This is a genomic window from Mesorhizobium sp. GW821-FHT07A06 (assembly GCF_059419085.1).
The window spans coordinates 440505-496791 of record NZ_JBWKRC010000005.1; the positions used below are offsets into that span (position 1 = coordinate 440505).

Sequence of the window (56287 nt, forward strand, 5' to 3'; positions counted from 1 at the left end):
GTTCGTGCCTTTTGCTCCCGCGCCGATCTTGGCTGCTTTGGGGCCAGTAAGTTCCGTCACTGCATCGACCCAAACGCCGGCACAGTTAATCACGGCGCGGGTGCGCACCTCGCGGCGGCCGTCGGCTGTCTGAATCGTCACACGCCAACCCTCGCCTTCGCGAGCGATTCCAGTGACGGGAGAATAGTTTAGGGCCTCAAGTCCAATATCGCGAGCTTTCATGATCGTGTCGATCACGATGCGTTCGGGCCAAATATACTGATACTCCGTAAAAGTGATGGCTCCGCGGATACGATCGAGCCCTGCCAGCCCCTGCAAAGCAGGATAGGCTTTCGCTTCGGCAGCCGAGAGGATCTTCAGATTTAGCGGCACCCGCCCCCCGTCGAAAGTTTCCATCATCTTGAAGGCGAGGCGTGCCTTCCACACCGGAATGGCATTTTCCGGAGTGAGCGGCACGACAAAGGTCAAAGGCCGCACCCGTTCGGGCGAGGATTGTACGAACTCCGCCCGGCCCCGCATGGCGCGGCGTGTCAATTCCATGCAGGACAATCCGAATTTCGGGTTCAGCAGAAAGGCCGCGATAGAGTTGCCGGCAGGCGAGAAATAGCTGAGTCCGCAATGTTGTAGTCGTGACGTGCGGCTTGTCGTAGCCGAGCCATAGTCTCCCCGTTCCGCGAGCAGCGTGCGATAGCCCGCAGCTGTCAGGTGCTGCGCGGCCGAAGCGGCAATGATCCCGCCTCCGATGACCACGGCGTCGAAAATCTCACTCATCCCCGGCTTCCTTCGATGATCCCGTCACGGCGCATTCTGCAACCTACAGCGCGGCTTGACCTGATGTCAGCCCGGACAACGCGACGCTGCCGCCCTCATCATAGAGGGTCGCGGCTACGTCGCGACCGCGTTCGGATAATTCGTGCTGAATTGTCGTGGTGATAAGATCGGTTGTGCCGATGGCACGACATACTCCGATCTTACCCGCCCCCGCTCCGCACCCCGAGAAGTCGCGGAACTCTCAGCTTCCCCGGTGCGGAGCGGCGGATTAATTACTCAATCAGGCGCGGCTCACCCGTTTCGGCGGCCGAAGGATCGAGTCCGTAAGTCTTAAGAATCTCAGCAATTTTGCCGTCTTCGTGCAACCCCTTGATAATAGCGTCGAACGCTTTCAGCATCTCAGGGTTCTTCTTGCTGATCGGGAATGTGCCCTGACCGGCCTCCACGGATGCGGCGATACGCTTGTCAGGTTCGATCACCTTGATCTGGATACCTTTAAGACGGCCTTGAGCCTGAGCCACGACGCCGATTGAGTTACCATCAACGGCAGCATCAACGCGACCGGCCATCAGATCCTGCTGCATCGCGATGGAGTCTGGATAAAGCTTCAGCTTCTCGCCGAGAATCGCGCGTAGTTCATTGACCCATAGATTCCCTTGGACCGAACCGACGGTGTTGCTCTCGATCTCGCTGAATTTGGTATAGCCGGCTTTCGAATAGATCGCCATCTGATCGACATAGAGCGGTGCCGACAGAAATACGACCCGGGCACGTTCAGCAGTACGATACCAATCGCCGGTCGAGATATCGGCCTTACGCGAGATGACCGACTGGATGCCCGTGCCGGCGTCAGAAGCGATGGCCTTCAGCTTAAGGCAGGACAGTTTCGCCACCTCCTCGGCAATCGCCCCGTCGATGCCCTTCATGGTGCCGTCCGTATCCATGTAGGAATAAGGCGCGTAACTCACGGCGGCAACGGTAAGGAAGCCTTTCTCGACCGTCGGAAAGGTATACTTCGGCGTGCATTCCTCGGCGAATGCCGCACCCGTCACCAAAGTCGCTGCAATGGTCAGAAGTACTGTCAATTTCATGGATCGCCCTTTCTGTTGCATTATTACCGTTCGAAGACTTATCGGCGAGTGTGGGCACCAGCCCTATGCTCGATCCAACTCACAAGAAACGACGCCGGGATGCAGACTGCCGCAAAAAACAGGCCCGCAATGGCAAGAGCAGGAAAGTAGTAGAAATACATTGCGCCAACGTCGTACGCCCTGCTGACGATTTCGGGCAGTGCGATGACGAAACAGAGCGATGTACCCTGGAAGACCAGGATCGAAAAACCGAGCAGCGCGGGACCAGCGATACGCAGACCCTGCGGAAGCAGAATAAAGCGCAACTCATCCACGCGCGACATGCCCAGTGCGTTCGCCGCTTCGATCTGACCCGCAGGCACGGCATCCAGCCCAGCGCGGATGATTTCCGATGTATAAGCCCCAGTGTTCCAGGAAAGCGCCACAGCGGCGGACAGAAAAGACGAAAGCGATAGTCCCGTCGTAGGCATGCCGTAATACACGAACTGCAAGAGGACCAGCGCGGGCGCACCGCGCCCGATCTCGACCAACGCCAAGCACAGCCAACGGATGCTCGTAGCCTTGGACTGTACACCAAGTGCGAGCACCAGACCCAGCGGGATGCCGACACACAATGTGACGGCAGTGACCTGCATCGAAATCTCGAAGCCTTGCCAGAAGTTGGGCAGCCACGAGAAGACGTCATCCCAGGTGACGCCCATCAGAAGTGATTGAAGCACCTCGTTCATCTGGCGACCTTTGCCCGGAGCTTGCCTTCAGCCGTGCGTGACAGCCATGCGATGGGCAGGCTTATTGCCACATAACAAAGGCCCACCATTGCAAAGGGTGCCAATCCTTCGAAGGTCAACTGCTGAATCTGCTTGCCGCGATAAGCGAGTTCCATCACGCCTATGGTCGAGGCGATAGCCGAATCCTTCATCAATCCGATGACGTAGGTGGCCGAAGACGGTATGGCCACGCGGATCATCTGCGGAATCATGACGTCGATCCAGATATGGATTTTCGAGAGGTTCAACGCATGCGCCGCCTCCCATTGGCCCGCATCGATCGATAACATGCCACCCCGATAGATTTCCGCCATATTCATCATAGCAATCAGGGCGAAGGCACCGACGCTGGCTACGAAAGGCGACATGTTCAGGAGACTTGTGCCCAATCCGAAATAGATCAGGAACACCCAAACAATCGGCGGCAGCGCCCGTGTGAAGGCGATTACGGCGATAACCGCGACCCTGACAGGCAGAAAACGTGCTTCGCGCAAGAGCATGATCGGAAAGCCCAGAACCGCTCCCACCGCGAACGCGGCGAACGTCACCGCCAGCGTCAGGGGTATACCCAAGGCGATATGGATGAGATCCTCAGGGGTCATCTGTCGTTCACCGCGCGCAAAAAGCGCCTGGCCCGCTCGGTTTGTGGCGCGCGGATGACTTCGCGACTGGAGCCGTATTCCAGGATTTCGCCATCTGCCATAATCATGGTGTGATCCGACACATTCTCGGCGAAGCCCATCTCATGGGTAACGACGATCATCGTCATCCCACTTTCTGCCAGTTCGCGCATCACGCTCAACACTTCCAGGCCTAGTTCTGGGTCCAGTGCCGAGGTCGGCTCATCGAAAAGCATGACCTTGGGCTCCAGCGCCAAGGCGCGGGCAATGGCAATGCGCTGCTGTTGGCCGCCCGAACAGCGTATCGGGTAATGCTTCGCGTGGCTTGCCAAGCCTACCCGCTCGAGCAGGGCCATCGAAATCTCGTTGGCTTCTTTGCGGCCCCGGTGCAGCGTACGCTCCTGAGCCAGGCTCACATTTTGCAGCACTGTCATGTGTGGAAACAGATTGAAGGATTGGAACACCATGCCCAATTGCTTACGCAGCGCGACCAGGGTTTGCTTTTCCAACTCTTGCCCGCATTGCAGCGAGATGTCGCCTACCGTGATGGTCCCCTCGTTTGCCGGCTCCAACCAGTTGATGCAGCGCAACAGCGTTGATTTTCCTGACCCGGAAGGACCTATGACCGCCAGGACATCGCCCTGTCGAACAGCGAGATTGATATCCTTCAGGACCTCGAATGCACCGAAGCGCTTCGAAACGTGATCAAGCTTCACAATCGGATTGTTGTTTTCCGTCACTACGCTTTCTGCGGGCGGAACGACTGGCGACACGATGTTTTTCATATGAGCGTTACGGAACGATAAGCAAACGTTCTGGACATTGCTGACATCGAGAAGTCTCTGAGAGGTAGAATGACACTATCCGAGCATCCGTTGATCTCGACCTCAAAACGCTCAACATGGCCACTCATCGTCACCCCCCAATGTATTTGATCTGCTTCTTCTTGCGGATGCGCTCTCAGAAATTCTTGCACAGCCGAAGCGAGTCGAAAATCGCCGCATGGATATTGCGGCTTGCAACCGCGTCTCCAACACGGAAAAGCATGAAGTCGCCTTTCGGGTTAAGTTGAAGATCTTGCTGGTCTCCGCTCAGCAATGCGTCCTGATCGGTGACGCCGTCGTTGCGCGAGTGCTCGCGACACTCCTCATAGACCTCGTCTACCGGCAACGTGCCATGTTCCACTATGACGTGATCGACCAACCGCGTTATGTCCGGTCCGCCGTACTCATTCGAGAATGTGACCTTGAGCTTGTTGCCCTCGCGTTCAATGCGCTTGATCCGAGAGTCTGGCGTAATCGTCACACCCTTACGATAGAAGTGCTCTAAGAAAATCGAGAAGTTCTGTGACGCCATGTCGAATGCGGCCGCCCTGTCCGGTGTCACATATTCGACCTTTACAGCAGGTTGCCCCGCCAGGTGATCCGCGCATGACGGTGCTTGCGGCTGCCCATTGTCGTCATAGACAAGGACATCTCCAATCAGAGGCGGCCCCGTCAGTGCATCCCACACGCTTTGGGCCATTTCGCCGCCAGGAACGAGATCGGTGTCCGGGATACCGCCCGTGGCGACGATGACGATATCGGGTTTCAGTTCCTGTATTTCGGCTAGGCCCGCCATGGTGTTCCAGCGAATGTCAACGCCGAGAGCCTCCAGTCGCTCGCCGTACCAGTCGATAATGCCGATAAGATCGCGCCGCCAACCCGCCAGAGAGGCGATCCGCACCTGACCACCGAGCTTGGCTCCGGCTTCAAAAAGCGTCACTTGATGGCCACGCGCGGCGCTGACGCGTGCAGCCTCTAACCCAGCCGGCCCGCCGCCGACGACGACAATCTTCTTCAAAACACCCATCGTCGGCTCAATCACGTGCGGCATCGTCGCCTCACGTCCTGTAGCCACGTTGTGCAGACACAAGGCATCCAGCCCCTGCGACACACGGTCAAGACAATAACTCGCACCGACGCAAGGGCGAATCTCGTGTTCCTTCTTCTCCTGAATTTTGCGCACGATATGGGGATCGGCAATATGCGCGCGGGTCATGCCGATGAGATCGAGAATGTCTTCGGTGATCGCATGCCTCGCGGTCGCCACGTCTGCGACCCGGCAAGCATGAATAAGCGGCGTTTTAACGTATTTGCGGAACTCCGCCACCTTGGCTAACCAAGGAGCTAAAGGCGACCACATTCCGGGAATCTGTTTTGCTAAAGCATAATGGCTCTCGATGTGCCCGAAATTGACAGTCATGTAGTCTACCAGACCCGTCTCCGAAATGATCTGTGCGGCCTCAATCCCTTCCGAAAGACCGTAGCCCTGATCCCATTCTTCGCTAGCGCCCACCCTGATCCCGACTATGTAATCGTCGCCAACAGCTTCACGAACTTCCTGTAGCATCTCAATCGTGAAGCGGACTCGATTTCGCAACGAACCACCGTAGCTATCATCCCGCAGGTTCATAGCCGGCGACATAAACTGCCCCGGCAAGTGTCCGTGAGAAAGTATCTCTACCCCGTCAAGTCCACCTTTCTTGCACCGGCTCCCGGCTGCGGCGTAGGAAGCGAGTATCCTCTTGATATCGTATTTATCCATAGCGCGCGGTATTGCCCGATGGGCAGGCTCCTTGACACGCGAGGGGGCAACCACAGGAAGCCAATTGCCCGCATTCCACGTCGTTCTGCCGCCAAGATGGGATATTTGGCAGATGATACCGCACTGATATTGATGGATACGCTCCGCGAATTCCTGAAAATAAGGAATGACATCGTCGTTGCTGACGTCTATCTGCCCGAAGACTGACGGCGTATCTGATGAAATGAAAGAAGAGCCGCCGAACATCGTCATTCCGATGCCGCCCTTCGCCTTCTCCTCGTGATACAGTTGATAGCGTAGCTTGGGCTTGCCATCCTCGACGTAATTCGGGGCGTGCGGCGTGCTGACGACCCGGTTTTTGAGTCGCAGGTTTTTCAATTGGAAAGGCTGGAGGAGCGGATCTGTAGCTTGCACTTTCTCACCATAGAACAATGTATGTGGAAGGGCTGGCGAAACTCTGAGGCCTTAGCGGGCTTGGATATATATGGTGTGCGTCTCGGTGAATTCGTAAAGTCCGTGCTTACCGTCTGCGCCTCCGATGCCAGACTTGCGGCGGCCCGAATGGAAGCCTTGCATGGCCTCAAAATTCTCCCGGTTAATGTAAGTCTCGCCGAACCTAAGGTCACGACATGCTTGAAGGGCGGAATTGATGTTGTTCGTGTAGATGGATGACGTAAGCCCATAATCGGAGTCGTTAGCGAGATCGATCGCCTCGCCCAAGCCGCCAACCGCCTGTACCGGCAAGACAGGTCCAAATGTCTCGCGCCGCATGATGTCCATTTCACCGCGTGCGCCGACGATTAGTGTTGGTTCGTAATGGAAGCCAGAAGGCCGGTCTGCGATTTTTCCGCCCGTGACAATAGTCGCGCCGTCGCTGCGTGCCTGATCGACCGCGCGCCCGACTTTGTCCAATCCGGCTTGGTTGATGAGCGGCCCCATGTGGAGGTCCTGTTCCACCGAAGGATCGCCATAACGGGTCGCCTTAAACAGAACCTGGAGTTTTTCGATCAGAGCGTCGTGCACCTCATGCTCGACATAGACGCGCTCGGCACAATTACAGACTTGTCCAGTATTGATAACGCGAGAATCGTAGATCGCCTTCGCTGCGAGATCAAGATCAGCATCGGACAGGACGATGGCTGGCGCCTTGCCCCCGAGTTCAAGATTGACCCGGGTGAGATTTTTCCCGGCCGTCTGCATTATATGCGCGCCGGTCGCGGCGCTGCCGGTGAATGTGATCAGATCAATATCCGGGTGGGCAATCAGTGCCTCCCCTGTTGTCTTTCCCCGGCCGCCCACAAGATTGAATACGCCTGCTGGAAGGTCGGTTTCCGCGACAAGTTCCGCAAACATGAAGGCGTTGACCGGCGTTTCTTCGCTGGGCTTGATGACGATTGTGTTACCGGTAACGAGCGCAGGAGCGAGTTTGCGGGCAATCAGGAAGAACGGGAAGTTCCATGGCAGGATGCCAGCAACCACCCCCGTTGGCTTGCGCAGGAGAAGCATCATCTCGTTCTGACGATCACTCGTCAGTACTTCGCCTTCAAGCCGCCGCGCCCATTCAGCCATGTAGTCGATGTAGTCGGCAGTAAAATCGACCTCTACCTGGGCGAGCCCACGAACCTTCCCTTGCTCCCTGACGATTATATCGGCGAGTTCCAGGCGGCGCCCGCGGATTTTGGCCGATATCTGACGAAGATATCCGGCCCGCTGGATGGCAGGTAGGGCCTCCCACCCCCGCTGGGCCTTGCGCGCAGCTCCGACCGCAGCGTCTACAACGTCGGCGCCACTGTCCGGGGTGCGCCCCACCAAGGCACCGTTGGCTGGATTTGTCACGTCGATAAGGCGTGTATTCCCTTCGACGAATGCACCGTCGACGAAATTACGGTAATTGATCAAGCTGGCCTTAGAAATTGCGGCGGTCGCAAGCGTGGCGCTGGACGGCGACATCCATTCCTCCCGTAGATTAAGCTATGTGCGAACTAGCACCTGCTCGTCTTGGGTAAGAGACTGAATGGCTTTCGCATCAATGTCATCAGCGACGCAAAACTTGCGTCTGCAAAGTGGCTCACCAGTGAGCCACTGCGCATATATCGGGGATGCTAATATGCTGAGAGGCCGATACAGACCAACTGTGGCATCACAGTAGCTTCGAAACGCCCCGTAAAGGCACTGGCAAAGCAGAAATCGACACCAAAATAACCGCCAGGCACTTCATAGATTACATGCCGGCCAAGAAGCCCTAGTACCCAAAGTCTTCCGGGCGGCTGTACGAAATGCCGTGACGCGCGGGATGTGGCTCACGCCTTCCGCTTCACCCCATATTGTCTAAGCTTGCGTTTCATGGTGGAACGACTGACGCTTAATGCCCTAGCGGCCGCGGCAACATTACCCTTGCTCCGTGTGAGCGCACGGCGGATGGCTCCGCGTTCGGCGCTTTCGAGGTCATCGTCTCGATCGCCGAAAAGATCTACGGCAGAGACGCCGTTGCGCAGGTGCTCGTCCGTCAACTCAAGTATCACGCGAGCCGAACGCGTTGCCCCAACAACCACGTCGTCAGCATCAACCGCAAGCAGACCGGCCCCCGAGCGTTGCCGATCAACGACAGATAATATCCGGGCAGTATTAAATACGTGATGAAAATGATTTATTTCAATCTGCCGAGCTGCCTCTGATACCGCAGCAAGAGCAAAATTCGAAAAAGTATCAGTTGCGGCCATTCCGTATAGTGTGATGTCCAACGCTCCGGCAAGAAGTCCCGAGTGATCGAAGATCGGAGCCACTGCACAACTAATATCGATGTCGCGCTTGTAGAAATGTTGCTCCCTATGCACAGTGAGGGGGCTTTTCTCGATAAGGCACGTGCCGATACCATTTGTTCCTCCAGCCTTCTCGCTCCAGTCCACACCAGGACACAACCCCCAATGCCATAGATTGTCCATGTCGCCTTGCTGACCATACCAACGGACTGGTACGCCATCCGCTCCAGAAAATAGGATGCAGACGCCACCTCCTTCGGTTGAGCTGTGGAGGCGTTCAAGAATAGCTTCGGCCGAAAACAGAAGCGCCTCGACGGGTTCTGTAGCGCTTTTCAACTCCGCTTCCGTCAGAACGTGCCTGGGTTGCTCGCATGTCGGGTCAAGTCCGTGGCTGTGAATACATCTACTCCACGAGGCCGCGAGCATAGAACGAGCTGCCTCTCCGGATTCGACAGCCGTCCTTATCCTTTGGCTATGACGCTCAAGCGCGGTCATGGTGTCTCTCGTCAACTACTTCTGGCCGACTATTGCGTGACAATCTAGGCGAGATACGTGCTGTAATCTAGATGCCGTAGCAGGCCTGCGCTCCTCACATAGCCAGGAAGGTGGCATTCCCTCAGAGTGATGATGTTGAAACGGGGGCCGATTGTTTGTAAGCGCGTAGGTCACCCCACGTAGCGGCTGGTTCGCTGATCTGGGAGTCTCCAGGGTGATTTGTCCTGGGAGGCTCCTGTGAGCGCACATATGTCTGATAGCAAGAACTTCGAGGTTCTCACGGTCGAGCCGGTTCGGCTTGCGCACAGTCCGGCCCGGCGTGTTCGGACCTGGTCGCGGGATGCGAAGACCAGGATCGTGGCGGAGACGTTTGCGCCGGGGGCGAACGTGTCGGCGATTGCCCGTTCTCACGGCCTCGATCCCTCGCAGGTCTATGCGTGGCGTCGCAAGGCGCTGGCGTCGGGCATGGTTGCGCCGCTGGCGGCAGCGCCGGACAAGCCGGTGAAGTTCACGCGTTTTGAGGCGGTGCGCAGCGACATGGTGGAAATCGTCGTTGGCGACGTCGTGGTGCGCGCCGGCGCCGATGTTGATGCCGATCACCTGACCAAGGTCATCCGTGCGGTTCGGGCGGCATGATCCCGGCGGGCGTGCAGGTTTACGTGGCGGCGACGCCGGTCGACTTCCGCAAGGGAGCGAACGGCTTGATGGCGCTGGTACGAGATGGCGGATCCGATCCGTTCAACGGCGCGCTTTACGTGTTCCGCTCGAAACGGGCGGACAGGGTAAAGGCGGTCTGGTGGGACGGGTCCGGGGTATGCCTGTTTGCCAAGACGCTCGAAGAGACGAAGTTTTGCTGGCCGAAGATCGCGCCGACCCGGGTGCGTCTGAACCACGCGCAGCTCCTGGCACTGGTCGACGGGCTGGACTGGAAGAAGGTCCGACCGGTGGCGGTCAAGCGGCCGCGATCGGTCGGCTGAAGGGCCTGTGGCAAGTTGAATCAGGACGTTGAAAGCGTTGGGAAAACGGCCGCGAACATGCTGTGATTGCGGCCATGGCGATGGCTGCTGCAGAGCTTCCGGACGATGTTGATGCGCTCAAGGCGATGGTCGTGGCCATGGTCGAAGAGCGGGCCCGGATCGAAGCGCGCAACGCCCATCTGCAAGCCCGCAATGTCCACCTCGAGACGGTAAACAAGACCGCCGACGAGCGCATTCTCGAATTGACGGCGATTGTGAAGATGCTGGAGCGGGCACGCTTCGGCACGCGCTCGGAACGGCTGCGCGGCGAGCAGCCGAGCGATGAGCAGATCGCCTTCGTGTTCGACGAGATCGAGACCGGCGTGGCGGCGCTCGAGGCCGAACTGGAGCGCGCCAGGCCGGACAGGCCGAAACGAGCGCCACGTCCGCGCAAGGGCTTTGCCGCGCATCTGGAGCGGGTCGAGATCGTCATCGAGCCTGAGGTCCCCGCCGGCTGCGAGGAGTTGGAAAGGGTTCTGATCGGCGAGGACGTGTCGGAACGGCTGGACGTGACCCCGGCGCGGTTCCGGGTAATCGTCACCCGGCGCCCGAAATACGCCTACAGGGGCCGCGACGGCGTGATCCAGGCGGCCGCGCTCGCCCACATCATCGACAGCGGCATTCCCAGCGAGGCACTGCTGGCGCAGATTGCGGTCGCCAAATACGCCGACGGCTTGCCGCTCTACCGGCAGGAAGCGATCTATGCGCGCGACGGCGTTGAGCTTCACCGCTCGCTAATGGCGCAATGGATGGGCAAGGTCGGCTTCGAGTTGCAGCCGCTGGCCGACTATGTGCTGGAAAAGATCAAGCAGGGCGAACGGGTCTTTGCCGACGAGACCACCCTGCCAACGCTCGCGCCTGGAACCGGCAAGGCCCGGAAAGCCTGGCTGTGGGCCTATGCCAGGGATGACCGGCCCTTTGGCGGTGCCGGTCCGCCGATGGTCGCCTACCGCTTCGAGGACAGCCGTGGCGGCGAATGCGCGGCGCGCCATCTGGCAGGCTTTGCCGGCATCCTGCAGGTGGATGGCTATGCTGCCTACAACCAGTTGGTCAAATCCGCCGGCGCCAATGACGGCGTGCAACTGGCCGCCTGTTTTGCCCACGTGCGGCGCAAGTTCTACGAGCTGCATGTGAACGGCAGTTCGCGACTGGCGACGCAAACGGTGAAGGCCATGGCGGCGCTGTGGAAGGTCGAAACCGAAATCCGCGGCCTCGATCCCGCGGTACGGGCGAATATCCGTCAGGAGAAATCCACCGCTATCGTCGCCGGCCTCTTCGAATTGTGGGGCAAGGAGCTGCCACGCCTGTCCGGCAAATCCAAACTCGCCGAAGCAATCCGCTACGCCATCTCCCGGCGCGCCGCTCTCGAGCGCTTCCTGACTGACGGGCGCATCGAGATCGACTCCAACATCGTCGAGCGGGCAATCAGGCCGCAGACAATTACGAGAAAGAACAGCCTCTTCGCCGGTTCCCATGGCGGCGGCCGGACTTGGGCGACCATCGCGACGCTCCTTCAAACGGCAAAAATGAACGACGTCGATCCACACGCCTGGCTCGCCCAGACCCTCGAGCGCATTGCCCAGGGCTGGCCGATCTCCCGGATCGACGATCTCATGCCCTGGAACTTCAAAGCCTGAACGGCCGCGGCTACCCGCTTACGATTGTTTCAACTCAGACTAGCGAGGGGTGCCGTCGCGGAAGTGGTTGGAATTGAAGTTGGCGTAGTCTCCGGGGTGATCAACCTCGAATCATCCGGCGTTGAAGCGCCGGACAGGAGACTACGCCATGACCATGATTACCATGAATGCCAAAGCCGATCATCATGAGGCTGGGACGACGAACGATCTTTTCGACAACTGGTTCGACCCGATCGAAGCTGGCCTGCGCGAGCGGGTGCGCGGCTTCATCGAGACGATGCTGGAGACGGAACTGGATACGGTGCTTGCCCGTCCCCGCTATGGGCGACATCCGGTCGAGCGCGATGATGAGGTCGCCGGTGTTACTGGCCATCGCCACGGCCATCGCACGCGGACGGTTACCGGGACAGCCACGCCTTTCTCCCAAGAGCGATACCGCGCAGGGCGCGTTCGGCGGCATTGTTCGAGAGGTAAAGCCTGCCGTCGTCGAGGAACCGGGTAAAGGCCTCCCAGCGCCCCTCCTTCTCGAACATGTAGTTGATCGCCTTGGCGACAGGATTGTGCCTGGATATCTGCGCATGCTGAGTTGTGAACCAGTCGTGCAATTCCTCGACAAGCGGACGGACGTGCTGCCGCCTGGCGGCAAGCCGCCCCTCGACGGACATTCGTTTATGCCACGTTCGATATCGAACACGGCATCGATGCGGGCCACGGCCTCAAGCGCGACAGGCGAGATCTCGTGGGTGGGCTTGCCCTTGCGCACGTCAATCCCGCAAGGCGGCCCAGGCCGGATGCGTACCGTGGGGTGACCTACGCGCTTACGATACTTGAATATGGAGTGCATAACGAAACACGCCCCGCTATCGGACGGGTGGAGCGCTCGACCGTGTTGTGCTGTCGATATCGATGCAGCCGTCACTCAGGAAGCGGGTAAGCCCTTCCCAGCGTGAGAGCGCGTAGCCGCTCCATATCCGAAATTTCTATCTGGCCTCATTCCAAGAGGACATTGTCCGGATTCTTTACATCGGCAACGATGATTTCAACGCCCGCCCCAATCATCGCCTCATGGAGCTTTGCATCAGGCAGTTGGTCCGTCACGACGATATCGATATCGGTTAGCGGACAGATGCGCTCAAGGCGCACCTCGCCAAACTTGTAGTGGTCGACCAGCAACACGACGGTCTGGGCCTGTTCGATCATTCTGCGGACAGTCCAGGTAACGCGGGAATCGTATTCGTTGGGTCCATCCACCGTCAGGCCGCTCGTGCCGAAGAACACCTTGTTTACCTGAAAGCGCGCCATGAAGGCATCGGCTTCTGGTCCGTAGACGAAAGACTCCTGGCTCTCGTAGTCTCCGGGCAACATGATGACACGGCTGTGTTTGGACGCTCCGACAGTCGTCGTGATACGCAGGTCGTTGGTGATGACAGTCACGTTAGACGATCCGGCAGCGAGGCGGCGCGCGAACTGAAGCGTCGTCACTCCGGGGCCCAGCGCGAGGGTCTCGCCCGGCTCGACCAGTTTTGCGGCCCGGCGTGCGATGGCAATTCGCTCTTCCCGATGAACGGCATTACGCTCCATGAACGGGCGATCGATCCCGGAAGGGACAATCATTGCCCCGCCATAGGTTCGATTGATGAGTACCTGGCGCGTGAGTTTGTTCAGATCCCGCCGTATTGTCTCCGTGCTTACGTTGAACGCATCGGCCAAGCTCACGAGCTTCATGCCCGGATTGGCTTCAAGTTCCGCCACGATATGCTTGAGACGTGTCTCCCGGTTGAAACGACCACCGCTTTCATTCTCGACGGCTGCATCGTCGCCCGCAGCGTCCTCCTGGATCATATCTACCCTTTCACGGCCCCGAAGGTGAGCCCTCGCACCAAATGCTTCTGCCCCATGAATGTAAAGAGGATGACGGGGATACTCTGGACCACACACGCCGCCGCCACTTCGCCCCACAGAGTACTTGTCTGCACGACGAGCGTCGGAATCATCACCGTCATCGTCCTCCACTGCCCAGCGGAAAGAATCAGCGAGAATAACAATTCATTCCACGAAAACAGGAGAACAAAGATCGCTACCGTAACGACACCTGGCCACGCCATACGGAGGCTTATGCGGAAGAATACGCCGAAATGACCGCAACCATCGAGCCGGGCAGCCTCCTCCACCTCCTTGGGGATATCCTCGAAGAACGACTTCATCATCCAGACGACAAGAACAAGATTGAAGCTTGCATGCGCTAAAATGACGGCTACCCCGAGGTCCAGCATGCCGAGACGGTAGAAGATCAGGTACATCGGCAAAGCGAAAGCTACCGGCGGCCCAAGTCGCGTCGAGAGAATAAAGAACATCAGATGATTCGAGCCCGGCACCTTATGTCTTGCAATCGCGTAAGCGGCAAGGACGCCAATCGTCACGGCAACCAGAGTGCTCGAAAGCCCGACCACGATGGAATTGAAGAGATAACGCCCGAAGCCCTTATCGACAAACACCGAGCGGTAGCTGTCGAGTACCGGGTCGAACAGCAGACTCGGAGGCGAGACGAATATCTCATTCTTGGGCTTAAAGCTGGTCAACAGAATCCAAAGATAGGGTAATAGCGCGACGACGAGCAGGAAAAACAGGGGCAAGACCCAGGACGCCGATCGAAAACGGCGCCGCCACCCGGTTCTTTTACGAGTGCTGCTCATGCTGCCTCCTTTCTTGTGGAGACGATCTTGTTGAAAGCGGCTGCAGCAATCAGCGACATAACGCCAAGTACCATGCAGATGGCCGATCCGTAGCCAAGCTTCCATGAGCCGAAAATGGCCTTGTGAGCAAAGAAGGTAATCGTGGCGGTCGAGTCAGTGCCAGGGCCACCGCCGGTCAGGACATAAATCGCATCGAACATCTTCGAGGCATCGATCGCTCGAAATAGTACTGCTACGACGATCAGCGGCCTCAGCATGGGAAGCTGGACATGCCATAGGATCTGCCACGGCTTTGCTCCATCGATCCGCGCGGCCTCGATCGGCTCTGAGGGAAGGCTGGAAAGGCCTGCGATCATGATAAGCATCATGAAGGGGGTCCATTCCCAGATATCTATGAGCATGATCGCAAGCCAAGCCGTCATCGGATCGGAGAAGACCGGGACATCCCTGAAGAGGCCGACGGATTGAAGCAGATAGGTACCCGCACCAAAGCTCGGTGCAAGAATGAATCTCCAGAGCATGGCGACGACCACTGGCGCGATCATCGTCGGAATCATGACGAGCGTTATCGCCAGCCGCCGCCCAAAGAAGAAGCGATCAAAGCAAAGGGCTGCACCCAAACCTAGAACTAGTTCAACCGGAACGACGATGAACACGAAAATGGCGGTTCTGCGCAACGCCCCCCAGAATTGAGGGTCGTTGCCGAGAAGCGTTGCATAATTCGCCAGACCAATGATGCGGGGCTGCTTTGCGAATCCGGCTAGATTCCAGTTCGTAAAACTATCGCCCAGTGCGACGATAGAGGGAAGAACGGACGTCAGTGTCAGAAACAGCAGGACGGGCGCCAGGCAAAAGACGATGAAGACATCCTTCGAATGCCACCTGATCCGCAGGGAAGGCCACCGCCCCTTTGCCATAGCTCAATGCTCCGAATAGGCTTCGCTGCAACCGGTGACTTTAGTTCGGCCGTCCCACGTTTCCAGCTCAAGCCCTGCGTTTGAGAACCGTTTGTTTACGAAAGCGAGAACGAAGCTTCCTCCGGCAATAGGCGAGAAGGCCGCACTGGTGATGCTTCCAACGCGCTGGTCCCCGGCAAAAAGACCTTCACGGCCTTTGGGAAGATAGGTGCTTCCCTTAACAAGGAACCGTTTCAGGGACCGGTCGGCTGGCTTGCCAGTCGCGCCTACGCCCAAGCCAATCTCACAAAGCGTCGTGCAGCCATCGATCTCCTTACCGAAGGCAGGAACGCCGTTTTCGATGCGCAGCTTGTCGATGGCCTTCGAACCGGCAAGGCGCAATCCGTTCGGCGCCCCGTTCTCACACAGTGCTTCGAAGACATAGGCTGCGTAGTCAGACGAGACATGTATCTCGATGCCCGGTTCACCGAACGGAGTGGTAGCCACGAGGCGCACCGGCGCACCGGCAAGATAGCCGTCCGCAACAAACGACGTACCAAGACCGGGAACAGCATTCTCGATGAGCGGCTCCAGTATCTCCGGCACGGCAGGACCGCTCATCACGAGCACGGCAGTCCCGGCGGTCACATCCAGCCAACGAACCTCAGGAACCTCCGACAGCCCGTGATGAATGAAGGTCTGGAGATAGGTGCTGCGCGAAGCCGAGGTCGTCAGCAGAAAGCTATCATCCTCCAATGGCGTGATCGTTACGTCGCAATCGATGCCGCCTGTGGGGCTCAGCGCAAAATTAGTAGATATCCGCCCCTTCTTTAACGGCGGGCAAGCTGGAAAGAGGTCTCGAAGCGCTGTTTCAGCCCCCTGCCCCATGACGGCAAATTTTGCCCGCGAACTATCGTCGACGAGAATGGCGGACCGCTTCGCAGCAATATACTCGCCGTTGACGAGGTCATCGGCGTCATTGCCTTCTTCGCGATGGAAGTATTCCGCGATTTCCCAACCGGCCACCGGCGTAAAGCGTGCCCCGGCTGAGGCGAGAGCAGCATAGACGGGACTCCGGCGCAAAGTCCTTGCCATCTGCGCCTCATCTGATGGGCGTGCCAGCGCGTAATGGCGACGCTGGCCATCGATCGCGAGCTGCTTAACCATCTGGTCCGATCCATGATGTCGGCTGAAGCGACGAATGTCCGCCGCGCTCAAATCGTAAGGTGGCTGACCGTTGGTAATCCAATCTGCCATCGCCTTACCCGCACCACCGCCCGACGCGATACCGAAACCATTGAAGCCGCAGGCGAGGAAGAAATCACGAAGCTCGGGCGCTTCGCCCATAATCGGCATACCGTCCTCGGTGAAGGACTCCAGCCCGTGGATGAACCGTTTGATTCCGACCTTGGAAAGCGCAGGAACGCGCATAACGGCGGCATCAACCGTTAAGGTAAAATGATCCAGTTCCGGCTCGAAGAGATGGAATGCATGGTCCTCGGGAATTGGTGAAACCTGGTAAGCCTGTGGCTCCTGGTCGTAGTTGCCGAAGGCATACCCCCCCACCTCTTCCTTGAAATAGATGTAATTGTCGGGGTCGCGCAGATCCGGTGCGCCACGGGGCAGGCCGGGTATGACGTCCGTGATCGCGTACTGATTGTAATTGGCTTGCAACGGTACGTTGACGCCCGCAAGCCGCCCCACTTCGCGCGCCCAGACCCCGCCACATAATACGACCTTGTCGCAGGCGATCGTCCCGCCGGTCGTCTCGACCGCCGTCACGCGATCGCCATTACGCACGAATCCGGTGACCTTGGTGTTTTCGAAAATCCTCGCCCCTTCCATTCGCGCGCCCTTGGCCAGAGCCATCGTGACATCGCTCGGATTGATCATACCGTCGGTGGGAATGTAAATCGCTCCAAGGACCCCCTCCAGAGAAACCACCGGAATCATCGCCTTGACCTCGTCAGGCGAGATCATGCGGATATCCAGCCCGATCGACCGCCCGATCATGACCGAACGCTCAAGTTCGTCCTTGCGCTCGGGCGTGCAGGCCAGGCGAACCGAGCCGCACTGAACCCACCCCGTTGCCTGGCCGGTCTCCGCCTCCAGCCGGCCATAGAGCTGAGTGGAATAGCCAATCATCTGCGTGACACCGATACTGCTACGCAGCTGGCCGACCGAGCCGGCCGCGTGCCAACTCGTACCAGATGTGAGCTGGGCTTTTTCCAACACCACAACATCTTGCCAACCGCGGCGCACGAGGTGATAGGCGGTCGAGCAGCCAACAATCCCTCCGCCGATCACGACGATCTGGCTTCGTTTCGGCAGTTCTCTCGACATGGCGGCTCCGCGGACGTTTTCCCGGGCGATTCTCGCCCGGTGAATTTTCATTGAGTGGGGAGATAACAATAATATTGTGGGAATAACAATACCCTATATAGTTTTCTCCAACGACCTAGCGACAGGAGATTGAGAGTGGAGGTGCGCGGGCTTTTGCTGGATCGCGATGGGACGATCATCGATCTTCATGCTCCCTTTATCCGGATCGCGCAGAGGGCGGCGACCCTCTTTTCGCAAGGCGATCCGTTTCTGGAAGGCGCGCTGTTGAAGGCGGCAGGCTTCCAGCCCGAAGCGCGCCGAATGGGGGTCGAATGCGCTTTCGCCGCCGGAACGAATGAGGATGTCATCGCTGTCTGGCGACCATTGCTGCCAGGGATCTGCAAAGCAGATATTCAGGAACATCTGGCCGCAATCGACGCGCACGAAATGGCCGACGCCCAGCCGATCAGCAATGCCCTAGAAACCATAAAAGCCTTCTGGAAGGCGGGGTTTGCGCTTGGTATGGCAACAAATGCAACAACCTTGTCTGCACACGCCAGTGTCGACAGACTAGGGCTTGGCGATGCCATCGGCTTCGTCGCCGGCTGCGATAGCGGCTATGGAGCGAAGCCGGAACCCGGTATGGCGCTGGCTTTCTGCACGGCCTCTGGACTCCGGCGAGAGCAGGTAGCGATTGTCGGCGACACACCGCACGACATGCAAACTGGAAGAAATGCGGGCCTGGGACTTTGCATAGGTGTGTTGAGTGGCGCCGGGACAGAAGCCGATCTTATCGAAGCAGGCGCCCACGTCGTTCTCGGGAGCCTGTGCGAGGTGACGAGGCTCCTATAATTACAAGAGTGGAAAAAACAATTCACATCCTACTCTTTATGTGTAATTCTCCACGTAATGGGTGGGAATAATGACAAGGATGAGGGATTGATCCAGCACTCGTGGGATGTCGACAAGATAGTTCGTCATATCGCCGCACTGGATTTGTGGCGTGGATCGGTTCGGATCGAGCCCATGGTTGGCGGCCTCACCAACCACAACTTTATGGTACGGGATGCCGAGACGGCGTATGTGGCGCGCGTAAGCTTCGATATGCCGGCTCACGATCTCTATCAGCCCTTTGTGGCGACAGTGATGAACGCAGCCGCGAATTCCGGGATTTCCCCGCGGCTGCACTACCAGGACGACGCGCTTACCATTATGGATTTCCTGCCCGGCGGCACGTTGCGTCCGGACTCCTTCGCCGATCGCTCCGTTCTGGAAGCGGCGATCGATCTGCTGAAGCGGCTGCACTGCCTCGGCAGCAGCCTGCCGGGTCCGTTGCGCTTCTGCTATCCTCCCCAGAAGGTCAAACGCTACTACGCCTTCCTTGAGCAGGCGGGCAGCCGGGAAGCGGCGGACGCGATCCCTGAATTCGAGGCCCTGTGCGCGGCGATCGAGGCGCACATCCCGCCGTTCGTTCCGACTTTCGTCCACATGGATCTGCTGCCGCAGAATTTCGTCTTCGACGAACATGGGAGCCTGAGGCTGATCGACTGGGATTACGGCGGCATCGGCCATCCGATGGCCGATCTGGCGAGCATGACGATCAACGGCGACATCGCCCGTTCTGACTGGCAGCGGGTGGTATCGCACTATCTCGGCAAGCCGGCCGGCTTTCAGGAGATGAAGCTCTTCTCCCTGTTCTGCGTCGTGGTTTCCCTGATGGAATATCTCTGGGCGGCCGTACAGAAGCTCGTTTCGCATCTGCCGGGCGACACGGTGGCGGCGTCGATGGCGGCGACCTATGGCGACTACGCGCCGAGCTTCGAGGGCTACTGCGAACTCAATCTCGACCGTTTCAGGCGAGGCCTCGGCGAATATCGAAAAACCTACGGACCTCTCGAAACGGGAACCTGAAAGCAAACCGGCCTATCCGTGCCGGCCGGTTTGCATCGTTCAAAAGGCGCGGGAAAGGGAACAGGGGAATGAGAGCCACATCACACAGCACTCCCGCCATCCTTGTGGCGGCACTCGCGGGATCGTTCTATGCACTGGCCGCCGGTTCCGCATCGGCCTGGAGCCTCGAAGAGGCTTCCGCGCCCTACAAGGGCCAGACCATCACCATCGCCTGCGAGGCCTATGCGCCCTGCAACGCCTTCAAGAAATTCATTCCGGAATTCGAGCAACGGACCGGGATCAAGGTGACCATCGAGGCGGGCGATCTCGGTCAGATACAACAGCAGACCCTGACCGACGCGCTGACTGGCACGCAGATCTACGACCTGGTGCAGATGACCAATCTGGTGATCGGCGCCTGGGGCGAGCACGGCTTCGCGGAACCGATGCAGCCCTTCCTCGATAATGCGGCCCTGCACGACCCCGGCTACAAGCTCGAGGACATGTCGCAAGGCGTCATCGCCAGCACCGGCACCTACAAGGGCGTCCTCTACGGCATTCCCTACATGCTGAACTCGCCGTTCGGTATCTATCGCAAGGATCTCGCGGCCGACCCCGCCGAGCAGGCGGCTTTCAAGGCCAAATACGGCTACGACACGCCTTTCAACGGCGACAAGTGGATCGAGGTCGACGACTGGCAGAAATGGCGGGACGTCGCCGAATTCTACAACCGCAAGCCGGGCGAGAAGGTCGCCGGTCAGACCCTCGACCATGAATTGTGGGGCACCGCCGCGGCCTTCAAGCGGCACATTACCCTCTTCTACGACTATGAGCGCGTCCTGCTCGGCATGGGCGGCGTCATGGTCGACGACAACCGCGTGCCGCAGTTCGACAAGCCCGTCGCCAAGCAGGCGCTGGAATACCTTCTCGACTGGCGGCAGTTCTCGCCGCCTTCCTATAAGGAATACACCTGGGACGAGGAATATGCCGATTTCTGCACCGGCAAGCTATTCTCGACTCCCGGCTGGGCGGATTCGACGGCCATGGAAGAGAAGCCTGAGGAATGCCCAGTGGTTTCCGGGAAAATCGGCTATTTCCTCCACCCAGGCCCGCACACGGTCGCAGACGGCGCTTCATGGGTCATTCCATCAAAATCTCAGCATAAAGAGGCTGCCTTTCTGCTGGCGCAGTTCCTCGGAACCTACGACGTGCAGTCGCGCTGCCATCCACTGGGATGCCTGAGCTTCAGAAAGGACGTTCTTGCAAACCCGGAACTTGACGACGACGGCGCGACCGTCCTGTTCCGCAAGCTGCTAGCTGACCCGAGCCTCGTTTATCCGCGGCCGGCCCTGCCCGAATGGGTGGAGTTGCAGCCTCTGGTCCTCGACGAGCTGAGTGCGGCGGGGGCAGGTCAGCAGAACGCCGACACGGCGCTCGGGAAACTCCAGGCAGCATTCACAGAAATCCTGCAACCGTGAGCGGTGAGCCCGGAAACGCGGGGCCGGCCTTCATGGACACCCGGCCAGCCCAGCACCGCTTCATCAGCCTGTCCAACAGCAATTTTCGCGGTAGCTTCTGGGCGTTTCTCTACTGCCTGATGATCATCGTCCTCTGTCCATTGGCGCTCAACCTAGGGATATCCCGCTATGCCGTCGCGGCCGGCGTCCTTGTCGTTCTGCCTGCTGTCACGTCGCTCATGATCATCCTAATAAGAAAAATTTTTCGTGTGCAGTGATGACGCCATATCTGCTTATTCTCATTGCCATGTTTCCCCTTCAACTCGCCCTTGGTTGGTGGAACGACAAACATGGCCTGTTCGACAGCGGCGAAGTCGGATTCTGGGGAACGATGATCTTCGTCCTGGCCGGGATGACGTATCTTGGAGCTATGCAATGACGAATGTGAGCCTGCGCAGCCTGAGCAAAAGCTTTGGCCATTTTTCGGTGGTGAAAGCTTTTGACCTGGAGATAGCCGCCGGGGAGTTTGTCGTCTTCGTCGGTCCTTCCGGTTGCGGGAAGACCACTACCTTGCGCATGATCGCCGGGCTCGAACTGCCTACTGATGGAGAAATATTTATCGGCACCCGGGATGTGACCGATCTCGACCCGAGAGATCGACGGATCGCGATGGTTTTCCAGTCCTATGCTCTCTATCCACACATGACCATTCGCGAGAATCTGGGCTTCGCCCTGAAACTCGCAGGGGTTCAGAAGGAGGAGATCGCCCGCAAGGTCGAGGCAGTTGCCGCCACGCTCGGCCTGCAACAGTACCTGCAGTCCAAACCGCGCACGCTTTCAGGTGGCCAGCGTCAGCGCGTTGCACTCGGTCGCGCGATCATTCGTGAGCCCGACGTGTTTTTGTTCGACGAACCCCTGTCCAATCTCGACGCCAAGTTACGTGGCGTCATGCGTAACGAAATCATCCGCCTGCATAAATCACTCAAATCAACCATGATCTACGTCACGCACGATCAGGTCGAGGCGATGACCATGGGGGACAGGATAGTAGTCATGCACGGGGGTGTGGCCCAGCAGATCGGGACGCCGCTCGAGGTCTATGACGAGCCCGCCAATCTCTTCGTCGCCACCTTCATCGGTTCACCGAGCATGAACATCCTGGAAGGCGAGATCGCAAACGGTAAGTTCCTGTGCCAGGGTATTTCGATCGACAGTGCGGTTCATGTTATCGGAAAGACATATCTGGGAATAAGGCCGGAACACCTCAGAATCGTTTTGCGAGATACGCCCGGGGCCATCCGGGGAACTTTGGGCGTGGTAGAGCACCTGGGAGCGGAAACAATCGTCGAATTGCTGACCGATGGTCCAGTGATTACTGCAAGAATTCCGCGCACAGACGGACTGAGTGCTGGAGCAGAACTTTACGTCGCTGCAAAACACATTCATCTCTTCGACAAGGATGGGAGTAGAATCTAGGCTTAAAAACAGTGCCGCCCTGGTCGAGTGGTTTTGGACAAGCGCCGTCACCTCTCTGACGAAACCAAACCAGTAGTCCCTTCAATATCCGTTTGCCTTGGTTAGGGCGACATTATGTGAACCTGGAAGATATCGGTCCGCTCCCGACGCACTGGCAATCGACCCCGTTGCAGTTATTGATCACCTCCTATTCTTACCTTTCCCCGGTCACTGAGGTTTAAAATACAGCCAGAGCTTTCCGGCACCTCGTTTCCGGCATGCCCCCCCTACCCGGTAGCAGAAGTAGCGGCCTCGAAGAATTTCCAAAAAAGACTTGATCAAACCCTTAAAAGCGCGGTTCATTCTGCTCGGCGCATCGGCCAGCACCCTTGAAATGCGTCAGATTCGGTCAAATTGTTTCAAACCTGTCGAGGCCCAGTTGGAAGAGCGCGCAACCAATACACGAGTCGACATGCTGCCGGCCCAGCGTCACGCCTTGATCCTGGAGCGCCTGCGCATCGAGGGCATCGCCTCGATCCAGGACCTGTCCGCGGCGCTCGGCGCCTCACTGTCCACGGTGCGCCGCGATCTCGACTACCTGACGGAGCGAGGCTATGTCGAGCGCACACATGGCGGTGCGATCATTCAAAGTGCTCCGACCACCCGCTTCGAGCCCGAAGCCTCCATTGCGGCGGAAACGGCGCGCGCCCAGAAGGCGGCGATTGCAGCCGTTGCAGCCCAGCGCCTGACCTTTGGGCAGAGCGTTCTGTTCGATGCCAGTTCCACCGTCCGCGAAGCGGTGCGCGCCATCTGCACGCTCAACTTGTCTCTCACCGCGGTCACCAACGACATCGCTGGCGCCCTGCTGCTGTCGAATGCGGCATCGATCCACACGATCGTCGTCGGCGGCGCGATACGCCCCGGCTCGACGACGCTCGTCGGCTCACCGGGGCAGGATTTTCTTGGTAGCATCTACGCCGATGTCGCCTTCATCGGCGTGCACACCGTCTCGGGCGGCACCTTCACCGAGACTTCCCTGGAGGTCGCGGCGATGAAAAAGCGCATGATCGGCGCGGCGCGGAAGGTCATCGTCCTCGCCGACTCGCGCAAGTTCGGCGGACAGAGCTTCTGTCAGATCTGCACGGTCGACGATGTCGACGAGATCATCACCGACGAGGAATTGCCGATGGCGATACGCCGCGAATACGACGCGATCGACGTGCAATTGACCATCGCGCCGGCCATTGCGGGCTCTACCGGTTGACACAGGGGATACGCGTTCTCGCCGACGACCTGTCGGGCGCGCTGGATACGGCGGTTTGCTTCACCGGCCCCGCGGGCTCGCTCCTGGTCACACGCGCACAACCGGTGGCGGCCGCCTTCGCCTGCTCGACCGGTGCGCGCGATTTGTCCGACACGGCCGCAGCCGAAATCTTCATGAACTGCCTGCCATGGCTGCTCGCGGCCAGGCGGCCATTCCATAAGATCGACAGCCGCCTGAGGGGCCACGCCGCGCGTGAAATCGCCGCGATCCACAGGATCGCACCTGAACGCGCGATCGTCATCGCGCCTGCCTTGCCGGCCCAGGGGCGGATCGTCCGATCGGGATGCGTCATGTCACGCGCTGGCCCCGGCGAAGCCTGGATGCGCGAACCGACACTCCTGGCCAGCGAGCTCGCCGCCCTGGGGCTCGATGTGAAAGCGCGTTCGCCGGACGCTGCTTCCACGCCTCAAGGCATCAGCCTTTGGGACGCCGAGACGGATCACGACCTTGAACGGATCGCAACGATCGCGGCCTCCCGACCGGACGTCATCCTGTGCGGCTCATCCGGCGTGGCATCCGCCCTGGCGCGTGTCCTTCATATTCCCCCGCCGCGCACACACACCTCCTTCCAACGACCCAAACTGCTCATCGCCGGCACCGCTCATCCCCAAACGATACGACAGATCGCCCATCTCGATGCAACGGCAGCGGGGATGCATGTCGAGGTGGCGACAGACGGGGCCGGGTTCGAAAATGTGGCCGCCGCGATAGCTCGTGGAGACAGCCGGCTCATCACGCCTCTTTTGCCCGTCTACAGCACCGGTTCGGACATATCGGAGCGAATAGAAGCGTGGCTTGCTCGCGCCGCACGCTGCCTGCCGCGTCCGGGCAGCCTTTTCGTCACCGGTGGAGAAACTCTCGACATTTTAACCGGCGCCCTTTCGGCCGACGGCCTTCTCGTCGCTGGCCAGTTTGCCGACGGTGCGCCCGCCAGCCGCTTCCGCGCCGGTCGCTGGAATGGGTTGGACGTGATTTCCAAATCAGGCGGTTTCGGGCCGGTCGATCTGATTTCCAAATTTCTACTTGATGCTTTTTGATCGTTTATGATTTCTTATTGACGTTTATTGAATTCTTTTGCTACGCTCTAAATGAGCACTGAAGCACCTTCCGTGAGGCATCGAATGCGATCGGATGAGAAGACCTCGTTAGCTATCACGGTCGGCGATCCGGCTGGCGTCGGCCCGGAAATCGTCATGAAGGCCGTCGCACGCTGCAGCCGTCGGCTTGGTGACGGTACGCTGCGCCTGACGATCATCGGCTGCGCGGAAGCACTGGACACCGCCGCGGACGGCCTCGGCTTATCTCGCCTGGCACGCGTCGCGCGCCCGGGCGCCGTCACCGGCGGTGCGGGGGTTGTTGCCATCGAGCCGGGCCGCCAGGCACCAATTATCGGCATTGTCAGCGCCGAGGCGGGTCGGCACGCCTATCTTGCCATCGAACGAGCGGTGGACCTGGCTGTCGCCGGCACGATCGATGGCATCGTCACAGCACCTTTGAACAAGGAAGCGCTTAATCTCGCGGGTTACGCATTTTCCGGTCACACTGACATGTTGGCGCATCTGACCGGCACGTCCGGCTCGGTCATGATGCTCGCCCATGGCGATTTTCGCGTCACGCACCTGACGACGCACGTGGCCTTGGCGGACGTGCCGAAGCTGCTGACACCGGAGCGCTTGGCTCGAACCCTCGACCTGACGCTGGGCGCGTTGCGGAACCTCGGGATCGAGGCTCCGCGAATTGGTGTCGCCGCCCTGAACCCTCATGCGGGCGAAGGCGGTATATTCGGGCGCGAGGACATCGATATAACGGCCCCCATCGTCAAAGCCTATCGCGACAAAGGCGTTTCCGTGGACGGACCGCTGCCGGGCGATACCGTGTTCGTCAAGTTGAGGGGCGGGCAATACGACGCGGTAGTCGCCATGTATCACGATCAAGGCCACATCCCGGTGAAACTTCTAGGCTTTCATACCAACCCGAAGACCGGCGCCTGGGAAGCGTTGAATGGCGTCAACGTCACGCTAGGCCTGCCCATTATCCGCACGTCCGTCGATCACGGAACCGCGTTCGACATCGCCGGCAAAGGGGTCGCGAACGCCGACAGCCTTGTGGAAGCCATCGATTACGCCGTTGCGCTCACGCGTTCGCGCAAGACGTCGGCCACGACAATCTAAGAGGAAAGTGATGATGCACGACACTATCCCATCAGGCGAGATGCTGATTGACGGTCGATTCCGGGGGGCGGACAAGCATCGGGAGGTCATCAACCCGGCGACGGGCGAGGCTTTTGCCGAGGTCGCCATGGCCGATGCAGCCATGACCGAAGAGGCGATCGCCGCAGCCCGCCGCGCGCAGCCGGCATGGGGTGCACTCGCGCCGCTCGAACGAGCCCGCTACATGCGCAAGGTCGCCGCCGAAATTCGCGGTAACGCAGAATCCTACGCCCGGCTGATCGTCCGAGAGCAGGGCAAGCCCATCAACGAAGCGCGCGGCGAAGTCGCGGGCTCCGCCGAGTTTTTTGATTTTTTTGCTGAATTCGCCCGGCGTATCCAGGGCGAGATCCTGCCATCCGATTACGCCGGCGAACAGATATGGATTCAGCGCGTTCCCATCGGTGTCGTCGGCGCGATCATACCATGGAACTATCCGTTCGCGCTCGTTGCCCGCAAGGTGGCGCCGGCGCTGATTGCCGGCGATACGATCGTCCTGAAGAGCCATGAGGACACGCCCTTGTCCGCCCTGGCCATGGCGCGCATCTTCCACAAGGTGGGCATTCCGGCGGGTGTGGTGAACATCATAACCGGCACCGGCCCGATCGTCGGCGAAGCGCTCTGCGCGAGCCCCGAACTCGACCTGATCACGATGACCGGCAGCGTACCGACCGGCAAGCGCATCATGAGCAACGCCGCGGCTAATCTGACGCCTCTCTCCCTAGAGCTCGGCGGTAAGGCTCCTTTCATCGTCATGGCCGACAGCGACATCGACATCGCCGTGCGCTCCGCCGTCACCTCACGCTACATGAATTGCGGCCAGGTCTGCATCTGCAACGAGCGGACCTACGTCGAGCGTCCGGTTTACGACCGCTTTGTCGAGAAATTCGTCGCCGCCAGCCAGGCCTTGAGGATCGGCGATCCGATGGACAACGGGACGGATCTTGGCCCGAAGGTCAGCCGTGCCGAACTGGAAAAAGTCGAACGGCGCGTTGCCGAAGCCGTCGAGCAGGGCGCCAAAATTGTCATTGGCGGCAACCGCCCCGAAAAGCCGCCCCATGCCGGCGGCTTCTATTACAATCCGACAGTCATCACCGACGTGCGTCCAGAGATGTCCATTTTGAAGAACGAGGTCTTTGGGCCCGTCGTGCCGATCATGCCTTTCGACAGTTTCGAAGAGGTCGTTCATCACGCCAACGACAGCCGCTATGGGCTGTCGGCATATCTCTTCACCAACGACATCACAAAGATAATGCGTGCGGTGAACGAGGTTGCCTTCGGCGAACTATACGTCAATCGCGTTGGCCCGGAGAGCCTCCAGGGCTTCCATGTCGGATATCACGACAGCGGCTTCGGCGGCGACGACGGCAGCCATGGCCTCGAAGCCTATCTGCGCAAGAAGACGGTCTATCTGAATTACTCGGGGGCACCGACCAGCGGCCTGATGCCATACGGGAACTAGCGTTCTATTTTTCAACTCAACAGCAAGCGGGAGGCAATGAAAATGAAATTTCTGCGTTCTATCGGAGTTTCCGTTGCGGCGGCGGCACTACTGGCCATGCCGGCGCTCGCACAGGATACCAAGACCATTCCGCCGGAGGCGGCCGCCCTCATGGAGCCGCTGCCCATCTCCCCGACGGGGCAGGTCGTGCCGGGCTATCCCGATGGCGCGCCGGCCTCTTCGCCCGACGTGCTCAAAATATCGGACGAGGATATCGCAGCACTCAAATCGAAGAACTTCACCGCCGGCATCGTGATGCACACGATGGATGCAGGCTGGCCGACCCTGCAAGTCGCCGGCATCAAGACGACGCTGGAAAAGTACGGCATCAAGGTCGTCGCCGTGACCGACGCCAAATTCCAGCCGGGTACGCAGATCAGCGATCTGGAGCAGATGGTTGCCCGCAAGCCCGATGTGATCTTCTCCATCCCGATCGACCCGCAAAGCGAAGCCGCCGCTTATAAGAAAGCGGCTGAAGCTGGCATCAAGCTGGTATTCATGGACAACGTTCCTGTCGGCATGGCGCCCGGCAAGGACTACCTCACGGTCGTCGCATCCGATAACGAGAAGAACGCCTATTACGCCGCGCAGGAACTCGTCAAAGCGGTTGGCGGTGAAGGTGAAGTCGGCATCATCACATTGGTCTACGACTATTACTACTCTGTTGCCGCCCGCAAGGTCGGCGCGGAAAAAGCGTTCAAGGAACATCCCGGCATCAAACTCGTCGATGTCGGTACATTCACCTCGCCCGAGAAGGCATATGGTGTCGCAACGGCGATGCTGACCGCCCACCCCAACCTGAAAGGCATCTTCGTGGCTTGGGATACGCCAGCCCAGCAAGTGGTCGCCGCCGCCAAAACGCTCGGCCGCAGTATCATCGTCACGACGAATGACCTCGCGCAGGACAGCGCCCTCAACGTCGCACGCGGCGATTTCCTGGCTGTCGGCGCGCAACGCCCCTACGACCAGGGCGTGGCGGAAGCGAAGGCGGCAGCCCTTGGCCTGCTCGGTAAGTCCGTGCCACCCTATGTCGAGGTTCCGACCTTGAGGGTCAAGAAGCTCAACCTGATCAGCGCGCTCGAACTGGTGACGAAGGAGCCGGCGCCGAAATCGGTAATCGATCTCTGCAACGGCGAGTGTTTCTGAAACAATGGACGACGGCGGCCGGCTCTCCGACCGCCGCCACTGCCGGTCAAAAAGAGCATGGTAATTTCCACCTCCCATAAATCGACTGGCGTAAACCGGGAGCCGGCCCTGGTCGAAATGCACGATATCGTCAAGCATTTCGGAAGCGTCGAGGTCTTGCGTGGAGTCAATTTCGACATACGCCCAGGCGAGGTGCACGCGCTTCTTGGCGGCAATGGCGCCGGCAAATCGACCTTAATGAAAATTCTGATGGGCGTGCATCACGCCGATGCCGGCCGAATCCTCATAGAGGGTAAGGAAATAACGCCGACCGACGTGAGCGCCTCGCTCAGTCGCGGCGTGGCCATGATTTTTCAGGAACTCAGTCTGCTGCCGAACCTGAGCGTGGCCGAGAATATTTTCTTTGGCCGTGAACCGCTGCGCAGCGGCTTCCGGATCGACCGTCGCGCTATCAGAAAAAAGAGCCGCGAGTTGCTTGCGGATAGTGGGTTCACCATCCCCGTCGGCGCGACAGTGGAAAGCCTTCCCTTCGCACAAAGACAGGTAGTCGAGATCATACGAGCCACATCGTTCGGCGCGCGCGTACTGATCATGGACGAACCCACCTCCGCGCTAACCTCACGCGAGGTGGAAAAGCTCCTCGAACTCATCGGGCATCTGGTGAAGCGGGGGAACGGCATCGTCTATATCAGCCACCGCATGGGAGAGATCATGCGGGTAGCTGACCGCATCACCATCTTGCGCGATGGCCAGAGCAGTGCCCCGATTGCAATCGCCGATACACGTGTTGAAGATATCTCGAAACAAATGAGCAGTACGGCGCGAGCCGGTCGCCCAATCGGCAAACCGTCTCGGCCGAGGGTTGAGGCAGTGCCCACGGACGTTCCAGTTCTCAGACTTCATAATTTCAGCACGGCACGAACCCTTAACAATATCGATCTGACGGTAATGCCCGGCGAGATCGTCGGCATAGCAGGACTGGTCGGGTCCGGCCGCTCGACGCTTTGCAAAGCGATCACGGGGCTTGTCCCCGACGCGCAGGGGACGATCGAGATCGAGGGCCGCACCGTTCGGCCGGGCAAGCCTCATGACGTGTTAGGCAAGGGTGTCGGTTTCGTCCCGGAGGACCGCAGGCTGGAAGGCCTGGTGATCGATCATTCGCTTGAAACCAACATAGCACTGCCCAATCTCCGGCGGGTTGCCAGCGGCGGTGTATTAGGAATCGTTTGGCATGACCGAATTCGTAAATTATTTGAATATGGAACGAGCGGCCTCGCGCTCGTCGCCCGCGAACCCTCGCAGCCAGCCAGCGAACTGAGCGGCGGCAACCAGCAGAAGGTGGTGGTAGCAAAGTGGCTGGCCAGCCGGCCGCGCCTGCTTATTCTCGACGAACCGACTGCGGGCGTGGATATCGGCGCCAAGGCCGACATGGCGGCCGCGTTGAGGCGGGCCGTGGACGAAGATCGGCTCGGCGTGTTGCTGGTCAATTCCGAACTCGACGAAATGGCGACGCTCTGCGACCGCATCATGATCATGGAGCACGGCCGGCTGACAGGCAGCGCACCGGCGGGAATTGAGCCTGCGCAACTTCAAGCCCTTCTGCTCAAAGGGAACAGCGAGATCATTACGGGACGGAAAGCGCAATGAGTGGCACGACCCAATCCGATACATCAGCGCGGTTTCCGGCTGTGACGCGATTTTTCAGGGACAATATAACTTACATCATATTCGGACTGGTTACGCTCTACTTCGTGGCTACGGCACCGGGCTTCGCAACGGTCGGCACAGCCGAAGCGATCCTCAGAATCACTGCGATCGTGTCGATCATGGCGGTAGGGATGACATTCGTCATCATCACCGCCGAAATCGACCTTTCCGTCGGCTCGATGGCCAGCCTTGCCGGCATGGTCGCGGCACTCTTGCTTGAGTCCGGGTTCGGCTGGGTCTCATCGATTCTGTTGACGCTGCTTTTCGGGGCGATTGTTGGCGCTTTTTCCGGTCTGCTGGTCACGCTGCTGCGTATTCCCTCCTTTCTCGTAACGTTAGGCATGCTCTCGGTTCTATCGGGAATCGCATTGACGATTACCGGCACGCGCTCTGTTCCCATCGTATCGGACGACTTCACCCAGGCGTTGTGGGGCGGGTCCGCCTTCGGCCTGCCAGCGCCCATCGTCTGGACAGCGATCGTGGCGATCGTCGGCTTTTACGTGCTCCACCTCACGCCGCTCGGTCAGCGGGTCTTCGCCACCGGCGGCAATGTGGTGGCCGCGCGGTTTTCCGGCGTGCAGACCGATCGTATCAAGCTTCTGGCATTTACGCTTTCCGGCTTTACCGCAGCGCTTGCAGGCCTGATGCTGTCCGCGCGCAGTACGGCCGGCAACCCCAGTCTCGGGGCAGGACTCGAACTGGACGTCATTGCTGCCGTCATCATCGGCGGCACGAGCCTTTTCGGTGGACGCGGCAGCATCATAGGTTCGGTTGTCGGCGCGATATTCATCGGCATCGTAGGATTCGGCCTGCTCGTAATGGGTTTTTCGACCTCCATTCAGGAGATCATCAAAGGAGCGATCATCATCGGCGCCGTCGCGCTGGCCCGGCGTTAGGTCGGGGGCATCAAGGAGGACGTACCGTGCCGAAATGGAGGATGGCGTATCACGCCAACTGCTGGGGCCCGCTGGGAGGCGATCCTGTCGGGATCACGTCGATCAGCCGCCTATCATACCGAACCTTCGGCGACATGGCGAAAGCCGCATCGGAGATAGCCGAAGCCGGCTATGAAGGCATCGAATTCTTCGACGGCAACGTGTTGGACGGGCAAGAAGACGGCTACCGCACCCTGCACAAGCTTCTTTCGGAGACGGGGCTTGCCCTGGTAGCGGTCTATTGCGGCGCCAATTTCATTTTTCACGACGTCTTGCAAGAAGAGCTGTCCCGTATCGAAAAAGCGGCAGATGCCGCGCAGGCTCTCGGCAGTGATCATTTAGTGGTCGGTGGCGGCGCCCGGCGCTTCGATGGCTCGCGTATGGAGGACTACGACAATCTCTCCCACGCGCTCGACAAGGTGCAGTTGATCGCGCAGAAGCGCGGGCTAGCCGCGCATTACCACCCTCACCTCACCACAATGGTCGAGAACCCGGCCGAAGTACGCAAAATCTTCTCAACGACCGGCATCAATTTCTGCCCGGATACCGGCCATCTGGCGGCAGCTGGCGGCGACGCAGCCGCGATGGTCCGCGAACACGCTGCGCGCATCTCCTACGTGCATCTGAAGGGTTGGCAACGCGAGCCGTTCACCTTCGTGCCGGTGGGGCGCGGGGACTGTGATAACGCGGCCGTTATCCGAACACTGAAAGATATCGGCTACGAAGGCTGGGTCTGCAACGAACTCGACAGTTGGCCAGATCCAGCCGCCGGAGCTCGCGAAAGTCTGGCGTTCGTCAATTCCGAGATGGCTAAGCCGTAACCGGCGGCGGGAAGCCGCGATCACCGCTTCCCAACATGGAAGCGCCGAAAGGGAGAAACATAGCATGGCGGAACCGACGTTCTTCACGCCGCACCAGCGTGCGACCGTGGAAGCGGCGATGGCGCGGATCATCCCGTCCGACGACACTCCGGGCGCGCTTGAAGCGGGCTGCATCGACTTCATCGACCGCTACCTGTCGGGGATCGATTTCATCTTCGCCAAGCCGGACGGCTCGGGCTTTGAAGTCCTGGAAGGGAAAGCCGCCGAGTCCTGGCGCCAGCGGATCGAAATCCTGCGCGCCAAGTACAACCAGGGCATTGCCGATCTGGACACACGCGCACAATCTGCCTTCTCGGCCAATTTCGTCGCTCTTACTCCCGAACAACAGGACAGCATCCTCAGAGCCGTCGATGCACGCGGTCAGGCTGCCCCCGGCGTGGATGAGGCAGCCGACTCCTCTGGACCAGCCTTGCAGCAGACATCGACGGAAATCGACCTGGATTTCTTTCCTCTATTGGTCGTTCACACCCGGCAAGGCTTTTACGCTGACCCCATCTACGGCGGCAACAGGCAGCAGATGGGCTGGAAGACGATAGGGTTTCACGGCCCCCTATCCATGAAGGACGTTCATGAAGGCCGCTATACGACGCTACCGTTCTTTGCCGAAGGAGAAGCCGAGAAGGTCAGGGAGTTTCACGATGGCCTTTAACAACAAGCCCGCCCGAGCCGAGGCCGTCATCATCGGCGCGGGCGCATCCGGATCGACCGCTGCCAAGGTTCTTTGCGAAGCCGGGGTCAAGGTAGTGGCGCTCGAAAAAGGCCCATGGCGTAAACGTGAAAGCTTCGGCGGCGACGAACTCGCCAATATCAATCGATATAATCTATGGCCCGATCCCTTGCTCAACCCGCGTACATGGCGGGAAACTGCATCCTCTAGGGCCAGGATAGACCAGTTCTGCCCGGTGCCGCAGATGGTCGGCGGGGGTACGGTCCATTGGCAGGGATGGCTACCCCGGTTCACGCAAAACGATTTCCGCCTGAGAACAATCGCCGGCGACCTTGCCGGCGCGAGCCTCGCGGATTGGCCGATCACCTATGACGAACTTGAGCCCTACTACCTGAAGGTCGAATGGGCTTTCGGCGTGTCTGGGCAAGCGGGTGCCAATCACTTCGAATCGCATCGCTCCGGCGGCTATCCCTGCCCGCCCATGCCGGTTTCCCGCTATGTGGAGAAATTTCATAAAGGCTGCTCGGCGCTCGGCTGGAATTCGTTCCCACTCCCGCAGGCAGCGCTCTCACGCCCTTACAACGGACGCAGGGCAACAGTCATCAGTGCCTTCGCCCAACAGCACGGGGACCCGACGGGAACGCGGTCGTCGGCCCTCAACATTTTCGTGCCTGATGCCGCCGCGACGGGGAATTATGACCTTCGACCCCAATGCGTGGTACGAGAACTGACGCTCGACCGGCAGGGGCGGATCAAGGCCGCCATCTACGAAGACGGCGAAGGCAACCTGTTCGAGCAGGAAGCAGACCTTTTTATCCTCGCCTGCGGCGCCGTCGAGACGGCACGTCTTCTGCTGTTGTCGAAGTCGGGCCGTTTCCCCAACGGCGTAGCCAACGGCAACGACCTGGTTGGCCGCAATGTTACCTTTCATGAATATTCCGCAGCCGTCGGCACATATGAAGATCCGATCTATGCCTGGGCCGGTGGCGGCTACGTCAGTGCGTCGACCTTCCAACATTACGAGCACGACCCCTCGCGCGGTTTTGTTTCGGGCGGGCACCTCGCCGTCGCGGGCGTCGGCATTCCTCTGCCGATCAACTGGCACCTGCCGGGGGCGCCGACATGGGGCGCGGAAGCCAAGAAAATCGACCGCGAATATTTCAACCATTCGCTCGCCGTCGCAATGGTTCTTCACGATATGCCGCAGCACGAGAATCGGATCGATCTTGATGACGAGGTCGTCGACGCCTGGGGGCTGCCGGTTGCACGCATCACCCTCAAGCCACACCGCAATGACCTTGACCAGGGTCGTTATCTCATCGATCGAGCTGCCGACATCCTCGAAGCGAGTGGAGCCTTGGATATCCGCAAGGTCTACGCCGATCGTATAACGGGCAACTGTTCCCATCAGCACGGCACGGCGCGCATGGGTGATGACCCTGAGAGTTCCGTGCTCGACAAATGGTGTCGCGCCCACGAGGTCGAAAATCTCTATGTCGTGGACGGCTCGCTGTTTCCCACCGCGACCGGAGCCAACCCAACGCTCACGATCATGGCAAACGCCTGGCGTGTGGCTGACAAAATCGTGGCAGAACGAGGTAACACCACGTGAACAACCAGCTACCTCTACTTCAATTCGATGGGGGGGCAGACGCCGTCGAAGCAGAACTTACAGAATTATGGAATTATATAACCTCCGGCGGGCGCGGTTTTCCTGCCAGAGGTATGGCTAGCCTTCTTCTCTGAACCATTTTAATATTCTATTTCAATAACATAGGCGCTCGTATGTATACCTTGGGCGGCGTACCAACGATTTCCATTGCCGTTGCAGTAGAAGTCATAAACGAACTGCCTCGTTGGCTCGCCACATCAGGGCATAGTTCTGTCCGCAAAATTGATACCGCGCCACGCCGTACACTGTAGGTGGGCGGTAATATCGGCCGCAGTAGCCGTTGACTGCGAAGCGCACTTTTCTCCCATCGCTGGCCGCTCTACGGGCGCCAACAGCTGAAAGTGTGCACATGTGCTTTCGCCCCGCCGAGAAAAGCCGTGGCCGTCACCGAACAGGTTTCCCCAAATGTTCAACTCCCCGAGTTGCCGGGGAGTGGGCCATCCGCCGGGTCCGCTTCTATGGGGGCTCGACTAGCGTTTTCTCGCCACCACCAAGAAATTTTGGGCAAAGCGCTCCGGGATACCGGCTCTCCTGCTTATCGTCTCAACGGGCCCGACCAACATTTCGCAAAGCCTTGGTAGCAGCCATCCGGGCCGCGGCAAGTACCCGTAACCAATGACCTGTTCGACGACGAAGCCATTGGAAACGAGCATCTGGCGATATGCCTGGACGCTCAGCGTATTGCGCACGACGCGTCCCTGACATCGGTTTAGAAAGCGATAGACCAGCCCCATTGGCGAGGATGCGTTCATGTGGATGTTGGAAACCAGCAACCCGCCCTCGTTCAAATGCTCATGAATAGCCAAAAGTGCGTCTTTCCTAAGAGTGCCTTCAGCGTTCAAGAAGAATCGAAAAGCCGTAACCACGTCGAATCTTCTGGGGAGCGGGGAGACCGTCAGATCGGCTTTCACCAGCGTCACTGTCTCCGGAACCTGCGCGCAAGCAAGCATGGATTGGGAGACATCGACCCCAACCACCACGCCAAACAGTGGGCCTGCGACATTTGTAACGCGGCCTGTGCCGCACGCGAAGTCAAGACAGCTGCGGTCCGGCCCGGCAAAAGACTTGAGAATGCTTTCGACGAGAGGTCGTTCGATACGCGACCACAACGCAGCATAGTAGCCGGAACAGAACGTTCTCAGGTAACTGTCGCCGTAGCCAGCGTTCTGATGGCTTGATCGGTAATCGCTATAAGCGCCCCGCTCGGATGGCCGCTCGCCCAACACGTAAACATCGGAACCATCCATCGCGACAATCTCCTTTCTCGGCCCGCGAATAAAGGTCACTCTTCACAATCGATCTTCATGCTTTCACACGACGCAGACCTTACAAATGCGTAAGGAATGAAGGGGTCGTCAGGGGGGCGCTCCTCAAGGATGTGAGGCCGGCAGCCACAGAGAATGGATCAAGCCGGCAACTTGAACGTCACAGAAGCCTTGGGTTGGTGTGCGGCAGCCTGGTACCACGAGCGCGCCGGCTACGCGCAGATAGGCGGCGAGCTATATCCCGCGGAAAGTGGAATTGCCGCACAGTTCATGGCTGCCGATGATGTCCTAAGACTCTTGGATTACACAAGTTATTTTGAACTCACCAATCAGCCGCTCCAGGACAATCGGTCTGCCAGACGCAAGCTGCGCTATAAGCCGAAAGGGCGACGCGCTTTCTGCGCAGCTCCTCAATCTGACCGTTTTCATTGATCAAGCCGCTTTGCGCGAGCACGTCGAGCGCCGGCTATTTTCAAAGGAACATCCAGACGTCAGCGACGTTTGCGCGGATGGCTCTCGTTACCGGGTTCGCATCTGCGGTGGTGGTTCTGTTTGTCGTCCTGCTGCTCACGCACGCAGCCCGAGACCTGCAAAGCTCGCCAATCTATCACAGGATGTGTCGCCGACTGCGCCGAGCCTTTAGCGCTTCTTCGGCTTCGGAGTGATTTTCTCCACCCGAACCTGGTCGCCAACCTCCTTGGCCATATCGAACGCCTTCTGCTTGTCCTTGGTGGTCAGCACGGTCCGCCAGTACGGCTTCTCGAATACGCTGACGATGTAGGTCGTGACCGGATTGCCGGCCATCTCTGCCCCTGGCGGTTGAAAGCCCGCGCCTCGTGGGAGAACGCGGGCCGATCAGGGCTTTTCAGCCGATCTTCAGCAGGGGAGCCCGCCCTGCCGCAGATGGAAACTGTTAGCGATCTCTAATGTTCAGTCAAGCTTGCGCATCACCGGGCTCTCACTAAAACGTGACCACCTGCTTATATGAGCATCATCTAAATGAATGCGCTGTCGCCAATTCGGCGTCAGGAGAGAGAGGAGACAATCCATGAACTTCAAAACTGTCTGCTTAGGCGCCTTGGCTGCTACCGTGATTGCCGGCTCGGCGTTGGCCGGTATCCTCGACGAGCCAAAGATGATGGCCCCCTTCTTCACTGATAAGACCATGAAGACCATGAAGGCGGATGCCGACATGAAGAAGGTCTGGGCAAAGATGTCGAAGAAGCATCAGACTGCCATGATGAAGGAATGCCAGGACGCGGCGATGAGCAAACCGCATGCTGAGTTCTGCGCCAAGTTGAACGCGCTGGCCGGCAAGGCCTGAGCATCTAGGGCACTGATGGGTGTGGCGAGCCGCGAGGATCGCCATTCCCATCTATTCGGGCATGCCAGGGTCGTAATGCATCTCGTAGATTTTCTTCGTGGGGTTCTCCGTTATTCCCTCAAGTGCCGTCAGTTTTGCCGGCGGTGTCAACCCGGTGGCAGCCATTACCAACTCTGCCAACAGCCAGAAGCCGCATGGGATGAAAACCAGCACTACTATCGAACTGCGTTCGGATTTCTCTTTCATTTGGCCGTGAAGAACGTCAGCAGAACTTTACCTTTGTCGCCCAGCAAACAGACAAAACGGTCTGGTGTGCCGGTTTTCCCGTTTCGAGCGATATAGGCTTCGCCCAGCACAACCATCTTGACGGGAACGTCCTCAACGTTGGTGTCGGCCTTGCTCATCGCGACACTCTCCATGTCGATCACGAGGTCGCTGATGTCTTTGGACTTTTCCTGAAGCGCCAACAGTCCGGTGGATTTGCACGCTGTGATTGACGGGTCGTCGGTCGTTTGAGCAAGGCAGCCTCCCGTCAGCGCTCCCAGGATAACCGACGACGCAATCATTTTTCTAATCAACATCGGTCCTCCAACGAACAAGCCGTAGGCGCCGGCCTAGAGGCAAAGACGCGCCGAGAGGAAAGCCCTGATCTCGATATTCGTTCCTCCGCGCTGCATAAATGCTGTCTTATGTAGCGCGCACCGACTTTGCGCACGAGGCCGGCAGCCACAGAGAATGGATCAAGCCGGCAACTTGAACGTCACAGAAGCCTTGGGTGGGTGTGCGGCAACCTTGTACCACGAGCGCGCCGGCTATGCGCAGATAGGCGGCGAGCTATATCCCGCGGCTCAATGCAAAGCAAAGGGCTGGTACGACGGCCAGGCCAATTGCCATGGCTACGACAACGACAACACCAAGTCTCTCGGTTCGTCTGACGAGGTCCGCCATCTTATCATCTTCCGACGAAAGGAGGTCCAAGGCCGAGGAGGTATCAGGAGCGGGGGAATTGTTGTCATTCGCGGCCTGACTTCCGCCGTGATGGACAATCGTTCTCTCGACAAAACTCACCGGTTGCCCCGCTTCCAAAAATCTCACGACAGTCACCACTAGGCCACATCCACAACAGGGATTTGCGCGCTCCACCGAGGGGCAACGCAGGTGCGATCCTAACGTGCTTGCCAGGCTCCGGTTGCGGCGCAGGACTTCAGTCGGGTGACTTCCTGGACCTTAGCCTCACAGCGGAACGCATGTGTGCGGGGGCCGTTACTCAGCCGTTGTAAATGGAAAATTGGAGAGGAAAGTCATGGCGGACGGCCCAACTGTTGTAAACTCTGGAGGCGGCGGCACCGTCGTCGCCATTGTTCTCGGAATCATCGCAATTGTTGTCTTGTTGTTCTTCACAGGCGTTATCAATATCCACGGCGGCAATGGGCAGGACATCAACGTAAAGGTTGAAGCGCCCAAGGTTGAGGCTCCGGCGAAGCCAGCAGCACCTGCACCGGCGGCACCAGCTCCGGCACCGCCTGCCAACGGCGGTTAACGCACGGGCTTGTTGTTGAAACCGATTACGCTCGGCGAAATTCTTCGGGAGCTCGGTCCCCTCGATCGAGCTGACAATTAAGAGCCCGTCACTGCCTCCGTGGTGGTGGGCTTTTCGTTCCAGATGCACCGTTGGTGCGTGCGACCGCGCTGGCTGACAATCCCGGCGATCCGAACTGCGAGTGCATCGAGCCCGCCGCTGTAAATACTCGTCAAGACCTGTTCCGCAGCTTCAGCTCTTTGCGCAGTGCAACCGATCAGGTCTCCGCCGCCCAATGTTGCTGGCTTGTTGCGGACGCAGTCCCACACGCCCCATGATCCGTCAGCCTCGATATGGCAATAAAATCTATGCTGGTGATTTTCCATATAGCCCAACCGTTTAACCTGGGTTTTGGGTCCGCGCTATCCATGACAGTGGTTAATGGACCAGCGGCTGTGGCTTCCAAGAAGCCGGAACTGACCAGGCCTGAGAAACTGTAGAGCGTTGTGGCTCAGGTGGCGTGTCCGCCGCCGATCGACACTGAGCCCACGTAATCGCCGTGGGCTGGAATCGAGGCCCGCTGGCTCCGGCTGACGCGCCTTTCTCGTTTTGTCGCCATCTTCCGAACTCGAGATCGTTGCTCCTTCTGCAGGCTGACGGCTTATGACGTGACGCCTCGTGCCAGAATACCTGGCCAAGTCGCGCTGATCCACTTTCTGTCCGCAGTAGGGGCACGGGTAGATACGACTGTTTATGGCATCGAGCCACTCACCTTGCGCGACGAAGGCACCAGGATGATGATGACGGCCGCAGGGCTTCCTCGTTCGTATCGATTGAACGGGAGCCCGCGCCGACCTCCAGGGCCCGCCAACTATATGTTGCCTCCATGATCGACCCTTCCAAGCGCCAGGACGGCCATCCCGACGAGGCCATCGAACCGGCTTTTCAGGCCATCGAGGCACGCAGGGTTCCCTTGCCCGGCGGCTACCGACAAGGTGTGATCTCCGCGATCACCGTATTGCTCGGATTTTCGCTCCTCTTCCTGCGGTACTGGAATTTCGAAGCCGATGGCGGATGGACGATTGCCTCGATCCTGGCGACGGTCCTTCTCGCGCTGGCCATCGTTCTGCAACTCGTCGCATTGTGGCGTTCGCTGCTGCCACGCGACGACGACGAGCCGGTCTATCGGGTCACGCTGCGCTGGTTCCTTGCCTCGATCATCGCTCTTCTTGCGGGCGTGCTGCTGGCCGGGCTGACCGCCTCGCACGTCTTCAATCTTTGATCGAGGCGGTTCCGGCTGCGCGCCATCCGCTCCTGCGCCCCGAGCTCGTCCCTGGCCGCCTGCATGGGAAAGGCCCGCCGACCGGGAGTCAGGCGGGCCTTGGAGTAGTCGCAAAGGGACTGGCTTCGGACTGCTCGGTGATCCGTAGGATCACCTTCAATATGGTCCTCGGGATGAGTTGGCGCATCGGCCGAATAGATGAAAGAAGCAGCCCTATCCAAATTTCGTGGCGATCCTGCGCTGAGAATAGAGGCTAAGAATAGAGAGGGGCGGACGGCACCCGGACACGCATCCGCGCGGACCTCGTTTGGCCAGTGGATTGGCAAATTTCGGAGGGTCCGAAGGCTCAAAGCCTCCAATCCACCCAATTTAAGTCAGGCTGCGGCGCTTGAAGGCACAGCAATCTCTGTTACTTGCGGTGCCGGGGGTAGCATCCGCGGCAGTGCGGATTTTGGGTCGGGTAGAGTTGGAATGGCGTCACTGAAGATGATTTGCCCGCATTGCCATGGCGGCGGCAAGGTTTTCGATTGCTCCCGATGGAGCGCATCGAAAGGGCATTGCTGCCCGCAAGGGACGCATCAGACCAGTTGCCCAGGAAAGACCCTTATCTGCACCGAGTGTGGCGGCGTGGGGATGCTTGCGGAAGCCGAGCTCAGGGCCGTCGCCTAGTCGTTGCTTCGGCCGCCACGATGCGGACTGCTTTCGCGTCGCGATCGTGCCGCCATCCCTTGAAGAGATCCCGCAGGCTTTCGCGGCCCAGAGCGACTTCGCCCTTCGTGCAACGATAGGACGTGCCGCTTCTGGCGCCGCGTCACCGATTGCATTAGCATCACCTCATGGATTTCGAGGCACGGCTGAAGCGCTGCGCGGAATGCCGGGTGCCAGGCAGATCCTGACGGGCAATCGATGCCGCGGGGAGAAGGCCAATGCAGAAACTGCAATCGCAGGGCGTTCACCACATCACGCTGGTCGGCGCAGGGCGCCAGACCTCGATCGATTTCTGGGAAGGCGTGCTCGGCATGCCGTTCATCTTCGAGCAGCCCAACCTCGACAAGGCCAGCGAAAGCCATCTCTATTTCGATCCCGGCGACGGCCGGCTCATCACCGTCTTCACCGATGAGAGCCGCACGCCGGTCAAGCGCCGCACGCCGACCGATCCGGGCTGCGTGCATCATATCGCGTTCGCGGTGTCGCGCGTCACCTTCCTGCAGGCGGTCGCCAGGCTCGACGAGCGCGGCATCAAGCACAGCGGCGTCAAGGATCGAGGCTTCATGGATTCGATCTACTTCGAGGATCCGCTCGGCCTGCTGATCGAACTCGCTTCCTACCGCTTCGAGCCGCCGGCGGGTTTCACCCATGCCGAGGTGCTGATGCAGGCACACAGGCTGCGCGTCGCGCGTGGCGACTACAACATCGCCGAAGTGCATCTTGCCGACGCGATCCAGGCGCTTGTCGAAAGCTCCCGCGCGACCTTGTCGGACGACCGGACGCCGAAGAATCCATACTGACGGCCAACAAAACAGAGGGAGGACAACAATGGCAAAGACAAAGACAGTGACCAAGAGCGTGAAGAAACCGGCTGCCAAGGTAAAGCCGAAAGCCGCCGCCAAGCCTGCCGCACAAGCAGTCGCGAAGCCGGCGGTGAAGGCAGCGGCAAAGGCCGCGCTGAAAGCGGCGGCAAAACCGGCAGCCAAGAAGCCGGTGCCGAAGACCGCGAAGGCCAAGGCGGCGAAAAAGCCGGCGCTGAAGCTCAGCATGCTGAAGCCGAGCGTCAACAACATGACGGTGCGGGTATTTGCGCGCGCGGCAGGGTTCGATGCCGCCGAGACGGACGCCTGGGGTCACACGCGCTCGCCCGAATACATGGCCCGCAATCCGGCGCACTTGACGCCGATGATCGAGGACAAGGGGCTGCCCAGAGGCGTGCTTTGGGAAAGCTGCGCCATCATGCAGTATCTGGCAAACAAGTATGGGCTGGAGAAATTCTATCCCAAGGCGCCGGCCAGGCGGGCGATGATCGACAGCGCCATGTTCTACCTGATCGGCACACTCTACCCCTATGTGGCGCGCGCCACATATCCGGCGCTGGGGTTCCCGCAATATGCCGGCGAGGTCGGCCACAGCGATGCCCATCCCGACAGGAAGTCCGAGGCGCAGAAGGCCGCAATGGCGGCGATCGCCGAGCCGTTGGAGGTTTTCCATAGCTTCTTCAGGGACGGCAAGCCGTTCATCGGCGGCCAGAACCCGTCGATCGCCGACATCCGGCTGGCGGCGACGCTAGAGTTCCTGGCTGTCGTCGACTACGCGCTGCCGCAATGGGCCACCGAATATATGGCGGCAATCGAGAAGAAGCTCGGCAAGGCCTACGCCGAGCCGGCCGGCGACGTGCGTGGCTACATCGCCTATGTGAGATCGCAGGCGAAGGCCTGACGTTAACGATTCGTTAACCAAAGCCCTATCTACTGTCAGGAATTCGCCGCGCGACCACGGATGTACTGGCGCAATATCGGTGAAAGGAAAGGTCGGCTCCGTGCCGGCCTTTTTGCTTTTCCGAGCCCATGCCTGGACATCGCGCGACGGTAATCAGACAAGCCGGGAGCATCAACTTTTCGCGTCGGATATTGTCATCGTCGACGTCGGCTCTAACATCCCTTTTGGCGAATCCGGCTGGAATGCCGGCCTGGAGTGAGATGTGGGTTTGCGATGAAATGCATGGCGGCAATGCTGATGATCGCCGGTGGGATGCTCGCCGGGACGCTTCTCCCATCGCGGGCCGCGACGCTCAACACAATGGATGATGTCGGGGCCGCGATCCAAGCGTGCTGGACGCCGCCGGCGGACGCGGGGAATTCCATCGTCACCCTGAGCTTCAGCTTCAAGCGCGACGGCTCGCTGATCGGTCCGCCACGGCCGACCGCCGCGAAGGTCGCCGGCGATGACAAGGCGCGGAAGGCGTTTATCGAAGCGGCTATTGCCGCCGTCAAGAATTGCACGCCTCTGACTTTTTCACCGGCTTTGGCGCAGGGCATTGGCGGCAACGTCTTCACGTTGCAACTGACTTCCCCGAAGCAATAGCAGTTCCCGCCTACCTCAGCGGGAAGTGAGAGTTAGCGGGAAATGGCGCACCTGGATTCGTAACCCTCGTCAGTGCCGAGGAAATGCTTCAAAAAGCAGATCGACTATCAGGGCTTCACCCCGCCACTCAGGTTCTTCCAAACCAACGGCTCAGTGGCTCAGGCGCCGTACCTTGGCATGCCGGGCCAAATCTGGTGTTTCGAAGACGTAGTCGCTCCAGGCCGATTCCGGAATTTGTCCAGCCAGATAGCATTCCAGCAACAGATTTTGCTCGGGATTGAGCGGTCGCGGCGCGCGCTCGTGATCCAGCCCGAGCGAATGGAAAAGGTTCCTTGTCAGTTCCGATACCGTGAAGTGGATCGACATCCGCGTTCTCCTTTGGCCATCAACGCCGCAGTCAGGCAAAGGTTTCAGCGCCATGCACCGGTAACGCCGGATTGATCGTTCCGGAAGGCCATGGCCTGTCAGCGTCGACAGCCGCCGGTCTGGTCGCATTGTCTTCCGGTTCGTCTCAATCTTGAAATAAAAACGTAATACCGAATTTACAGGAGCCCTTCTACTACAATAGATAAAAGTCTATTTGGAACGGAAAGTCATTCATATTAGGTGTAGCTCATTTAGTTGAAGATTACTCAAGTAGAAATAGTGCCTTCCCACGTCGTCAGCAACAGGGACAGTGTCGTCGCGATGATCCGTTTCTGGCTTCTCATGATGGTCGCGCTGGTGACGGTGGCCGCCTTTGCACTCGGCACGACGTCTTCCCATGCGGATAGTTGCAGCGCGATCAGAAGCCAGTTGCTTTCCGGGGGCCGCGGCGGGGACGTGAGCCCCGAACTGGCGCAACTGCGCCGCCAGCTTGCGGCGATCCAGGGCCTGGAGAGGCAGCGCAGGTGCACGGCGCAAAGTGCCACGGGCGGCTTCTTCAACGCTTGCGCCGACCTTGCCAGAAACCGGACAGAGGTGCAGCGCCAGATGGCTGCCGCGTCCAATTCCGGCCGGGACATATCGGGCCTGCAGGCTCGGTTCGCGCTCGGCTGCACGTCCGGGGCGAAGGAGCAGCGCTCGGCACCGAAGACCCAATCCGCAACGGGTGGAGCAACCTATGCCGGCAATGCGATGCTGTTTTGCGTGCGGCTGTCGGACGGATATTTCTTCCCGGCGCCAAAGTCACAATTCGCCGGAAGCGGCGATCTCAAGGGAATGGCCGATCAGTGCCGTTATATCTGCGATGACCCGGCCGTCGATCTCTACACGTTGAGCGATGCCAGTCTGGAAACCGAAAAGATGGTCGCGCTCGATACGCGCAAGCCCTACACCGAACTGCCATCGGCTTTCCGCTATCGGGACGATGCAAATTTCAAGGCCTGTGACGTCAAACGTTATTATCAGCGGGTTGCCGAACTCAGGGCAAGGACGGTGACGCCGACAGACATGTCCAATGCCATCATTCCCCTGCCTCAGCCGAAGCCGGACCTAGGCAGCGTCGCGGCAATCCCGCAGTCCGGCGCCGGAGCCCCGGGTGTTGTCCAATTGCAGTCGATCGAGGCCGGCAAGCGGACCGTGCGCGTGGTCGGCCCGGCCTTTTTCCCGGCGGAATAAACCACGTCCTTCATCCCGTTCCGCGGATACAGATTGCAGCGGGTTGTCGGTGCGGCAGCAAAGCTGGAACGGAGGGGGCGCTCACGGCGTTGTGATCGACATCAGCCAGGAGAAACGCCATGGCCACGTTCCGGGAAATGCGGGTGCAGGAAATCGTCGAGGACGAATCCCTGTCCACCGAACAGAAGATCGCCGAGTTGCGTGAGATCGAATCCGAGGCCCGTGGGCTGCAACGGGCAGCTTCGGAGAGTTCGATGGGTGATGATGACGGTTGGCAGGACGATTTGCGCCAGGTTCGGTTCGCGCTCGACAAGCTCGGCGCAAAGGAGCCGAAGAAGGGCGCGGCATCGCTGTAGGGGCTGTCCGCGACTTCGGTTTGTACTTCCAGGGATCAGTCGCAGACCATGCGGACTCGCTGACCCGGTGCGCTTACGTTCCTGCACGCCAGTTGTTTTTCCGGCTCCGACGACGCGGGCGACGGCGGTGAAAGCCTCGTCTGGTGTCGTCTCCGTACGGCAGGTTTCGAAATCCTGCGTTCGGAAAATTGACCGGGGGGCTGCGGCGGCACCGGAAAGGCGTCATTGTCGACCTGCGGCGCGTAATCGACATTGGGGGGCGGCCGTTCCCAGAAGCGCCTGGCGTCGAGCGGCCGCGGGATGATGACCGTGCCGTCATAGCTGCGCGAACAGCCACTGCCGAAAAGCAGTGTCACGCCCAGCAAGAAAGGCCCTATCCGTGCGTACATTAGCAACACCCCTGTATGAGCTTATAACGCGGCCTTGGTCCGCACGACAACCGGGCGGAATAACGCAGGCGGAGCGTGCCGGTCGTGCCGTTAAGGTTAGCGGATCGTTAATGCTTCTCGGGCACATTCCGCCGACGAACCGCGGAGGGAGGGTTCGACCTTGATTTTCGGGGTGGGGACAGCATGGCGGAAGCGGACGAAGCAATCGGTGCGCGCGGCAAGCGTGGGTCCGGCAAGGCGGTGCATCGCGATGACGCGCCAGCGTGCGCGGACATGGATTCGGCCGACGCGCTTCGCCAACTGGTCGAGGCAGGCTCGGACTGGATCTGGGAAACCGACGCCGAGCTGCGATTCTCCTGGCTTTCACCCACCTATCAGGCGGCCACCGGCATCGATCCGGCTGATGTGCTCGGCCGGTTCCGCTTCGATTTCCTGAACCAGGTCCTGAAAGGCAAGCGCAGCGCGGCGGCGCATCTGGAGGATCTGGAGGCACACCGGCCTTTCCGCGACTTCGTCTATGAACTGAAGGGCGGCCGCGCCGGCTGTCGCTGGGTGCTGACTTCAGGCTTCCCACGGTTCGACAGCGAAGGAAAATTTGCCGGCTATCGCGGCATAGGCCGCAATGTGACCGCACTGGCCAGCGCTTTCGAAGACATCGCGTTCGAAGACATGGAGCCGAGGCAGGAACCGCCGGTCGGCGGCGACACCGCCGGGCACCTTGCCGATCTCGAGCGGACGATGGACGCCATGCGCATGGGGATCGTGCTTCTCGATGCGAAGCTCGACACGCTGATCATCAACAAGGCCTATCGTGACATCTCCAAAATGTCGGAAGGCGATGTGGCCGTCGGCGCACCCTTCAGCCTGTTGATGGAGATCAATCGGCGCAATGGTATTTATGGCGACATCGCCCAGCCGGATTGGGAGCGCTATCTCGCCAGCCGGCTGGATGAGATCCGTGCCGGCAGCGTTTCGGCACGCCAGTTCCGCCATGCCGACGGCAAGACGATGCTGTTTTCCATCACCGCCTTGTCGGGTGGCAAGCGACTGCTGACCTATTACGACGTCACCGAGCTGAAGCTGCGCGACGCCGAGCTCGCCGATGCTCTGGAAAAGGCGCGGCTCGCGGAGGCGGTGATCAACGCCGTCGAGGATCCGATTTTCGTCAAGGACGATCATCTCCGGTTCGTCTTCGTCAACGAGGCGTTCGCGAACCTGTTCGGCCAGACGCCGCAAGCCATGCTTGGCAGACCGGGTGGCGATTTCCTCGGGCCGACCCAGGCCGCGCTCTTCGAACGCAGCGAACGGGAAGTCCTGTCGACGGGACAAATCTACGAAGTCGAAGAGAATTTCGACGATGAAGGCGCCGCTCGTTCGCGCATTGTCAGGAAAAACCGCGTCCGCATGGCAAGCGGCCGTGACTATGTCGCCGGCTTCCTCTTCGACATTTCCGACATGAAGCGGCGCGAGATCGAGGCGCAAGATGCGCGCAAGCATCTCGCCAGCGTGCTGGAATCGCTGCCGGCGGGCGTGATCATCTACGATCGCGACGACAAGTTCGTCTTCGCCAACCACAAGCTGCAGGATACGCTGCCGGCGCTGAAACCTTTCTGGCAGCCCGGCCGGAATTTTCGCGAGGCGTTGGAATTCGGCCACTCAGTCGGCTATTTCCGCTCGAGCGGCGATAGCGGGATCGACAGGCTTTACGAACCCGATCCCCAACGCTGGCTCGACAGCATATTGGCGCGCTATCGGCTGCCAAATTCTTCCTACGAGCGCCTCAATGCCGATGGACGCTGGTATCAGGTCTACGACATGCGCACCGATGACGGCACGTTCATCGGCGTGCGCGTCGACATCACCGATATCAAGAGCCGCGAAGCGGCCTTGCGCGACTCAATGCGCCAGATCGACCTGTTCCGGCACGTCATGGATGAGTTGCCGGTGGCCGCCTTCATCAAGGCGCAGGACCTGAGCATCGAATTCGTCAACAAGGCCTGGTGCGCGATCACGGGCCTCGCCAAGGAAGATGTCATCGGCCGGACCGACCGCCAGCTGTTTGGCGCCGCGGAAGCGGAAGGCTACAGCCATGACGACACCGATGTCGTGGCGACCGGCGCCGTGCGCGAGGTCGAGGAACCCGTCACCCATCGCGACGGCACGGTGCGGCAATTGATGACGCGCAAGAGCCGCCTGGTGGCGACGGACGGATCGGTGCATCTGGTCGGCTCCAGCACCGACATCACCGACGTCAAGGCGCGCGAGCGGGCTCTGGAAGAGAGCATGCGCGAAAACGAGGTGTTCCGCAGCCTGATCGACAATGTGCCGGTGTCGATCTACGCCAAGCGCTCCGACCTCAGGCAGTTCTATGTCAACAAGGGCTGGTGCGACCTCACCGGCTTCAGCAAGCAAGAGGCGATCGGCAAGACCGATGTCGAGATCTTCGGCCCTGATGGCGAGGCCTTCGTGGCCGGCGATCTGGCCGTGCTGCGCACCGGCGAAACCCAGGAGATCGAGGAGAGCGTGACGCTCCCCGACGGCAGCGTGCGCCACCAGTTCGCGCGCAAGGGCGCGATGATCGCGTCGGACGGTTCGCTCTACTTGATCGGATCGACCACCGACATCACGGAGCTGAAGATGCGCGAGGCGGAGCTCAGCGAGGCGCGCCAGCGCGCCGTGCTCGCCGACCGCGCCAAGTCGGAATTCCTCGCCAATATGAGCCATGAAATCCGCACACCGATGAACGGTGTGCTGGGCATGGCGGAACTGCTGGCCAAGTCCAATCTCGATCCGAAGCAGAAGACGTTCACCGACATCATCGTCAAGTCGGGCAACGCGCTCTTGACCATCATCAACGACATCCTGGATTTCTCCAAGATCGATGCCGGCCAGATGGTGCTCGATCCGGCGCCCTTCAACCTCGCCGAGGCGATAGAGGATGTGGCGACGCTGGTGTCGACGCGTGCCAAGGAAAAGGACCTCGAGCTCATCGTGCGCGTCGAGCCAGGGCTCGAAAACCTGTTTATCGGCGACGTTGGCCGCATCAGGCAGATCGTCACCAACCTGCTCGGCAACGCGGTGAAATTCACCGATGAAGGCCATGTGCTGGTCGACGTGACCGGCGAGAGGGTCCCGACCGGAACCAGGCTGACGATCTCGGTCACCGACACCGGGATCGGCATCCCCGAGGAAAAACTGAAGCTGGTCTTCGAAAAATTCAGCCAGGTCGACACCTCCTCGACGAGGCGGCACGAGGGCACCGGGCTTGGCCTTGCCATCACCTCACGGCTGGTCGAACTGATGGGCGGCGAGATCGGCGTCGAGAGCGCCGAGGGCAAGGGCTCGACCTTCTGGTTCACCGTGACGCTGCCCAGGGCCGGACAGCAGAACGGGCAGCGCATAATGCCGGTGGACGTGACGGGCGCACGGGTGCTGATCGTTGACGACAATGCCGTCAACCGGGCCATCCTGACCGAGCAGATGGTCTCGTGGACATTCGATTCCTGCGCGGCCGAAAGCGGCGCCGAGGGCCTCAAGGTGCTGATCGCGGCCGCCGCCTACGGCGTGCCCGTGGACTGCGTCGTGCTCGACTACCAGATGCCTGGGATGAGCGGCGCCGAAATGGCGCGCATCGTGCGCAACACCGAAGGTCTCGCCGACACGCCGATCATCATGCTGACCTCGGTCGACCAGTCGCTCGCCAACACCAGCTACCGCGATCTCGGCATCGACGCCCAGCTGATCAAGCCGGCGCGTTCCTCGGTGCTCCTGGAGACACTGGTCGCGACCATACAGCGCCATCGCCACGCCACGGATGGCCACGCCGCCCAGCCGCTCGCGGGCGAGGGGCCTGACGCTTCTCCGCCGCTGGCATTGTCCGAACAACGTGCGCAATTGCAGCCGCCACCGATTCGCCCCAGGCCGCCTGCCACAGGTGGTGGCGGACACAGGCTGGACATCCTCGTGGCCGAGGACAACGAGGTGAACCAGATGGTCTTCACCCAGATCCTTGGCGAAACCGGCTATGGTTTCGAGATCGTCGGCAATGGCCGCAAGGCGCTCGACGCCTTCGGCAAGCTCAATCCGTGCATGATCCTGATGGACGTCTCGATGCCGGAGATGAGCGGGCTCGAGGCGACCGCCGCGATCCGCCGGCTGGAGCACGAAACCGGCACGCATGTCCCGATCGTCGGTGTCACCGCGCATGCGCTCAAGGGCGATCGCGAGCGGTGCCTGGAGGCCGGAATGGACGACTATCTGCCCAAGCCGATCAGCCCCAGGGCCCTGCTGGAGAAGGTCGAGCGCTGGATCGGCGCCGGCCGCCAGGTCCAGCGCAGTGCGGGATAGCATCGCGTTGCCTGGTGCCAGGGATGTGAGAGGCAAGCCAAGGGAATCAATCGTGGATTTGCTGCCATGCCCGCGTGCAATGACTATGGTGCGATCGCACCATATCAAAGTCGGCACCCAGCCGAGACAATAGCAAAATCGAATTCCGCCCTTGCAGTTACGGGCGGGAGCAGCGACCGCCGGCAAAGAAGCAGCGTCAACCTACCCCAACGGACCTGTTTTTGGCGATGGCCCGGCCACGACACGCTCTGGCCTTGAGCAACGCACTCCCGCCCGGATTTTCTTCCCTTGATAAAGCCCCGTCGAATCCGGCGGCGGCTCCGGCTCGCGGGCGGCCCAAGCCCCTGATTCCGAGAGCAAACTCGGATCGGGCCGCGACCGCCCGATGCCACCGCCCTTGCCAGTGCTTGTGACGCGTTACCGGGCTGACACGAAACTGTCATGCGACTGTTATAATCGAAGGCTATTGGCCTCAGCGGGCGCCGGTTAGGAATGGCGCCGAGAGACCATCTTCCGAACAGGAGCAGGCCACATGAGACATTTCATCCGCTCGGCGGCCGTTGCGATTGCAATGGCTACGGCGTCTACCTTCACCCTTTCCGCGGCAATGGCAGCTGACCTTTCCGGCGCCGGCTCGACATTCATCTACCCGGTGTTCGCCAAGTGGGCCGACACCTACAAGAAGGACACCGGCATCGGCCTCAACTACCAGTCGATCGGTTCAGGCGGCGGCATCAAGCAGGTCATCGCCAAGACCGTGACCTTCGGCGCCACCGACAAGCCGATGTCCGACGCCGACCTGGAAAAGAACGGCCTCGTGCAGTTCCCGATGGTGATGGGCGGCATCGTGCCGATCGTCAACCTCACCGGCGTCAAGCCGGGCGAACTCGTCCTCGACGGCAAGACGCTGGCCCAGATCTATCTCGGCGCCATCACCACCTGGGACGACGCCGCGATCAAGGCTCTGAACCCCACCCTCACCTTGCCGTCGACCGCCATCGCCGTCGTGCATCGTTCGGACGGTTCGGGCACCACCTTCAACTTCACCGACTATCTGGTGAAGCTCTCGCCCGACTGGAAGGACAAGGTTGGTTCGGACACCGCCGTCGAATGGCCGACGGGTGTCGGCGCCAAGGGCAGCGAAGGCGTTGCCAACACCGTCAAGCAGACGGATGGCGGCATCGGTTACGTCGAATACGCCTACGCCAAGCAGAACAACCTGTCCTACTCCAAGCTGGTGAACGCTGCCGGCAAGGTTGTCGAGCCGTCGCTCGAATCCTTCGGCGCCGCCGCTTCGAATGCCGACTTCAAGACTGCCAAGAACTTCAACGTCATCATCACCAACGAGCCCGGCGACACCACCTGGCCGATCGCCGCCTCCACCTGGGTTCTGATTCACAAGGCCCCGGACGATGCCGCCGCCACCGGCGAAGCCCTGAAGTTCTTTGCCTGGGCCTACAAGGACGGCAAGGAAACCGCCAAGGCGCTCGACTATGTCTCGATCCCCGACAGCGTCGTCGACCTGATCAAGGCTTCGTGGAAGGCCGACATCCAGGCCGGCGGCAAGCCCGTCTACGCCGGCGAGTAACATCTTCCAAAGGAGCGCCGCGACCGTGGCGCTCCTTTCCCTTCAATCCGAAAGAGCCGAGCTTGACATGAGCGCTGTCCAGGAAGCCTTGCCAGCCGTCAGAGGTTCCCGCGATGCCACCGTTCGACGGTTCGCGCTGACCGACTCAATCTTCCACGCGACAACCCGTGCCGCCGCGATATTGGTGCTGGTGCTGCTTGGGGGCGTCGCGATCTCGCTGTTTGCCGGTTCCTGGCAAGCCCTGTCGACTTTCGGCTTTTCCTTCCTGACCAGCGAAAGCTGGAACCCGGTGACGGAGAAGTTCGGTGCGTTGGCCCCGATCTACGGCACCATCATCACCTCGGCAATCGCCATCCTGATCGCCGTGCCGCTTGGCATCGGCATCGCCATCTTCCTCACCGAGCTCTGCCCGCGCCCGCTGCGGCGCCCGATCGGCATGGCGGTGGAATTGCTGGCCGGCATCCCTTCGATCATCTACGGTATCTGGGGCCTGTTCGTGCTGGCACCGTTCCTGCAGACGACGGTGCAGCCTTTCATTATCAGCGTGTTCCACGGTATTCCGGGCCTGAACGGCCTGTTCGCCGGCCCTCCTTATGGCATCGGCCTGCTGACCTCGGCGATGATCCTGGCCATCATGATCCTGCCTTTCATCACCTCGATCACCAAGGACGTGTTCGATACGGTGCCATCGGTGCTGAAGGAATCGGCCTATGGGATCGGCTGCACGACCTGGGAGGTCACGCGCCGGGTCGTCATTCCCTACACGCGCATAGGCATCATGGGCGGCGTCATGCTCGCTCTCGGCCGCGCGCTTGGTGAAACAATGGCGGTGACCTTCGTCATCGGCAACGCCCACCGCATCAGCACGTCGCTGTTCGCGCCGGCAACGACCATCTCGGCGACCATCGCCAACGAATTCACCGAAGCCGTCGGCGATCTCTACACCTCCTCGCTGGTCGCGCTCGGCCTGATCCTGTTCGTTATCACCTTCCTGATCCTTGCCATCGCACGCTACATGCTGATGCGCATCGATGCCCGCACGGGAGCCTGACCGATGTCGACAGCCGCGTCGCTTCACCAAAGCCGCAAGCGCAAGAATGGCGTGATGATGACGCTGTGCGTCATCGCCGCCGGCATCGGCCTTGCCTGGCTGGCGCTGATCCTCGGCGCACTGCTCTACAAGGGCCTGTCGGGGGTCTCGCTGTCGGTGTTCACCGAAATGACCCCGCCGCCCGGTGACGCCGGCGGCCTGCTCAACGCTATCTACGGCAGCATCGTGATGACCATCATCGGCATCATCGTCGGCACGCCGATCGGCGTGCTGGCCGGCACCTACATGGCTGAATACGGCCGCTTCTCGAAGCTCACCACCGTGGTGCGCTTCATCAACGACATTCTTCTGTCGGCGCCATCGATCATCATCGGTCTGTTCGTCTACGAGCTGATGGTGCGGCCGATGGGGCATTTCTCGGCGATCGCCGGTGCCGTCGCGCTGGCCATCCTGGTCATCCCGGTCGTCGTGCGCACCACCGAGGACATGCTCAATCTGGTGCCGAACGCGTTGCGCGAAGCCGGCACCGCGATCGGCGCGCCGCGCTGGGTGGTCATCCGTTCGGTCGCCTATCGCGCGGCACTTTCGGGCATCGTCACCGGCATATTGCTGGCCATTGCCCGCATCTCCGGCGAGACCGCACCCCTTCTTTTCACGGCGCTGAACAACCAGTTCTGGTCCAGCAATCTCAACGCGCCGATGGCCAGCCTGCCAGTCACCATCTTCCAGTTCGCTCTCAGCCCCTACGAGGAATGGCAGCAACTGGCCTGGACCGGCGCACTCATAATCACATTGACGGTTCTCGCGCTCAGCATCTTTGCGCGCAGCCTGACAGGACGCAGAGAGGACAAATGAGCCAGATGTTGTCTCCAGACATGACGATCGCCGCCGAGGCGGCGGCCAAGGCCAAGATCGAGGTCAAGAACCTCAACTTCTACTACGGCCAGTCGAAGGCGCTGAAGGATATCACGCTGTCGCTGCCCGAGCGCAGCGTCACCGCCTTCATCGGCCCTTCCGGCTGCGGAAAGTCGACGCTGCTGCGCGTCTTCAACCGCATCTACGAGCTCTACCCCAAGCAGACCGCCGAGGGCCAGGTGCTGCTCGACGGCCAGAACGTTCTCGACCGCTCGCAGGACCTCAACCTTTTGCGCACCAAGATCGGCATGGTGTTCCAGAAGCCGACGCCGTTCCCGATGTCGATTTATGAGAACATCGCCTTCGGCGTCAGGCTCTATGAGAAGATCAGCAAGGCCGAGATGGACGGCCGTGTCGAGCAGGCGCTGAAGCGCGCAGCCCTGTGGACGGAGGTCAAGGACAAGCTCAATGCCAGCGGCCTCAGCCTGTCGGGCGGCCAGCAGCAGCGGCTGTGCATCGCCCGCACGGTGGCGGTGAAGCCGGAGGTCATCCTGCTCGACGAGCCGGCCTCCGCGCTCGATCCGCTGTCGACCGCCAAGATCGAGGAACTGATCGACGAGCTGCAAGCCGACTACACGATCGTCATCGTCACCCACAACATGCAGCAGGCGGCGCGCGTCTCGAAGCAGACCGCCTTCATGTATCTGGGCGAACTGGTCGAATTCGACCGTACCGAGAAGATCTTCACGTCGCCCCGCGAAAAACGCACGCAAGACTACATCACCGGCCGCTTCGGCTGATCGCACGCATTACGAGGACCAGGATCATGGCCGAACACACAGTCGCAGCCTTCGACGAGGATCTCGGACAGATCAGCAGGCTGATCAGCGACATGGGCGATCTCGCCGGCTCGATGGTCGGCGGTGCCACCAAGGCGCTGTTGAATTCCGACAATGCGCTGGCACAGCGCGTGGTCTCCGACGACGCCATCATGGATGCACGCCAGCGCGAACTCGACGATCGCGCCATCACGCTGATCGCCAAGCGCCAGCCGATGGCCGACGATCTGCGCCATGTCGTCGGGTCGATCCGCATGGCCGGCGACCTCGAACGCATTGGCGACCTTGCCAAGAACATCGCCAAGCGCGTCGGCACCGTCGGTCTCGCCGCAACGCCGCGCGACCTGTCGCATTCCATCGACGCCATGGCGCAACTGGTGCTGATCCAGGTGCAGGGCGTGATCGAGGAGTATGCGGCGCGCGATGCCGCCGCGCTTGCGAAGCTGCGCGCCGACGACGAACGCATCGACGTCAAATACACGTCGGTGTTCCGCGAACTCCTGACCTACATGATGGAAGATCCGCGCAACATCACCGCTTGCACGCATCTGTTGTTCTGCGCCAAGAATCTCGAACGCATCGGCGACCATGTGACCAACATCGCCGAGAACGCGTACTATGTCCTGACCGGCACGCAACTGCCCGCCAACCGCCCCAAACAGGACGAGACGGCGATGTCGGCGCCGGCGGCTTGACGCAAGAGGTGACCAATCGATGATCGCGCCACGCATTATGGTGGTGGAGGATGAGGAGCCGCTGGGAGTGCTGCTCCGTTACAATCTTGAATCCGAAGGCTACCAGGTCGAGGTGGTGCCGCGCGGCGACGAGGCTGAAATCCGCCTGCAGGAGAACGTGCCCGACCTTCTGGTGCTCGACTGGATGGTGCCGGCGGTGTCCGGCATCGAACTCTGTCGGCGCCTGCGCATGCGGCCCGAGACCGAACGGCTGCCGATCATCATGCTGACGGCGCGCGGCGAGGAGAGCGACCGCGTGCGCGGCCTTTCGACCGGTGCTGACGACTATCTGGTCAAGCCGTTCTCGACGCCGGAATTCATGGCCCGCGTCAAGGCGCTGCTGCGCCGCGCCAAGCCGGAAGTGCTGTCCAGCGTGCTCAAGGTCGGCGACATCGTGCTCGACCGTGAATCGCACCGGGTCTACCGCAAGAAGAGCGAGATCCGGCTTGGGCCGACCGAATTCCGCCTTCTGGAATTCATGATGCGCCATCCCGGCCGCGTGTTCTCGCGCAGCCAACTGCTCGACAATGTCTGGGGTGAGACGATCTATATCGACGAGCGCACCGTGGATGTGCATGTCGGCCGCCTGCGCAAGGCGGTCAACAATGGCCGCATGCCCGACGTCATCCGCACCATCCGTGGGGCAGGCTACGCGATCCGTGAGGATTAGGTCCTTGGCGCGGAAGCGTTGACGGGTTGCATCCGCTCCCGGATAGAACGCATTTGGTGTTGGCTCAGAGCTTATGGCTTCGTCATCCCAGGGTCTCCGCGACGGAGCTTCGCTCCTGCTCCGGCCAGGGATGACGACCTCGAGGGGGCTCGGCCAATCTCCAGCGCTGATCTGTGGGATCGGCACAGGCGTTCGCTCAAGCCACATTCTTCCCAGCACTCCCTCTCGCCTGCACGCCCGGCGCGAAGATTTCCTGATCGACGAAGGTCAGTGCGCGCATGGCACAGCCCTCGCGGATCAGGGGCAGCTCGTTCGGTTCGGTGTCGAACGAAATCGATTTCGAGTGCTGGCCGCCAGCGGTCTGGGCGATCGCCTCGCGCAATGCCGGCTCGATCAGGTCGAAGGCGGCGGCGCTGACGCCGACCATGGCCACGGGGGCGGGATCGATCAGCGCGAACAGGCTGCCGAGGCCGTAACCCAGTGCTTCCCCGGCCTTGCGATAGGCTTCGCGCTCGGGCCCGGCCCGTTCACGTGCCGTGGCGGCGAGCGCCCGCATCTGCGCATCGCTGACATCGGCGACCGGCTCGGTGTCCTCGCCAAGCTGCCTGGCATTGCGCCAGATGGCGTAGTTGCCGGCATAAGCCTCGACGCACCCGCGCCGCCCGCATCGGCAGAGCGCGCCGCCTGGCCGATGGATCATGTGGCCGAACTCGCCGCCCGACGAATGGGTGCCGGTGAACAACTCGCCCTTCAGCACCAGGCCCATGCCGATGCCGTGCGACAAAAGGATGGCGATGAAGTCGTCGCGGTAGCGTTCGGGGTCGCGCCAGCGCAGCGCCACGGCCATCATGTTGCAGTCGTTCTCCATGGTGGCCGGGATGCCGAACTCGGCTTCCAGT

56 protein-coding genes and 3 pseudogenes (2 of these 59 only partly in view) are annotated in these 56287 nt (G+C 60.1%); 38 read left to right on the forward strand and 21 right to left on the reverse strand.

Annotation, left to right across the window (positions count from 1 at the left end):
* From AC07SZ_RS19300 to AC07SZ_RS19335, 8 genes are all read right to left on the reverse strand, one after another.
* On the reverse strand, window positions 1-771 hold the 5' portion of the coding sequence (locus AC07SZ_RS19300) for an FAD-dependent oxidoreductase (protein ID WP_494915449.1). 732 nt of this gene lie to the left of the window's left edge; the window shows 771 of its 1503 coding nt (coding positions 1-771); its start codon is at window positions 769-771; its stop codon lies beyond the left edge, outside the window.
* A 272-nt stretch (window positions 772-1043) separates the two neighbouring features.
* Window positions 1044-1862 (reverse strand): substrate-binding periplasmic protein, encoded by an 819-nt coding sequence (locus tag AC07SZ_RS19305; protein ID WP_494915450.1) that lies wholly within the window; start codon window positions 1860-1862, stop codon window positions 1044-1046.
* A 38-nt stretch (window positions 1863-1900) separates the two neighbouring features.
* Window positions 1901-2590 carry an amino acid ABC transporter permease gene (locus AC07SZ_RS19310; RefSeq protein WP_494915451.1) on the reverse strand — a complete coding sequence of 230 codons (690 nt, stop codon included), beginning with the start codon at window positions 2588-2590 and terminating at the stop codon, window positions 1901-1903.
* Complete coding sequence (locus AC07SZ_RS19315; protein ID WP_494915452.1) at window positions 2587-3231, reverse strand: amino acid ABC transporter permease; 645 nt, start codon at window positions 3229-3231, stop codon at window positions 2587-2589. Before AC07SZ_RS19315 ends, AC07SZ_RS19310 begins: the two co-directional genes overlap by 4 nt.
* Window positions 3228-4034, reverse strand: a complete 807-nt coding sequence (locus AC07SZ_RS19320) for an amino acid ABC transporter ATP-binding protein (protein ID WP_494915454.1) — start codon at window positions 4032-4034, stop codon at window positions 3228-3230. The genes AC07SZ_RS19315 and AC07SZ_RS19320 overlap by 4 nt, the downstream gene beginning before the upstream one ends.
* Before the next feature lie 175 nt (window positions 4035-4209).
* A complete protein-coding gene (locus AC07SZ_RS19325; RefSeq protein WP_494915456.1) occupies window positions 4210-6249 on the reverse strand; it encodes an oxidoreductase in 2040 nt (679 codons plus the stop codon).
* Between the two features lie 51 nt (window positions 6250-6300).
* Window positions 6301-7785, reverse strand: coding sequence for an aldehyde dehydrogenase (aldA, locus tag AC07SZ_RS19330; RefSeq protein ID WP_494915457.1), 1485 nt, complete (start codon window positions 7783-7785; stop codon window positions 6301-6303).
* Window positions 7786-8135: 350 nt separating this feature from the next.
* Window positions 8136-8930, reverse strand: a complete 795-nt coding sequence (locus AC07SZ_RS19335) for a GAF domain-containing protein (RefSeq protein WP_494915459.1) — start codon at window positions 8928-8930, stop codon at window positions 8136-8138.
* Between the two features lie 408 nt (window positions 8931-9338).
* Between AC07SZ_RS19335 and AC07SZ_RS19340 the strand changes: the two genes are divergently transcribed.
* The 4 genes and pseudogenes from AC07SZ_RS19340 to AC07SZ_RS19355 form a co-directional block, all read left to right on the forward strand.
* Window positions 9339-9725: a transposase gene (locus tag AC07SZ_RS19340; RefSeq protein ID WP_170313249.1), complete on the forward strand. Its 387-nt coding sequence runs from the start codon at window positions 9339-9341 to the stop codon at window positions 9723-9725.
* Window positions 9722-10066, forward strand: coding sequence for an IS66 family insertion sequence element accessory protein TnpB (gene tnpB, locus AC07SZ_RS19345; protein ID WP_128628907.1), 345 nt, complete (start codon window positions 9722-9724; stop codon window positions 10064-10066). The genes AC07SZ_RS19340 and tnpB overlap by 4 nt, the downstream gene beginning before the upstream one ends.
* A 74-nt stretch (window positions 10067-10140) precedes the next feature.
* Window positions 10141-11742, forward strand: a complete 1602-nt coding sequence (tnpC, locus tag AC07SZ_RS19350) for an IS66 family transposase (protein WP_494915461.1) — start codon at window positions 10141-10143, stop codon at window positions 11740-11742.
* A 148-nt stretch (window positions 11743-11890) separates the two neighbouring features.
* A pseudogene (locus AC07SZ_RS19355) lies at window positions 11891-12160 on the forward strand (IS256 family transposase); the annotation flags it as partial.
* Here AC07SZ_RS19355 and AC07SZ_RS19360 read toward each other — a convergent pair.
* From AC07SZ_RS19360 to AC07SZ_RS19385, 6 genes and pseudogenes are all read right to left on the reverse strand, one after another.
* Window positions 12150-12508: pseudogene (locus AC07SZ_RS19360) on the reverse strand (IS66 family transposase); the annotation flags it as partial. The pseudogenes AC07SZ_RS19355 and AC07SZ_RS19360 sit on opposite strands and share 11 nt — an antisense overlap.
* Before the next feature lie 92 nt (window positions 12509-12600).
* Window positions 12601-12701: pseudogene (locus AC07SZ_RS19365) on the reverse strand (IS66 family transposase); the annotation flags it as partial.
* A gap of 31 nt (window positions 12702-12732) precedes the next feature.
* Entirely contained in the window at window positions 12733-13584 is an 852-nt protein-coding gene (locus tag AC07SZ_RS19370) for a DeoR/GlpR family DNA-binding transcription regulator (RefSeq protein ID WP_494915462.1), read from the reverse strand.
* Window positions 13585-13586: 2 nt separating this feature from the next.
* Window positions 13587-14435: a carbohydrate ABC transporter permease gene (locus tag AC07SZ_RS19375; protein ID WP_494915463.1), complete on the reverse strand. Its 849-nt coding sequence runs from the start codon at window positions 14433-14435 to the stop codon at window positions 13587-13589.
* Window positions 14432-15352 (reverse strand): carbohydrate ABC transporter permease, encoded by a 921-nt coding sequence (locus AC07SZ_RS19380; protein WP_494915465.1) that lies wholly within the window; start codon window positions 15350-15352, stop codon window positions 14432-14434. The genes AC07SZ_RS19375 and AC07SZ_RS19380 overlap by 4 nt, the downstream gene beginning before the upstream one ends.
* 3 nt (window positions 15353-15355) lie before the next feature.
* Window positions 15356-17674: an FAD-dependent oxidoreductase gene (locus tag AC07SZ_RS19385; protein WP_494915466.1), complete on the reverse strand. Its 2319-nt coding sequence runs from the start codon at window positions 17672-17674 to the stop codon at window positions 15356-15358.
* Window positions 17675-17809: 135 nt separating this feature from the next.
* Between AC07SZ_RS19385 and AC07SZ_RS19390 the strand changes: the two genes are divergently transcribed.
* The 16 genes from AC07SZ_RS19390 (at window position 17810) to AC07SZ_RS19465 (ending at window position 34435) form a co-directional block, all read left to right on the forward strand.
* A complete protein-coding gene (locus tag AC07SZ_RS19390; protein ID WP_494915467.1) occupies window positions 17810-18505 on the forward strand; it encodes an HAD family hydrolase in 696 nt (231 codons plus the stop codon).
* Window positions 18506-18592: 87 nt separating this feature from the next.
* On the forward strand, window positions 18593-19564 hold the full coding sequence (locus AC07SZ_RS19395) for a phosphotransferase (RefSeq protein WP_494915469.1): 972 nt from the start codon (window positions 18593-18595) through the stop codon (window positions 19562-19564).
* 68 nt (window positions 19565-19632) lie between these two features.
* On the forward strand, window positions 19633-21021 hold the full coding sequence (locus tag AC07SZ_RS19400) for an ABC transporter substrate-binding protein (RefSeq protein ID WP_494915471.1): 1389 nt from the start codon (window positions 19633-19635) through the stop codon (window positions 21019-21021).
* A 32-nt stretch (window positions 21022-21053) separates the two neighbouring features.
* Complete coding sequence (locus tag AC07SZ_RS19405) at window positions 21054-21278, forward strand: hypothetical protein (RefSeq protein WP_494915473.1); 225 nt, start codon at window positions 21054-21056, stop codon at window positions 21276-21278.
* Window positions 21278-21439: a hypothetical protein gene (locus AC07SZ_RS19410; RefSeq protein WP_494915475.1), complete on the forward strand. Its 162-nt coding sequence runs from the start codon at window positions 21278-21280 to the stop codon at window positions 21437-21439. Before AC07SZ_RS19405 ends, AC07SZ_RS19410 begins: the two co-directional genes overlap by 1 nt.
* The gene (locus AC07SZ_RS19415; protein ID WP_494915476.1) at window positions 21436-22476 is read left to right on the forward strand and encodes an ABC transporter ATP-binding protein; all 1041 of its coding nucleotides are present in this window, start codon (window positions 21436-21438) and stop codon (window positions 22474-22476) included. Before AC07SZ_RS19410 ends, AC07SZ_RS19415 begins: the two co-directional genes overlap by 4 nt.
* 313 nt (window positions 22477-22789) lie before the next feature.
* Complete coding sequence (locus AC07SZ_RS19420; protein ID WP_494915477.1) at window positions 22790-23719, forward strand: DeoR/GlpR family DNA-binding transcription regulator; 930 nt, start codon at window positions 22790-22792, stop codon at window positions 23717-23719.
* On the forward strand, window positions 23716-24816 hold the full coding sequence (locus tag AC07SZ_RS19425; RefSeq protein WP_494915479.1) for a four-carbon acid sugar kinase family protein: 1101 nt from the start codon (window positions 23716-23718) through the stop codon (window positions 24814-24816). Before AC07SZ_RS19420 ends, AC07SZ_RS19425 begins: the two co-directional genes overlap by 4 nt.
* A gap of 84 nt (window positions 24817-24900) precedes the next feature.
* On the forward strand, window positions 24901-25950 hold the full coding sequence (pdxA, locus tag AC07SZ_RS19430; RefSeq protein WP_494915481.1) for a 4-hydroxythreonine-4-phosphate dehydrogenase PdxA: 1050 nt from the start codon (window positions 24901-24903) through the stop codon (window positions 25948-25950).
* A 13-nt stretch (window positions 25951-25963) separates the two neighbouring features.
* A complete protein-coding gene (gene aldA, locus AC07SZ_RS19435) occupies window positions 25964-27448 on the forward strand; it encodes an aldehyde dehydrogenase (protein ID WP_494915482.1) in 1485 nt (494 codons plus the stop codon).
* Window positions 27449-27490: 42 nt separating this feature from the next.
* Window positions 27491-28633: a substrate-binding domain-containing protein gene (locus AC07SZ_RS19440; protein WP_494915484.1), complete on the forward strand. Its 1143-nt coding sequence runs from the start codon at window positions 27491-27493 to the stop codon at window positions 28631-28633.
* A 57-nt stretch (window positions 28634-28690) separates the two neighbouring features.
* Window positions 28691-30280, forward strand: a complete 1590-nt coding sequence (locus tag AC07SZ_RS19445; RefSeq protein WP_494915485.1) for a sugar ABC transporter ATP-binding protein — start codon at window positions 28691-28693, stop codon at window positions 30278-30280.
* Window positions 30277-31236: an ABC transporter permease gene (locus tag AC07SZ_RS19450; protein ID WP_494915486.1), complete on the forward strand. Its 960-nt coding sequence runs from the start codon at window positions 30277-30279 to the stop codon at window positions 31234-31236. Before AC07SZ_RS19445 ends, AC07SZ_RS19450 begins: the two co-directional genes overlap by 4 nt.
* Before the next feature lie 41 nt (window positions 31237-31277).
* Window positions 31278-32096: a sugar phosphate isomerase/epimerase family protein gene (locus tag AC07SZ_RS19455; protein ID WP_494915488.1), complete on the forward strand. Its 819-nt coding sequence runs from the start codon at window positions 31278-31280 to the stop codon at window positions 32094-32096.
* 64 nt (window positions 32097-32160) lie between these two features.
* Window positions 32161-32805, forward strand: coding sequence for a gluconate 2-dehydrogenase subunit 3 family protein (locus tag AC07SZ_RS19460; protein ID WP_494915489.1), 645 nt, complete (start codon window positions 32161-32163; stop codon window positions 32803-32805).
* Complete coding sequence (locus tag AC07SZ_RS19465) at window positions 32795-34435, forward strand: GMC family oxidoreductase (protein ID WP_494915490.1); 1641 nt, start codon at window positions 32795-32797, stop codon at window positions 34433-34435. Before AC07SZ_RS19460 ends, AC07SZ_RS19465 begins: the two co-directional genes overlap by 11 nt.
* A 530-nt stretch (window positions 34436-34965) precedes the next feature.
* Here AC07SZ_RS19465 and AC07SZ_RS19470 read toward each other — a convergent pair.
* A complete protein-coding gene (locus tag AC07SZ_RS19470; RefSeq protein WP_494915492.1) occupies window positions 34966-35742 on the reverse strand; it encodes a class I SAM-dependent DNA methyltransferase in 777 nt (258 codons plus the stop codon).
* A 153-nt stretch (window positions 35743-35895) separates the two neighbouring features.
* Here AC07SZ_RS19470 and AC07SZ_RS19475 point away from each other — a divergent pair, with 153 nt between their 5' ends.
* A complete protein-coding gene (locus AC07SZ_RS19475) occupies window positions 35896-36192 on the forward strand; it encodes a hypothetical protein (RefSeq protein WP_155772504.1) in 297 nt (98 codons plus the stop codon).
* A gap of 207 nt (window positions 36193-36399) precedes the next feature.
* On the opposite strand, the gene AC07SZ_RS19480 is transcribed toward AC07SZ_RS19475, so the two are convergent.
* The gene (locus AC07SZ_RS19480) at window positions 36400-36564 is read right to left on the reverse strand and encodes a hypothetical protein (RefSeq protein ID WP_494915494.1); all 165 of its coding nucleotides are present in this window, start codon (window positions 36562-36564) and stop codon (window positions 36400-36402) included.
* Between the two features lie 244 nt (window positions 36565-36808).
* On the opposite strand from AC07SZ_RS19480, the gene AC07SZ_RS19485 reads away from it, so the two are divergent.
* Window positions 36809-37084, forward strand: a complete 276-nt coding sequence (locus tag AC07SZ_RS19485) for a hypothetical protein (protein ID WP_056575745.1) — start codon at window positions 36809-36811, stop codon at window positions 37082-37084.
* Window positions 37085-37135: 51 nt separating this feature from the next.
* On the opposite strand, the gene AC07SZ_RS19490 is transcribed toward AC07SZ_RS19485, so the two are convergent.
* Both AC07SZ_RS19490 and AC07SZ_RS19495 read right to left on the reverse strand, forming a co-directional pair.
* Window positions 37136-37330, reverse strand: coding sequence for a hypothetical protein (locus AC07SZ_RS19490; protein ID WP_494915496.1), 195 nt, complete (start codon window positions 37328-37330; stop codon window positions 37136-37138).
* Complete coding sequence (locus AC07SZ_RS19495; protein WP_172371971.1) at window positions 37327-37665, reverse strand: hypothetical protein; 339 nt, start codon at window positions 37663-37665, stop codon at window positions 37327-37329. Before AC07SZ_RS19495 ends, AC07SZ_RS19490 begins: the two co-directional genes overlap by 4 nt.
* A gap of 154 nt (window positions 37666-37819) precedes the next feature.
* Between AC07SZ_RS19495 and AC07SZ_RS19500 the strand changes: the two genes are divergently transcribed.
* The 7 genes from AC07SZ_RS19500 to tolA all read left to right on the forward strand — a co-directional run bounded on the left by AC07SZ_RS19500 (window position 37820) and on the right by tolA (window position 42960).
* Window positions 37820-38194, forward strand: a complete 375-nt coding sequence (locus AC07SZ_RS19500) for a hypothetical protein (RefSeq protein ID WP_056575751.1) — start codon at window positions 37820-37822, stop codon at window positions 38192-38194.
* Window positions 38195-38387: 193 nt separating this feature from the next.
* Complete coding sequence (locus AC07SZ_RS19505) at window positions 38388-38624, forward strand: hypothetical protein (RefSeq protein ID WP_494915499.1); 237 nt, start codon at window positions 38388-38390, stop codon at window positions 38622-38624.
* Window positions 38625-39489: 865 nt separating this feature from the next.
* Window positions 39490-39885 (forward strand): hypothetical protein, encoded by a 396-nt coding sequence (locus AC07SZ_RS19510; protein WP_494915501.1) that lies wholly within the window; start codon window positions 39490-39492, stop codon window positions 39883-39885.
* Window positions 39886-40811: 926 nt separating this feature from the next.
* Window positions 40812-41393 (forward strand): VOC family protein, encoded by a 582-nt coding sequence (locus AC07SZ_RS19515; protein WP_172371973.1) that lies wholly within the window; start codon window positions 40812-40814, stop codon window positions 41391-41393.
* Window positions 41394-41421: 28 nt separating this feature from the next.
* Entirely contained in the window at window positions 41422-42315 is an 894-nt protein-coding gene (locus AC07SZ_RS19520; protein ID WP_494915502.1) for a glutathione S-transferase family protein, read from the forward strand.
* 79 nt (window positions 42316-42394) lie between these two features.
* Complete coding sequence (locus tag AC07SZ_RS19525) at window positions 42395-42574, forward strand: hypothetical protein (protein WP_494915503.1); 180 nt, start codon at window positions 42395-42397, stop codon at window positions 42572-42574.
* Between the two features lie 14 nt (window positions 42575-42588).
* The gene (tolA, locus tag AC07SZ_RS19530) at window positions 42589-42960 is read left to right on the forward strand and encodes a cell envelope integrity protein TolA (RefSeq protein WP_172371975.1); all 372 of its coding nucleotides are present in this window, start codon (window positions 42589-42591) and stop codon (window positions 42958-42960) included.
* Between the two features lie 150 nt (window positions 42961-43110).
* Here the strand turns inward: tolA and AC07SZ_RS19535 are convergent, their stop codons facing one another.
* Entirely contained in the window at window positions 43111-43326 is a 216-nt protein-coding gene (locus AC07SZ_RS19535) for a hypothetical protein (protein ID WP_056575764.1), read from the reverse strand.
* Between the two features lie 321 nt (window positions 43327-43647).
* Between AC07SZ_RS19535 and AC07SZ_RS19540 the strand changes: the two genes are divergently transcribed.
* Together AC07SZ_RS19540 and AC07SZ_RS19545 are read left to right on the forward strand one after the other, a co-directional pair.
* On the forward strand, window positions 43648-44559 hold the full coding sequence (locus AC07SZ_RS19540) for a DUF2865 domain-containing protein (RefSeq protein ID WP_494915505.1): 912 nt from the start codon (window positions 43648-43650) through the stop codon (window positions 44557-44559).
* A gap of 119 nt (window positions 44560-44678) precedes the next feature.
* Window positions 44679-44915, forward strand: coding sequence for a hypothetical protein (locus AC07SZ_RS19545; protein WP_056575770.1), 237 nt, complete (start codon window positions 44679-44681; stop codon window positions 44913-44915).
* A gap of 35 nt (window positions 44916-44950) precedes the next feature.
* Here the strand turns inward: AC07SZ_RS19545 and AC07SZ_RS19550 are convergent, their stop codons facing one another.
* Window positions 44951-45271 carry a hypothetical protein gene (locus tag AC07SZ_RS19550; RefSeq protein WP_494915553.1) on the reverse strand — a complete coding sequence of 107 codons (321 nt, stop codon included), beginning with the start codon at window positions 45269-45271 and terminating at the stop codon, window positions 44951-44953.
* Window positions 45272-45487: 216 nt separating this feature from the next.
* Between AC07SZ_RS19550 and AC07SZ_RS19555 the strand changes: the two genes are divergently transcribed.
* The 7 genes from AC07SZ_RS19555 to phoB all read left to right on the forward strand — a co-directional run bounded on the left by AC07SZ_RS19555 (window position 45488) and on the right by phoB (window position 55388).
* Window positions 45488-49651 carry a PAS domain-containing protein gene (locus AC07SZ_RS19555; RefSeq protein ID WP_494915506.1) on the forward strand — a complete coding sequence of 1388 codons (4164 nt, stop codon included), beginning with the start codon at window positions 45488-45490 and terminating at the stop codon, window positions 49649-49651.
* A 532-nt stretch (window positions 49652-50183) separates the two neighbouring features.
* Entirely contained in the window at window positions 50184-51239 is a 1056-nt protein-coding gene (pstS, locus tag AC07SZ_RS19560) for a phosphate ABC transporter substrate-binding protein PstS (protein WP_081295023.1), read from the forward strand.
* A gap of 67 nt (window positions 51240-51306) precedes the next feature.
* Window positions 51307-52290, forward strand: a complete 984-nt coding sequence (gene pstC / locus AC07SZ_RS19565) for a phosphate ABC transporter permease subunit PstC (protein ID WP_056575776.1) — start codon at window positions 51307-51309, stop codon at window positions 52288-52290.
* Window positions 52291-52293: 3 nt separating this feature from the next.
* The gene (gene pstA, locus AC07SZ_RS19570; RefSeq protein WP_056575779.1) at window positions 52294-53145 is read left to right on the forward strand and encodes a phosphate ABC transporter permease PstA; all 852 of its coding nucleotides are present in this window, start codon (window positions 52294-52296) and stop codon (window positions 53143-53145) included.
* The gene (gene pstB, locus AC07SZ_RS19575) at window positions 53142-53945 is read left to right on the forward strand and encodes a phosphate ABC transporter ATP-binding protein PstB (RefSeq protein ID WP_056575782.1); all 804 of its coding nucleotides are present in this window, start codon (window positions 53142-53144) and stop codon (window positions 53943-53945) included. The genes pstA and pstB overlap by 4 nt, the downstream gene beginning before the upstream one ends.
* Before the next feature lie 26 nt (window positions 53946-53971).
* A complete protein-coding gene (phoU, locus tag AC07SZ_RS19580; RefSeq protein WP_056575785.1) occupies window positions 53972-54679 on the forward strand; it encodes a phosphate signaling complex protein PhoU in 708 nt (235 codons plus the stop codon).
* Between the two features lie 19 nt (window positions 54680-54698).
* The gene (gene phoB / locus AC07SZ_RS19585) at window positions 54699-55388 is read left to right on the forward strand and encodes a phosphate regulon transcriptional regulator PhoB (RefSeq protein WP_032917568.1); all 690 of its coding nucleotides are present in this window, start codon (window positions 54699-54701) and stop codon (window positions 55386-55388) included.
* Window positions 55389-55584: 196 nt separating this feature from the next.
* On the opposite strand, the gene AC07SZ_RS19590 is transcribed toward phoB, so the two are convergent.
* Window positions 55585-56287, reverse strand: partial view of an ROK family protein gene (locus AC07SZ_RS19590; protein WP_056575788.1) — the 3' portion only. Its footprint extends 542 nt past the window's final position; only the last 703 of its 1245 coding nucleotides appear in the window; its start codon lies beyond the right edge, outside the window; the stop codon is at window positions 55585-55587.

What these genes read in the sequence shown, in the direction of transcription:
- AC07SZ_RS19470 (WP_494915492.1), bottom strand. Translation starts at nt 35,742, where the DNA reads ATGGATGGTTCCGATGTTTACGTGTTGGGCGAGCGGCCATCCGAGCGG.
- AC07SZ_RS19515 (WP_172371973.1), top strand. Translation starts at nt 40,812, where the DNA reads ATGCAGAAACTGCAATCGCAGGGCGTTCACCACATCACGCTGGTCGGC.
- AC07SZ_RS19500 (WP_056575751.1), top strand. Translation starts at nt 37,820, where the DNA reads ATGGATCAAGCCGGCAACTTGAACGTCACAGAAGCCTTGGGTGGGTGT.
- AC07SZ_RS19510 (WP_494915501.1), top strand. Translation starts at nt 39,490, where the DNA reads ATGATCGACCCTTCCAAGCGCCAGGACGGCCATCCCGACGAGGCCATC.
- tolA (WP_172371975.1), top strand. Translation starts at nt 42,589, where the DNA reads ATGAAATGCATGGCGGCAATGCTGATGATCGCCGGTGGGATGCTCGCC.
- AC07SZ_RS19320 (WP_494915454.1), bottom strand. Translation starts at nt 4,034, where the DNA reads ATGAAAAACATCGTGTCGCCAGTCGTTCCGCCCGCAGAAAGCGTAGTG.
- AC07SZ_RS19495 (WP_172371971.1), bottom strand. Translation starts at nt 37,665, where the DNA reads ATGTTGATTAGAAAAATGATTGCGTCGTCGGTTATCCTGGGAGCGCTG.
- AC07SZ_RS19415 (WP_494915476.1), top strand. Translation starts at nt 21,436, where the DNA reads ATGACGAATGTGAGCCTGCGCAGCCTGAGCAAAAGCTTTGGCCATTTT.
- AC07SZ_RS19305 (WP_494915450.1), bottom strand. Translation starts at nt 1,862, where the DNA reads ATGAAATTGACAGTACTTCTGACCATTGCAGCGACTTTGGTGACGGGT.
- AC07SZ_RS19485 (WP_056575745.1), top strand. Translation starts at nt 36,809, where the DNA reads ATGAACTTCAAAACTGTCTGCTTAGGCGCCTTGGCTGCTACCGTGATT.
- AC07SZ_RS19490 (WP_494915496.1), bottom strand. Translation starts at nt 37,330, where the DNA reads ATGAAAGAGAAATCCGAACGCAGTTCGATAGTAGTGCTGGTTTTCATC.
- AC07SZ_RS19505 (WP_494915499.1), top strand. Translation starts at nt 38,388, where the DNA reads ATGGCGGACGGCCCAACTGTTGTAAACTCTGGAGGCGGCGGCACCGTC.
- phoB (WP_032917568.1), top strand. Translation starts at nt 54,699, where the DNA reads ATGATCGCGCCACGCATTATGGTGGTGGAGGATGAGGAGCCGCTGGGA.
- AC07SZ_RS19445 (WP_494915485.1), top strand. Translation starts at nt 28,691, where the DNA reads ATGGTAATTTCCACCTCCCATAAATCGACTGGCGTAAACCGGGAGCCG.
- tnpB (WP_128628907.1), top strand. Translation starts at nt 9,722, where the DNA reads ATGATCCCGGCGGGCGTGCAGGTTTACGTGGCGGCGACGCCGGTCGAC.
- AC07SZ_RS19340 (WP_170313249.1), top strand. Translation starts at nt 9,339, where the DNA reads ATGTCTGATAGCAAGAACTTCGAGGTTCTCACGGTCGAGCCGGTTCGG.
- AC07SZ_RS19375 (WP_494915463.1), bottom strand. Translation starts at nt 14,435, where the DNA reads ATGAGCAGCACTCGTAAAAGAACCGGGTGGCGGCGCCGTTTTCGATCG.
- pstC (WP_056575776.1), top strand. Translation starts at nt 51,307, where the DNA reads ATGAGCGCTGTCCAGGAAGCCTTGCCAGCCGTCAGAGGTTCCCGCGAT.
- AC07SZ_RS19540 (WP_494915505.1), top strand. Translation starts at nt 43,648, where the DNA reads ATGATCCGTTTCTGGCTTCTCATGATGGTCGCGCTGGTGACGGTGGCC.
- pdxA (WP_494915481.1), top strand. Translation starts at nt 24,901, where the DNA reads ATGCGATCGGATGAGAAGACCTCGTTAGCTATCACGGTCGGCGATCCG.
- AC07SZ_RS19520 (WP_494915502.1), top strand. Translation starts at nt 41,422, where the DNA reads ATGGCAAAGACAAAGACAGTGACCAAGAGCGTGAAGAAACCGGCTGCC.
- AC07SZ_RS19465 (WP_494915490.1), top strand. Translation starts at nt 32,795, where the DNA reads ATGGCCTTTAACAACAAGCCCGCCCGAGCCGAGGCCGTCATCATCGGC.
- AC07SZ_RS19310 (WP_494915451.1), bottom strand. Translation starts at nt 2,590, where the DNA reads ATGAACGAGGTGCTTCAATCACTTCTGATGGGCGTCACCTGGGATGAC.
- tnpC (WP_494915461.1), top strand. Translation starts at nt 10,141, where the DNA reads ATGGCGATGGCTGCTGCAGAGCTTCCGGACGATGTTGATGCGCTCAAG.
- pstB (WP_056575782.1), top strand. Translation starts at nt 53,142, where the DNA reads ATGAGCCAGATGTTGTCTCCAGACATGACGATCGCCGCCGAGGCGGCG.
- AC07SZ_RS19385 (WP_494915466.1), bottom strand. Translation starts at nt 17,674, where the DNA reads ATGTCGAGAGAACTGCCGAAACGAAGCCAGATCGTCGTGATCGGCGGA.
- AC07SZ_RS19450 (WP_494915486.1), top strand. Translation starts at nt 30,277, where the DNA reads ATGAGTGGCACGACCCAATCCGATACATCAGCGCGGTTTCCGGCTGTG.
- AC07SZ_RS19480 (WP_494915494.1), bottom strand. Translation starts at nt 36,564, where the DNA reads ATGGCCGGCAATCCGGTCACGACCTACATCGTCAGCGTATTCGAGAAG.
- phoU (WP_056575785.1), top strand. Translation starts at nt 53,972, where the DNA reads ATGGCCGAACACACAGTCGCAGCCTTCGACGAGGATCTCGGACAGATC.
- AC07SZ_RS19475 (WP_155772504.1), top strand. Translation starts at nt 35,896, where the DNA reads ATGGATCAAGCCGGCAACTTGAACGTCACAGAAGCCTTGGGTTGGTGT.
- AC07SZ_RS19400 (WP_494915471.1), top strand. Translation starts at nt 19,633, where the DNA reads ATGAGAGCCACATCACACAGCACTCCCGCCATCCTTGTGGCGGCACTC.
- pstA (WP_056575779.1), top strand. Translation starts at nt 52,294, where the DNA reads ATGTCGACAGCCGCGTCGCTTCACCAAAGCCGCAAGCGCAAGAATGGC.
- aldA (WP_494915457.1), bottom strand. Translation starts at nt 7,785, where the DNA reads ATGTCGCCGTCCAGCGCCACGCTTGCGACCGCCGCAATTTCTAAGGCC.
- AC07SZ_RS19535 (WP_056575764.1), bottom strand. Translation starts at nt 43,326, where the DNA reads ATGTCGATCCACTTCACGGTATCGGAACTGACAAGGAACCTTTTCCAT.
- aldA (WP_494915482.1), top strand. Translation starts at nt 25,964, where the DNA reads ATGCACGACACTATCCCATCAGGCGAGATGCTGATTGACGGTCGATTC.
- AC07SZ_RS19545 (WP_056575770.1), top strand. Translation starts at nt 44,679, where the DNA reads ATGGCCACGTTCCGGGAAATGCGGGTGCAGGAAATCGTCGAGGACGAA.
- AC07SZ_RS19555 (WP_494915506.1), top strand. Translation starts at nt 45,488, where the DNA reads ATGGCGGAAGCGGACGAAGCAATCGGTGCGCGCGGCAAGCGTGGGTCC.
- AC07SZ_RS19315 (WP_494915452.1), bottom strand. Translation starts at nt 3,231, where the DNA reads ATGACCCCTGAGGATCTCATCCATATCGCCTTGGGTATACCCCTGACG.
- AC07SZ_RS19380 (WP_494915465.1), bottom strand. Translation starts at nt 15,352, where the DNA reads ATGGCAAAGGGGCGGTGGCCTTCCCTGCGGATCAGGTGGCATTCGAAG.
- AC07SZ_RS19455 (WP_494915488.1), top strand. Translation starts at nt 31,278, where the DNA reads ATGGCGTATCACGCCAACTGCTGGGGCCCGCTGGGAGGCGATCCTGTC.
- pstS (WP_081295023.1), top strand. Translation starts at nt 50,184, where the DNA reads ATGAGACATTTCATCCGCTCGGCGGCCGTTGCGATTGCAATGGCTACG.
- AC07SZ_RS19440 (WP_494915484.1), top strand. Translation starts at nt 27,491, where the DNA reads ATGAAATTTCTGCGTTCTATCGGAGTTTCCGTTGCGGCGGCGGCACTA.
- AC07SZ_RS19405 (WP_494915473.1), top strand. Translation starts at nt 21,054, where the DNA reads ATGGACACCCGGCCAGCCCAGCACCGCTTCATCAGCCTGTCCAACAGC.
- AC07SZ_RS19460 (WP_494915489.1), top strand. Translation starts at nt 32,161, where the DNA reads ATGGCGGAACCGACGTTCTTCACGCCGCACCAGCGTGCGACCGTGGAA.
- AC07SZ_RS19370 (WP_494915462.1), bottom strand. Translation starts at nt 13,584, where the DNA reads ATGATCCAGGAGGACGCTGCGGGCGACGATGCAGCCGTCGAGAATGAA.
- AC07SZ_RS19410 (WP_494915475.1), top strand. Translation starts at nt 21,278, where the DNA reads ATGACGCCATATCTGCTTATTCTCATTGCCATGTTTCCCCTTCAACTC.